Origin of the sequence: Ruegeria sp. YS9, from assembly GCF_024628725.1 — a bacterium.
Classification (GTDB): Bacteria; Pseudomonadota; Alphaproteobacteria; order Rhodobacterales; family Rhodobacteraceae; genus Ruegeria; species Ruegeria atlantica_C.
Map to the genome: position 1 here is coordinate 632,664 of NZ_CP102410.1, position 57,671 is coordinate 690,334.

Annotated in this window: 47 protein-coding genes (2 of these 47 cut by a window edge); 24 read left to right on the forward strand and 23 right to left on the reverse strand. The window is 58.9% G+C overall.

Annotation, left to right across the window (positions count from 1 at the left end):
- The 3 genes from NOR97_RS19215 to NOR97_RS19225 all read right to left on the reverse strand — a co-directional run.
- On the reverse strand, positions 1-129 hold the 5' end (the start) of the coding sequence (locus NOR97_RS19215) for a carbohydrate ABC transporter permease (RefSeq protein WP_171640900.1). It extends 786 nt beyond the left edge of the window; the window shows 129 of its 915 coding nt (coding positions 1-129); the start codon lies at positions 127-129; its stop codon lies off the left edge, out of view.
- A gap of 67 nt (positions 130-196) precedes the next feature.
- Positions 197-1,447: an ABC transporter substrate-binding protein gene (locus NOR97_RS19220; RefSeq protein ID WP_257601085.1), complete on the reverse strand. Its 1,251-nt coding sequence runs from the start codon at positions 1,445-1,447 to the stop codon at positions 197-199.
- Positions 1,444-2,367 (reverse strand): N-acetylmuramic acid 6-phosphate etherase, encoded by a 924-nt coding sequence (locus tag NOR97_RS19225; RefSeq protein WP_257601086.1) that lies wholly within the window; start codon positions 2,365-2,367, stop codon positions 1,444-1,446. Before NOR97_RS19225 ends, NOR97_RS19220 begins: the two co-directional genes overlap by 4 nt.
- A 158-nt stretch (positions 2,368-2,525) precedes the next feature.
- On the opposite strand from NOR97_RS19225, the gene NOR97_RS19230 reads away from it, so the two are divergent.
- The 5 genes from NOR97_RS19230 to NOR97_RS19250 all read left to right on the forward strand — a co-directional run bounded on the left by NOR97_RS19230 (position 2,526) and on the right by NOR97_RS19250 (position 7,380).
- The gene (locus NOR97_RS19230; protein WP_257601087.1) at positions 2,526-3,413 is read left to right on the forward strand and encodes a BadF/BadG/BcrA/BcrD ATPase family protein; all 888 of its coding nucleotides are present in this window, start codon (positions 2,526-2,528) and stop codon (positions 3,411-3,413) included.
- Complete coding sequence (locus NOR97_RS19235) at positions 3,400-4,155, forward strand: GntR family transcriptional regulator (RefSeq protein WP_170345226.1); 756 nt, start codon at positions 3,400-3,402, stop codon at positions 4,153-4,155. The genes NOR97_RS19230 and NOR97_RS19235 overlap by 14 nt, the downstream gene beginning before the upstream one ends.
- Positions 4,156-4,167: 12 nt before the next feature.
- A complete protein-coding gene (locus NOR97_RS19240; RefSeq protein ID WP_257601088.1) occupies positions 4,168-5,196 on the forward strand; it encodes an SIS domain-containing protein in 1,029 nt (342 codons plus the stop codon).
- Positions 5,193-6,326: an N-acetylglucosamine-6-phosphate deacetylase gene (gene nagA, locus NOR97_RS19245; RefSeq protein WP_257601089.1), complete on the forward strand. Its 1,134-nt coding sequence runs from the start codon at positions 5,193-5,195 to the stop codon at positions 6,324-6,326. Before NOR97_RS19240 ends, nagA begins: the two co-directional genes overlap by 4 nt.
- Before the next feature lie 181 nt (positions 6,327-6,507).
- A complete protein-coding gene (locus NOR97_RS19250) occupies positions 6,508-7,380 on the forward strand; it encodes a bifunctional allantoicase/(S)-ureidoglycine aminohydrolase (RefSeq protein ID WP_257601090.1) in 873 nt (290 codons plus the stop codon).
- On the opposite strand, the gene bhcR is transcribed toward NOR97_RS19250, so the two are convergent.
- A complete protein-coding gene (gene bhcR, locus NOR97_RS19255; RefSeq protein ID WP_257601091.1) occupies positions 7,358-8,206 on the reverse strand; it encodes an HTH-type transcriptional regulator BhcR in 849 nt (282 codons plus the stop codon). The genes NOR97_RS19250 and bhcR overlap by 23 nt on opposite strands.
- A gap of 169 nt (positions 8,207-8,375) precedes the next feature.
- Here bhcR and bhcA point away from each other — a divergent pair, with 169 nt between their 5' ends.
- From bhcA to bhcD, 4 genes are all read left to right on the forward strand, one after another.
- Positions 8,376-9,566, forward strand: a complete 1,191-nt coding sequence (gene bhcA, locus NOR97_RS19260) for an L-aspartate--glyoxylate aminotransferase BhcA (RefSeq protein WP_257601092.1) — start codon at positions 8,376-8,378, stop codon at positions 9,564-9,566.
- On the forward strand, positions 9,566-10,534 hold the full coding sequence (bhcB, locus tag NOR97_RS19265) for a beta-hydroxyaspartate dehydratase BhcB (protein ID WP_257601398.1): 969 nt from the start codon (positions 9,566-9,568) through the stop codon (positions 10,532-10,534). Before bhcA ends, bhcB begins: the two co-directional genes overlap by 1 nt.
- Positions 10,535-10,561: 27 nt before the next feature.
- Entirely contained in the window at positions 10,562-11,725 is a 1,164-nt protein-coding gene (gene bhcC, locus NOR97_RS19270) for a 3-hydroxy-D-aspartate aldolase BhcC (protein WP_257601093.1), read from the forward strand.
- Positions 11,726-11,841: 116 nt separating this feature from the next.
- Positions 11,842-12,807, forward strand: a complete 966-nt coding sequence (gene bhcD / locus NOR97_RS19275; RefSeq protein WP_257601094.1) for an iminosuccinate reductase BhcD — start codon at positions 11,842-11,844, stop codon at positions 12,805-12,807.
- Between the two features lie 165 nt (positions 12,808-12,972).
- On the opposite strand, the gene NOR97_RS19280 is transcribed toward bhcD, so the two are convergent.
- From NOR97_RS19280 to puuE, 3 genes are read right to left on the reverse strand one after another with little or no spacing between them, the layout of a single operon-like run.
- Positions 12,973-14,397: a uracil-xanthine permease family protein gene (locus NOR97_RS19280; RefSeq protein ID WP_257601095.1), complete on the reverse strand. Its 1,425-nt coding sequence runs from the start codon at positions 14,395-14,397 to the stop codon at positions 12,973-12,975.
- Positions 14,398-14,450: 53 nt separating this feature from the next.
- Positions 14,451-14,936 (reverse strand): ureidoglycolate lyase, encoded by a 486-nt coding sequence (locus NOR97_RS19285; RefSeq protein WP_257601096.1) that lies wholly within the window; start codon positions 14,934-14,936, stop codon positions 14,451-14,453.
- A complete protein-coding gene (gene puuE / locus NOR97_RS19290; RefSeq protein WP_257601097.1) occupies positions 14,933-16,345 on the reverse strand; it encodes an allantoinase PuuE in 1,413 nt (470 codons plus the stop codon). Before puuE ends, NOR97_RS19285 begins: the two co-directional genes overlap by 4 nt.
- 146 nt (positions 16,346-16,491) lie before the next feature.
- On the opposite strand from puuE, the gene uraH reads away from it, so the two are divergent.
- Entirely contained in the window at positions 16,492-16,845 is a 354-nt protein-coding gene (gene uraH, locus NOR97_RS19295; protein WP_170345216.1) for a hydroxyisourate hydrolase, read from the forward strand.
- A 5-nt stretch (positions 16,846-16,850) separates the two neighbouring features.
- On the opposite strand, the gene NOR97_RS19300 is transcribed toward uraH, so the two are convergent.
- Positions 16,851-17,771, reverse strand: coding sequence for a LysR family transcriptional regulator (locus NOR97_RS19300; protein ID WP_170345215.1), 921 nt, complete (start codon positions 17,769-17,771; stop codon positions 16,851-16,853).
- Positions 17,772-17,872: 101 nt separating this feature from the next.
- Here NOR97_RS19300 and NOR97_RS19305 point away from each other — a divergent pair, with 101 nt between their 5' ends.
- Positions 17,873-19,105: a urate hydroxylase PuuD gene (locus NOR97_RS19305; protein ID WP_257601099.1), complete on the forward strand. Its 1,233-nt coding sequence runs from the start codon at positions 17,873-17,875 to the stop codon at positions 19,103-19,105.
- Positions 19,106-19,159: 54 nt separating this feature from the next.
- Here NOR97_RS19305 and NOR97_RS19310 read toward each other — a convergent pair whose 3' ends face one another.
- A complete protein-coding gene (locus NOR97_RS19310) occupies positions 19,160-20,062 on the reverse strand; it encodes a LysR family transcriptional regulator (RefSeq protein WP_257601100.1) in 903 nt (300 codons plus the stop codon).
- 153 nt (positions 20,063-20,215) lie between these two features.
- Between NOR97_RS19310 and xdhA the strand changes: the two genes are divergently transcribed.
- The 8 genes from xdhA (at position 20,216) to NOR97_RS19350 (ending at position 32,613) form a co-directional block, all read left to right on the forward strand.
- Positions 20,216-21,679: a xanthine dehydrogenase small subunit gene (gene xdhA / locus NOR97_RS19315; RefSeq protein WP_257601102.1), complete on the forward strand. Its 1,464-nt coding sequence runs from the start codon at positions 20,216-20,218 to the stop codon at positions 21,677-21,679.
- A gap of 15 nt (positions 21,680-21,694) precedes the next feature.
- Entirely contained in the window at positions 21,695-24,013 is a 2,319-nt protein-coding gene (xdhB, locus tag NOR97_RS19320; protein WP_257601103.1) for a xanthine dehydrogenase molybdopterin binding subunit, read from the forward strand.
- Between the two features lie 3 nt (positions 24,014-24,016).
- On the forward strand, positions 24,017-24,895 hold the full coding sequence (xdhC, locus tag NOR97_RS19325) for a xanthine dehydrogenase accessory protein XdhC (protein WP_257601104.1): 879 nt from the start codon (positions 24,017-24,019) through the stop codon (positions 24,893-24,895).
- Positions 24,896-24,938: 43 nt separating this feature from the next.
- On the forward strand, positions 24,939-26,540 hold the full coding sequence (locus NOR97_RS19330; RefSeq protein WP_257601105.1) for a xanthine/uracil/vitamin C permease: 1,602 nt from the start codon (positions 24,939-24,941) through the stop codon (positions 26,538-26,540).
- A 526-nt stretch (positions 26,541-27,066) separates the two neighbouring features.
- Positions 27,067-29,163: a hydantoinase/oxoprolinase family protein gene (locus tag NOR97_RS19335; RefSeq protein ID WP_257601106.1), complete on the forward strand. Its 2,097-nt coding sequence runs from the start codon at positions 27,067-27,069 to the stop codon at positions 29,161-29,163.
- Positions 29,163-30,815: a hydantoinase B/oxoprolinase family protein gene (locus NOR97_RS19340; protein WP_257601108.1), complete on the forward strand. Its 1,653-nt coding sequence runs from the start codon at positions 29,163-29,165 to the stop codon at positions 30,813-30,815. The genes NOR97_RS19335 and NOR97_RS19340 overlap by 1 nt, the downstream gene beginning before the upstream one ends.
- The gene (locus NOR97_RS19345; protein ID WP_257601109.1) at positions 30,812-31,879 is read left to right on the forward strand and encodes a histidinol-phosphate transaminase; all 1,068 of its coding nucleotides are present in this window, start codon (positions 30,812-30,814) and stop codon (positions 31,877-31,879) included. Before NOR97_RS19340 ends, NOR97_RS19345 begins: the two co-directional genes overlap by 4 nt.
- Positions 31,876-32,613: an Asp/Glu racemase gene (locus NOR97_RS19350; protein ID WP_257601110.1), complete on the forward strand. Its 738-nt coding sequence runs from the start codon at positions 31,876-31,878 to the stop codon at positions 32,611-32,613. Before NOR97_RS19345 ends, NOR97_RS19350 begins: the two co-directional genes overlap by 4 nt.
- Positions 32,614-32,804: 191 nt before the next feature.
- On the opposite strand, the gene NOR97_RS19355 is transcribed toward NOR97_RS19350, so the two are convergent.
- A complete protein-coding gene (locus NOR97_RS19355) occupies positions 32,805-34,160 on the reverse strand; it encodes an MmgE/PrpD family protein (RefSeq protein ID WP_257601111.1) in 1,356 nt (451 codons plus the stop codon).
- 229 nt (positions 34,161-34,389) lie between these two features.
- On the opposite strand from NOR97_RS19355, the gene NOR97_RS19360 reads away from it, so the two are divergent.
- Positions 34,390-35,277 carry a LysR substrate-binding domain-containing protein gene (locus tag NOR97_RS19360; protein ID WP_171331511.1) on the forward strand — a complete coding sequence of 296 codons (888 nt, stop codon included), beginning with the start codon at positions 34,390-34,392 and terminating at the stop codon, positions 35,275-35,277.
- Between the two features lie 383 nt (positions 35,278-35,660).
- Complete coding sequence (locus NOR97_RS19365) at positions 35,661-36,965, forward strand: UDP-glucose/GDP-mannose dehydrogenase family protein (RefSeq protein ID WP_170345202.1); 1,305 nt, start codon at positions 35,661-35,663, stop codon at positions 36,963-36,965.
- Positions 36,966-37,037: 72 nt separating this feature from the next.
- Here NOR97_RS19365 and NOR97_RS19370 read toward each other — a convergent pair whose 3' ends face one another.
- Positions 37,038-38,039 carry a sterol desaturase family protein gene (locus NOR97_RS19370; protein WP_257601112.1) on the reverse strand — a complete coding sequence of 334 codons (1,002 nt, stop codon included), beginning with the start codon at positions 38,037-38,039 and terminating at the stop codon, positions 37,038-37,040.
- A gap of 107 nt (positions 38,040-38,146) precedes the next feature.
- On the opposite strand from NOR97_RS19370, the gene NOR97_RS19375 reads away from it, so the two are divergent.
- On the forward strand, positions 38,147-39,037 hold the full coding sequence (locus tag NOR97_RS19375; RefSeq protein WP_257601113.1) for a LysR substrate-binding domain-containing protein: 891 nt from the start codon (positions 38,147-38,149) through the stop codon (positions 39,035-39,037).
- Here the strand turns inward: NOR97_RS19375 and NOR97_RS19380 are convergent.
- The 3 genes from NOR97_RS19380 to NOR97_RS19390 are packed head-to-tail and all read right to left on the reverse strand — an operon-like array spanning position 39,010 to position 41,395.
- Positions 39,010-40,098 carry a helix-turn-helix domain-containing protein gene (locus NOR97_RS19380; RefSeq protein ID WP_374041631.1) on the reverse strand — a complete coding sequence of 363 codons (1,089 nt, stop codon included), beginning with the start codon at positions 40,096-40,098 and terminating at the stop codon, positions 39,010-39,012. The genes NOR97_RS19375 and NOR97_RS19380 overlap by 28 nt on opposite strands.
- A 38-nt stretch (positions 40,099-40,136) precedes the next feature.
- Positions 40,137-40,874, reverse strand: a complete 738-nt coding sequence (locus NOR97_RS19385; protein ID WP_257601115.1) for a hypothetical protein — start codon at positions 40,872-40,874, stop codon at positions 40,137-40,139.
- Positions 40,871-41,395, reverse strand: coding sequence for an RNA polymerase sigma factor (locus NOR97_RS19390; RefSeq protein ID WP_254440007.1), 525 nt, complete (start codon positions 41,393-41,395; stop codon positions 40,871-40,873). The genes NOR97_RS19385 and NOR97_RS19390 overlap by 4 nt, the downstream gene beginning before the upstream one ends.
- A gap of 96 nt (positions 41,396-41,491) precedes the next feature.
- Here NOR97_RS19390 and NOR97_RS19395 point away from each other — a divergent pair, with 96 nt between their 5' ends.
- Together NOR97_RS19395 and NOR97_RS19400 are read left to right on the forward strand one after the other, a co-directional pair.
- Positions 41,492-42,430, forward strand: coding sequence for a cytochrome c family protein (locus NOR97_RS19395; protein ID WP_170345197.1), 939 nt, complete (start codon positions 41,492-41,494; stop codon positions 42,428-42,430).
- Between the two features lie 446 nt (positions 42,431-42,876).
- Entirely contained in the window at positions 42,877-44,661 is a 1,785-nt protein-coding gene (locus tag NOR97_RS19400; protein WP_257601117.1) for an ABC transporter ATP-binding protein, read from the forward strand.
- A gap of 308 nt (positions 44,662-44,969) precedes the next feature.
- On the opposite strand, the gene NOR97_RS19405 is transcribed toward NOR97_RS19400, so the two are convergent.
- The 9 genes from NOR97_RS19405 to NOR97_RS19445 all read right to left on the reverse strand — a co-directional run.
- The gene (locus NOR97_RS19405; RefSeq protein ID WP_257601118.1) at positions 44,970-45,923 is read right to left on the reverse strand and encodes an ABC transporter ATP-binding protein; all 954 of its coding nucleotides are present in this window, start codon (positions 45,921-45,923) and stop codon (positions 44,970-44,972) included.
- Positions 45,920-46,897 carry an ABC transporter ATP-binding protein gene (locus tag NOR97_RS19410; protein WP_257601119.1) on the reverse strand — a complete coding sequence of 326 codons (978 nt, stop codon included), beginning with the start codon at positions 46,895-46,897 and terminating at the stop codon, positions 45,920-45,922. The genes NOR97_RS19405 and NOR97_RS19410 overlap by 4 nt, the downstream gene beginning before the upstream one ends.
- A 4-nt stretch (positions 46,898-46,901) precedes the next feature.
- Positions 46,902-47,804, reverse strand: coding sequence for an ABC transporter permease subunit (locus tag NOR97_RS19415; RefSeq protein WP_257601120.1), 903 nt, complete (start codon positions 47,802-47,804; stop codon positions 46,902-46,904).
- On the reverse strand, positions 47,804-48,811 hold the full coding sequence (locus NOR97_RS19420; RefSeq protein ID WP_170345192.1) for an ABC transporter permease subunit: 1,008 nt from the start codon (positions 48,809-48,811) through the stop codon (positions 47,804-47,806). The genes NOR97_RS19415 and NOR97_RS19420 overlap by 1 nt, the downstream gene beginning before the upstream one ends.
- On the reverse strand, positions 48,811-49,905 hold the full coding sequence (locus NOR97_RS19425) for a Xaa-Pro peptidase family protein (protein ID WP_257601121.1): 1,095 nt from the start codon (positions 49,903-49,905) through the stop codon (positions 48,811-48,813). The genes NOR97_RS19420 and NOR97_RS19425 overlap by 1 nt, the downstream gene beginning before the upstream one ends.
- A 68-nt stretch (positions 49,906-49,973) precedes the next feature.
- Entirely contained in the window at positions 49,974-51,557 is a 1,584-nt protein-coding gene (locus tag NOR97_RS19430; RefSeq protein ID WP_306980421.1) for an ABC transporter substrate-binding protein, read from the reverse strand.
- A 298-nt stretch (positions 51,558-51,855) separates the two neighbouring features.
- Positions 51,856-53,913 carry an adenylate/guanylate cyclase domain-containing protein gene (locus NOR97_RS19435; protein ID WP_257601123.1) on the reverse strand — a complete coding sequence of 686 codons (2,058 nt, stop codon included), beginning with the start codon at positions 53,911-53,913 and terminating at the stop codon, positions 51,856-51,858.
- Positions 53,914-54,098: 185 nt separating this feature from the next.
- Positions 54,099-56,075, reverse strand: a complete 1,977-nt coding sequence (locus NOR97_RS19440; protein WP_257601124.1) for a DEAD/DEAH box helicase — start codon at positions 56,073-56,075, stop codon at positions 54,099-54,101.
- A 388-nt stretch (positions 56,076-56,463) separates the two neighbouring features.
- A protein-coding gene (locus tag NOR97_RS19445) for a 1-deoxy-D-xylulose-5-phosphate synthase N-terminal domain-containing protein (RefSeq protein WP_257601126.1) crosses the window boundary here: on the reverse strand, positions 56,464-57,671 show its 3' portion. It continues 1,174 nt past the right edge of the window; 1,208 of the gene's 2,382 nt are visible here — the last part of the coding sequence; the start codon falls outside the window, past its right edge — the gene reads right to left on this strand; it ends in the stop codon at positions 56,464-56,466.

The window sequence follows — 57,671 nt, forward strand, 5'->3', positions numbered from 1 at the left end:
CTGATCGACTTCGGTGAACAGCGCAAGGCGGAGCGTGTTGAACAAGGGCAGGATCATCACCGCCGTGTAGACCAGCACCGCAGGTGCAAGGAAAACAGCGATGTGCCAGCGTATGCGGCGCGTCTGCATGGGATTCTCCGAGGAAAAGTGCCGGGCGCGGCGCGATGGGCCGCACCCGGAGTGAGTGGTTCAGGTGTTACTGATGCGGTGCGTACCAGCTGGCCAAACCATCTTGCAGTTTCTTGCCCAAAGCCTCGGGGCTTTCGGTGCCCTTGATGGCTGCAACGGATGCACCCCAGGTCTCGTTTTCAAGATTGGGTGTGCCGCGTGACAGGATCTGATAGGTCGAACGGATGGTGCTCTCGCACTCATCCCGCCACCCGACGATTTCCTTGGCAAGGGGATCTTCCAATTCAACCGGAGTGTTGGAAAGAGGGAAGAAACCGGGAACCGCATTGCCGAAGATGCTGGCGAATTCCGGGCTTGCAACCCAGGCCAGGAACGTACGGGCAGCCTCCTGGTTTTCGCTGGCAGCGTTCAGGCCGATGCCGATATCGGTATGGTCCGAGATATAGCAGGTGTCACCGGCATTCTGGACCGGCGGCTTGAAGGCACCCATCTCAAAATCAGCCTGCGTGTTGAAACCTGCAATCTCCCAGCTGCCCGCCGGGTAAATTGCAGCGCGGCCCAATGTGAACAGGTTCTGGCTGTCGGGATAGGTCTGCGCCTCGTATCCGTCACCCAGATAATCGGCCCATTTCGCCAAAGTGGCAAAGGGCGCGACCCACTGAGGGTCGGTCAGTTTCTGTTCGCCTTTGATCAGAGCCAGACGGCCTTCTTCACCTTTCCAGTAGTTCGGGCCGATGTTGTTGTAACCCATCGTTGCGGCTTCCCACTGGTCATTGGTGCCCATCGCCATCGGTATATAGGTGCCGTCTTCCTTGATCTTGTCCAACACTTCAAAGAATTCCGCCTCGGTGGTCGGAACCTCCAGACCCAATTCGTTGAACGCATCCTTGTTGTAGATGAAACCGTGGATCACCGATGCCATCGGAACACAAAAGCTGGCCGACCCGTCGTCTGTCTGCCACGCGGATTTGGCAACGTCCGAGAAGTTGTTCATCGCATCCAGATCGGACAGGTCGGTCAGATGGCCCGCTTCGTAAAGCGCCAGAGAAGCATCGAACGGGCGGCAGGTGATCAGATCACCGGCGGATCCGGCTTCCAGCTTCGAGTTCAGAACCGCGTTGTACTCCGCCGGGGCTGAAGGCGAGAAAACAACTTTGATACCTGGATTGGCCGCCTCGAATGCAGGGATGATCTTTTCCTGCCAGAGAGCGAGGTCATCGTTGCGCCAGCTTTCGATTGTCAGCGTAGCATCTTGCGCATAGGCACTTGTGACCAGCGCCGTGCTCAACAGAGCCAGGCTCAGAACTTTGCGTTTCATTTGGTTTCTCCCAGGTTGCTATGTTCGTTTTCTTCATTCAGTCGGTTCATCGCATGACGCAGACGGCCATTCGTTTCAGCCAGTCGCTTTTGTGCATCCTCTGCCGATACGGCACCTGCGGCGACAAGTGCCGCGCATTTCAGGTTCCCATCCGCGGCCCTCAGGGCATCATCGGCACGTTCAGGTGATACGCCGGTTAGCTGGCAAACGATTCCGTTGGCGCGCGCGCGCAATTTGTCATTGTCCGCCCGCAGATTGATCATCATACCGTCCTGAATATGCCCAAGTTCGATGGCCATCAGCGTCGACAACGTATTGAGGGCTATTTTCTGCGCAGTGCCGGCCCCCATCCGGGTTGAGCCCGAGATCAACTCCGGAGGGGTCGCAAGCAGAACGGCATGGTCCGCCAGTTGCAACAATTGCGAGCCCGCGTTGTTTGCAATCCCGATCACGGGCGTCCCCCTGTCGCGCGCCAGTTTTGCGGCGGCGACGGTATATGGCGTGGTGCCGCTGGCCGAGACCGCGATGAGCGTATCGTTGGCAACCATATCCGACACCTCTTGCGCCAGCCCATCAACAGCGTCCTCTACATCCCCCGGCATGTCTGCCGTGGTCGGCATTCCACCTGCCATGTGAATGCGGATCTGCTGCGACGGAATTGAGAACGTTCCGCCAAGCTCCAGCGCGTCCGAGGCCGCCATGAGGCCGGAAGACCCCGCCGCAAGATACCGAAGCGTGCCGCCCGACCGGATCGTTTGGGCCATGGCCGTCGCCCCGCTGCAAATCGGGCCAAGCGCATCAAGCACTGCCGTCGCCGCTGATACCTGCGACCGCGCCAGCAGGCCGGCCACCTCTGCCAGCGGACGGGTATCAAGCCCATGCGCATCCTGATGCAATTGTTCTGTCGCCGGCGTAATCAAGTGATTCTCCCCCAAGAACTCTCGATATCATACCTTTTAAATACCATTAGTCTACCATTTATTTTTTCTCATAATTTTGGCCATTATAGCATAATATTCGCCACTTTGGTCACAATTAGGACTTCAAAACGCATAAAAGGTATTATAAAGGTCTTTATATGGTAAAGTCATCAAAACCCATGTTCCTGGCCGCCGACGGGGGTGGAACGCGCTGCCGCGTCGCCGCTTTTGTTGATGGCGAAACACACCGGGTCGAAGTCGGCGCGGCAAACGTGTCCACGGATTTCGAGGCCGCCTGCATCGAACTGCGGCACGGCCTGGAAGCTCTGGCTGTTCAGACGGGCCGTTCGCCCGAGGAGCTTGCGCAAGCGCCGGCCTATCTGGGCCTGGCCGGGATAACAGGTGATGCGATTGCCCGGAAGCTTGCGGCGGCATTGCCATTTCGGCACGTCCGGATCGAAGATGATCGCGCAGCAGCTTTGCGCGGCGCATTGGGGGGCAATGACGGGTTTGTCGCACATTGCGGCACCGGTTCCTTTGTTGCAATGCAAAGGGGTGGCACGATGAAGTTTGCCGGCGGATGGGGCCCTGTTCTGGGCGATCAGGCTTCCGCGCAATGGGTTGGCAAACGGGCGCTGGCCAAGACGCTGGAACACACGGATGGTATGACCGGCCCTTCAGCATTGGCGCGGGATCTGCTGTCTCGATTCGGCGATGCCGCAGGAATTGTACGGGCCGCCGCTGACATGACGCCATCTGACTTTGGCGCCCTCGCCCCGCTTGTGACCGAGCTTTCCAATCGCGGGGACGACTTGGCCAGATCCATCCTTCGGGACGGTGCGGACTATCTGATCGACGTGATGAAGAAAATGGGCTGGAACGTTGACCTGCCCGTTTGTCTGACCGGGGGCATCGGCCCCCTTTATGCGCCATACCTGCCTGCGGACATGCAATCCGCTCTGGTCCAGCCTGCGGGCGATCCACTGTCCGGCGCACTTGCATTGGCACAGGCCTATCTGGAGGAAATCGAACATGAACATAGCTGATTTCCTGCGGCCCGAAGGATGGTTGGGGCAAAGCTCGGGCCCGCGCTATGTACAGCTCCGTCAGCGCCTCGAACAAGGGATCAAGGACGGTATCCTGCCCCCCAACAGTTCGCTGCCCCCCGAAAGAGAAATCGCCGAGATCACCGACCTGTCGCGTGTGACTGTGCGCAAGGCCATTCATGAATTGGTGCGCAAAGGTGCAATCGAACAACGGCAGGGGTCTGGGTCTTTTGTTCGCGAACCCGTGGCGAAGGTTGAACAGTCGCTGTCCCATCTGACGTCTTTCACCGAAGACATGGAGCGGCGCGGGCTCAAGACGACCTCGACTTGGCTGGAACGTGGGGTGTTCCTGCCATCTCCGGAAGAAATGATGGCATTGGGCTTGTCGGCAAATGAACAGGTCGCACGTATCTACCGCCTGCGAGAGGCAGGAGGACGCCCGATGGCGTTGGAAAAAGCGGCCCTTCCGCTGGATATCCTGCCGAACCCCACCGAAGTGACGGGGTCGCTTTACTCTGTTCTTGAACAATCTGGCCTGCGACCGGTGCGCGCGATCCAGAAAATCTCGGCCATCAACCTAGAACCACCCGAGGCAGAGCTTCTGGATGTTGCGGAAGGTACGGCCGGGCTTCGGATTCAACGCACTTCGTATCTGCAAAGCGGGCGGGTCGCTGAATTGACCCGCTCGATCTACCGCGGTGATGCCTATGACTTCGTGGCTGAGCTGCGCCTGTCAAATTGAAAGCCTGGGAAAATGTCTGACACAACCACTCAAATGCGGCGCGAGATCGACGAGATTCCCGACGCCGTCGACCGCCTTCTGACCGAGGGCGCGGAATTGATCGCGCAAACCGCCACTGAGATCCGGGCCCGTGACCCGCGGTTCCTGATTTCGGTTGCGCGCGGATCCTCGGATCACGCCTGCAGCTTTCTGAAATACGCCTCGGAACTGCTGCTTGGTTTGCCGATGGCTTCGGTCGGACCGTCGGTAAAATCCATCTACGGTGTCGACATGCGCTGCGAGGATGCCATCTGCATCTCTGTCTCACAATCCGGTCAGAGTCCCGATATCGTGCAACTCACGCAGTCGCTCACATCCGGCGGGGCTTACTCGGTTGCGATCACGAACAACCCTGCCTCTGCCCTGGCCGAGGCGGCTGCGGCAACACTGCCCATTCACGCGGGCCCCGAACTGAGCGTGGCGGCGACAAAGACATTCGTGACGTCTCTGGTCGCCGGGTTGTGGCTGATTGCGCAGGTGAAGCGCGATGATCTTTTGTTACGCGCAATCCATGGTCTGCCCGAAAGCTTGTCGACCGCAATCGCCTGCGACTGGAGCGCCGTGGCAGACGCGGTTGATGGTCGCTCTTTGTTTACTTTGGGGCGCGGCCTGTCTTTGGCCATTTCCAACGAAGCCGCGTTGAAATTCAAGGAAACCTGCCAGATCCACGCAGAAAGCTATTCGGCGGCCGAGGTTCTGCACGGCCCGGTTTCCATCGTGGATCAGGGCTTTCCCGTGCTTGCTTTGTCGTCCGGGGATGCAGCAGAGGACAATCTGGCCGAAGTTGCAGACGCACTTGCGTCCAAAGGCGCTGTGGTTTTCGCCACAACCGGCCGCGTGAAACACGCGACAGAACTGCCGCATGTCCGGACGTCTCATTGGATGACGGACCCGATACCGACAATTGCGTCGTTTTATGGAATGGTGGAGAAGGTGGCCACACAACGAGGGATCAACCCGGACACACCACGCCATCTGAAAAAAGTGACGGAAACGGTATGACCAGTTCTACCATCACCTTTGCCGGCGGCCCGATCTTCGATGGCACTGAATTGCGTGACGGATATGCCGCACGGTTCAGAAACGGTGTGCTGGATGCGTTGGTCCCCTTGGATCAGATCGCGCAGGACGACCAGATCGAGGACCTGCATGGCGACATCCTCAGCCCCGGCTATGCTGATTTGCAGGTGAACGGCGGCGGGGGCGTGATGTTCAACGATGATCCATCGGTTCACACGCTGACCCAAATCGCCCGTGCTCATCGCGCGCTGGGTGCCACTCGCATCCTGCCAACCCTGATCACGGACACGGCCGAGAAAACCCGGGCCGCGATTGATGCCGCCATCAAGGCCGTTCAGACGGGTGTTTCCGGTATTGCGGGCCTGCATCTGGAAGGTCCGCACCTGTCTGAGCGGCGCAAGGGCGCACATGATGCCGCCTTCATCCGCCCGATGCAGCAAACCAATCTGGAAATTCTGATCGACGCTGCAAAACACCTGCCTGCTTTGATGGTCACGCTGGCCCCCGAAAGCACAACCCTGCAACAGGTTGAAGCACTGAAGCGCGCGGGGGTGATTGTTTCTCTGGGGCATACGGACGCGCCTTTTGAGACCTGCCTGGCGTTCTCAAAGGCCGGGGCGCAGTGCGCAACGCATTTGTTCAATGCGATGAGCCAGCTTGGCAGCCGTGAACCGGGACTGGTCGGCGCGGCGCTATCCTGCGGATCGCTATCGGCGGGTTTGATCGCGGATGGTATCCACGTTCATCCCGATACGATGCGGATTGCCTGGGCTGCCAAGCGCGGACCAGGGCGGATTTTCCTTGTCAGCGATGCGATGGCGGTCGCCGGCACGTCACTGACGGAATTTCAGTTGGAAGGACGCCGCATCCGGCGGGAAAACGGCAGGCTGACGTTAGAGGATGGCACTCTGGCCGGGGCCGACTTGTGCCTGACAAGCGCGGTGCGGGTTCTGACGGAACAAGCCGGGATCCCCTTTCAGGATGCACTCGCCGCAGCAACAAGCGTTCCGCTCGGGATGATTTCCGGGAAAAGCAAAGGACTGAAACCAGACCTGTCGCAGATGATACGGATTGCCCCGAATCTGTCCCGGGTCAGACCGGTGCGACCCTGACCCAAACCTCGTTGATCCGACTGGCTGCGCAGCGCGTGCGATGACAACGCTGCGTGCGTTTTCTGACGGCCAAATTCTGATTTTTCAAATCTTCGCGAATAGAGCTGTCGCCTTTTTGCGGGTGGTCCGCATCGATCCTTCGGCGCATATTTCAGGCATATGACATTTTTCAGGAGCATGCATGACCGCCAAGTATTATTCGCCACACGGTGGGCATCCTGGTCAGGAGCAATTGCTGACTGACCGCGCCGTTTTTACTGACGCGTATGCAGTGATCCCAAAGGGAACGATGCGGGATATCGTGACCAGTTTTCTGCCGTTTTGGGACGACACCCGCTTATGGGTGATATCACGCCCGCTCAGCGGCTTTGCAGAAACCTTTTCGCAATACATCATGGAAGTTCAGCCCGGCGGTGGCTCTGACCGGCCCGAGACCGATCCCGAAGCCGAAGGCGTTTTGTTCGTGGTCGAAGGTACAGCGACCTTGACGGCCGACGGCACGACCTATCAGCTGACGCCCGGCGGCTATGCCTACCTGCCCGCTGAATGCAACTGGACCTTACGAAACCGAGGCGGTGAGACCCTGCGCTTCCACTGGATTCGAAAGGCTTATGAAGCGGTGGAAGGGCTTGACCGCCCGGACGTTCTGGTTCTCAACGAAAATGAGATCACGCCGACGCCGATGCCCGGAACCGACGGAAAATGGGCCACGACGCGCTTTGTCGATCCAAGTGACTTGCGGCACGATATGCACGTGACCGTGGTGACTTTCGAGCCCGGCGCCGTCATTCCTTTCCTTGAAACACATGTGATGGAACATGGTCTGTATGTTCTTGAGGGAAAGGCCGTCTACAGGCTGAACAATGATTGGGTAGAGGTCGAGGCCGGCGATTACATGTGGTTGCGCGCATTCTGCCCGCAGGCCTGCTATGCAGGCGGGCCGGGTAAGTTCCGTTACCTGCTGTACAAAGACGTGAACCGACATATGGCATTGCGGCCGGGGCCAGCGGCTTATCCGCAGCACCGGCGCCTCAGGACAGCGGCGCAGAAATAGTCCCGCCGATGGCCAGAGTTAACTGATTCGCCGCCTCGATGACGGGGCGGCTTAGGCGCACGATTTCGGCTTCGCTGACGCGGCTTGTCGGTCCGGATACTGAAATCCCGGCAACCGCCTCTCGGTTGGTATCGAAAACCGGCGCAGCGATACAGCGCATTCCCGCATTCTTTTCTTCATTGTCTATCGAGAAGCCCTGTGCCCTGACCTTGGCAAGATCTTCTTTCAGCGCGGTCGGGCTTGTAATCGACCGGTCCGTGAAGGCCCGCAGTTCCGTCTTGGCCAACAGCCGGTCCAGCCGATCTTCATCCATATATGCCAGCAGAGCTTTCCCGATGCCCGATGCGTGCATCGGAGACAGCGTGCCCGGAGGGAAAAACGCCCGGATGCTGGCATGGGTTTCCACCTGGCTCAGGAACAATACCATTCCTTCTTTCTCGACCCCCAGGTTTGCGGTCTCGCCGGTGGCCTCCATCAGCTTTCGCATCACGGGTCGGGCCCGGTCCACAAGGCTGGTGCGACGCAGGAAGCGCGAGCCGATCACGAACGCACGAGGACCGATGTGCCAGACCTGCTCGTCATGATCGAACTCGACAAGGCCCCTGCCCTCTAGTGTAACGAGGATTCGGTAAACTGTGGCGGGCGACTGGCCCATTTCGTCGGACAGCGCGGTCAACGCCTTGCCCTGCGCTTCACTCAGATACTCAAAAACTTCCATCGCACGGTCGAGAGATTTGATCGTGTTTTGCGCTGTCTTGTCGTCCCATCCCCGTGGTCTTCCACGGGCTCTTCTGCGGACTTCGCGAGTATTGTCTTGAGAATCCATAAAAACCCTTTGATCATTCGTGAAAGCCTAATTCATCATATGAAAAATATAAGGCACTGACAATTATAAATTAAATCCAAATCACCGAATTTTGAAAAGCATTTTCAAAAATGTATCGGGCTGAGCGAGGGACGCTTATTGTGTGGTCAACGACGGAAGGAGACCATCCATGAGCTTTCAAAACCCCGTTTTCATCCCGGGCCCGACCAACATCCCGGAAAGCCTGCGCAAGGCTTGCGACATGCCCACCATCGACCATCGCTCGCCGCTGTTCGGGCAAATCCTGCACCCCGCGCGCGCGGGTGTTCAGAAAGTCCTGAAAAGCAACAGCGCAGAAGTCTTCATCTTTCCGTCGACCGGAACAGGAGGCTGGGAGACCGCGCTGACCAACACCCTGTCGGCCGGTGACAAGGTTCTGGCGGCGCGCAACGGCATGTTCAGCCATCGCTGGATCGATATGTGCCAACGTCACGGTCTGAATGTCGAGATCGTCGAAACCCCTTGGGGCGACGGGCTGCCAGCCGATCGTTTCGAAGAGATTCTGACCGCCGACACAAGCCACGAAATCAAGGCTGTTCTTGCCACGCATAACGAGACGGCAACCGGTGTGAAATCGGATATTGCCGCTATACGCAAGGCGCTGAATGCCGCCCGTCACCCTGCCATGCTGTTCGTCGATGGTGTTTCATCGATCGGGTCCATGGATTTCCGTTTTGACGAATGGGGTGTTGATGTGGCCGTCACGGGCTCGCAGAAAGGGTTCATGTTGCCTGCGGGCCTTGCCATCGTCGGGTTCAGCCAGCGGGCAATGGGTGCGACCAGCACAGGCACCCTGCCCCGCACCTTCTTTGACGTGCACGACATGGCGAAGGGTTATGCCAACAACGCCTATCCTTATACCCCTGCTGTTGGCTTGATGAATGGCCTCAACCAGGCCTGCGATATGTTGCTGAGTGAAGGTTTGGAAAACGTCTTTGCCCGGCATCACCGTATTGCCGAAGGAGTACGTGCCGCGGTGGGCGCGTGGGGGCTGGAGCTTTGCGCAGCGAACCCGTCGGTATATTCTGACACCGTCAGCGCGATCCGCACGCCAAACGATTTCAACGCCACCGACATTGTAACACACGCGGCCGAAAAATACGGCGTGGCCTTCGGTGTCGGCCTTGGCGAAGTCGCGGGCAAGGTATTCCGCATCGGACATCTGGGAAGCCTGACGGATGTCATGGCCCTGTCCGGGATTGCCACCGCTGAAATGTGCATGGTCGACCTGGGCCTGAACATCCGTCTGGGCTCGGGCGTGGCGGCTGCGCAGGAATACTATCGCGGTCATTCGGGCGCCGTTCAGAAGGACGCCGCATGATGAAGGACTGCAACATGTACATCCCGACCTACGAGGACATGCTGGCGGCACATGATCGGATCGAGCCCATTATCCGCCGCACACCGGTCCGCACCTCGGACTATCTGAACGAACTGAGCGGTGCACAGCTGTTCTTCAAATGTGAGAACTTTCAGGAACCGGGTGCCTTCAAGGTGCGCGGGGCAGCAAACGCCGTGTTTGGCCTTGATGACGAACAGGCCAGGAAAGGCGTTGCAACCCATTCTTCGGGCAACCACGCCTCGTGCCTGTCCTATGCGGCGATGAAGCGGGGCATACCGTGCAACGTCGTCATGCCGCGCACAGCGCCGCAGGCCAAGAAAGACACGGTGCGTCGCTATGGTGGGAAGATCACGGAATGTGAGCCCTCCACCTCGTCGCGCGAAGCGACCTTTGCCGAGGTTCAGGCCTCCACGGGCGGGGATTTTGTCCACCCCTACAATGATCCGCGCGTGATAGCCGGGCAAGGCACCTGCTCGCGCGAGTTCATCGAGCAGACCGACGGTCTGGACGCGGTGGTCGCCCCCATCGGCGGCGGCGGCATGGTGTCCGGCACCTGTCTGACCCTGTCGACGCTCGCCCCGGAAACCGCGATCATCGCGGCGGAACCGGAACAGGCCGACGATGCCTATCGCAGCTTCAAGGCCGGCCACATCATAGCGGATGACGCACCCAAGACGATTGCCGACGGGCTGCTGGTTCCGCTGAAGGAGCTGACCTGGCATTTCGTGTCGAACCATGTCTCCGCGATCTACACGGCTTCCGAGCAAGAGATCATCGACGCGATGAAACTGACGTGGAAACACCTTCGGATCGTGATGGAACCATCTTCGGCCGTTCCGCTGGCTACGATCCTGAAAAACCCGGTCGCTTTCAAAGGCAAGCGGGTCGGCGTGATCATAACCGGGGGTAATGTCGATCTGGACAGGCTGCCCTGGCTGAACGCGTAACATCAATCCCGACATAGGAATACGGAAATGAAAGATATGACCAATCTCGACAATTTCGAAGTAGGCTTTGACATTCCGGCCAAGCCCGGAATGGATGAAGCAGATATCCAGACCCCCTCTCTTGTGCTCGATCTCGACGCGCTTGAACGCAACATCAAGAAGATGGGCGACTATGCCAAGGCGCACGGCATGCGCCACCGCGTGCATGGAAAAATGCACAAATCTGTAGACGTGGCCAAGTTGCAGGAGAAAATCGGAGGCGCCGTTGGCGTTTGCTGCCAGAAAGTTTCAGAGGCCGAAGTGTTCGTGCGCGGCGGTATCAAGGACGTTCTGGTGTCGAACCAGGTGCGCGACCCTGCCAAGATCGACCGTCTTGCCAGCCTGCCAAAGCTGGGCAGCCGCATCATCGTTTGCGTCGACGATCTGGACAATGTCGCGGATCTTTCCGGCGCGGCGGTGGATCATGGGACACAGCTGGAAGTCTTCATCGAGATCGACTGCGGCGCTGGCCGTTGCGGCGTGACAACGACCCCGGAAGTGATCGAGATTGCCAAAGCGGTCAAAGCGGCTGACAACCTGAAATTCACCGGCATACAGGCCTATCAGGGGGCCATGCAGCACCTCGACAGCTATGAAGCGCGCAAGGAAAAGCTCGATACCGCCATTGCCATGGTAAAAGACGCCGTCGAGGGCCTCAAAGCCGAAGGCATCGAGTGCGAATTGGTCTCGGGCGGTGGCACCGGTTCATACTACTTCGAGTCCAACTCGGGCGTGTACAACGAACTGCAATGCGGGTCCTACGCGTTCATGGATGCCGATTACGGCCGGATCCTGGACAAGGACGGCAACCGGATCGATCAGGGCGAGTGGGAAAACGCCTTCTTCATCCTGACCAGCGTCATGAGCCACGCCAAGGCGGACAAGGCGATTGTCGATGCGGGCCTCAAGGCGCAGTCGGTGGACAGCGGCCTGCCGGTAGTCTTTGGCCGCGACGATGTCGAATACATCAAGTGTTCGGACGAACACGGCGTCGTCATGGATACGAAAGGTGTGCTGAAGGTCAACGACAAGCTCAGGCTGGTTCCGGGACACTGCGACCCAACCGCAAATGTACACGATTGGTATGTCGGTGTTCGCAACGGCAAGGTCGAGACCGTCTGGCCCGTATCCGCCCGCGGACGCGCTTATTGATCTGAACTTGCTCTGTTTGGGAGGGCTGGCTCGGAAGCAGCCAGACAGCCGCCCGCGTGTATGCTCTCCTTCCGGCGGTGGCACGCGGGCGCACGAATTTTTGATTGGAGAATGAAATGCTGATCGTACCCGAGCGTGAGATCGCTGACCTTATGACCCGACAAGCGGCTTTTGACGCGGTCGAACAGGTCTTTGCTGCAATGGCGTCCGGCGACGCCTACAACTTCCCTGTCGTGCGTGAAGCCATCGGGCATGAAGATGCACTTTATGGGTTCAAGGGCGGATTTGACCGCACCGGCCTGACGCTTGGACTGAAGGCGGGCGGCTATTGGCCAAACAATCTGGAAAAACGCGGGCTGATCAACCACCAGTCCACCGTTTTTCTTTTCGACCCCGACACGGGCAGGCCATCTGCGATGGTCGGTGGCAACCTTCTGACGGCCCTTCGAACGGCGGCAGCATCTTCGGTATCGATCAAGCATCTCGCACGTAGCGACGCCAGGGTCATAGGCATGATAGGCGCTGGCCACCAGGCAGCCTTTCAGCTTCGCGCGGCATTGGAGCAACGCGGTTTTGAAAAGGTCATAGGCTGGAACTATCACCCGGAAATGCTGCCGAATATCGAAAAAGTCGCCAATGAAGCCGGCGTTCCGTTCCAGGCGGTCGAGCTTGACGAAATGACTGAGGCGGATGTGATTATTTCGATCACGTCGGCCTTTGCGCCCTCGCTGATGGCGAACCATGTCAGCCCCGGAACTCATATCGCCTGCATGGGCACGGACACAAAAGGTAAACAGGAAGTTGAAGCGTCCCTTCTGGCCAAGGCGAGCGTGTTCACGGACGAAGTCGCGCAATCCGTCAGCATCGGCGAAGCGCAGCACGCGGTGGCCGAAGGCCTGATCCAAGAAGGCGATGTGGCGCAGCTTGGCGCGGTCATCAACGGCACCGATCCGGGTCGGATATCGGACAACCAGATCACGCTGTTCGATGGCACGGGGGTGGGCCTGCAAGATCTTGCGGTCGCCGCGTCCGTGGTTGACCTCGCCGTTCGGAACGGGGTCGCGATCGAGGTCGATTTCTGAAAACAGACGGCAACACCCCTGGGCGTTGTCGTCGGTGGTTCTTTTGGGCGGAGAGCTTTTGACAGCAGATCTCCATTTGAATGGTGACCGAACAATGAAAAGCGGCGCGCCAAGGCACGCCGCTTTCGTTTTTCCCAGGACGATCAGTCTATCTGGTCAAACGCATCAGACGTGGTCGTCTTGCTCGATGGAGCCAAGGCCATGACCGGCCATGCCGCCCGAGACCTCTTCCGTCGCTTCGTCTGAAAGCTCTTCGGGAAGCACCAGATTCAATACGATGGCGATGACGGCGGCAGGCAGGATTCCCGATGTCGCCAGAACCTTCAACGTGCCGGGCAAGTATTGCAACGCGTTGGGTTCCAGCTGCAAACCCAGCCCAAGACTCAGGGCGATTGCAAAAATCACCATGTTGCGCCGGTTCCAGTTCACGTCCGACAGCATCGAGACCCCTGCCGCAACAACCATGCCGAACATCACGATCACGCCGCCGCCAAGAACCTCGATCGGAATGGACGAGATTATCGCCCCGATCTTGGGAATAAGCCCGCAAACGATCAGGAAAACCGCGCCGATGGTCACGACCATGCGGCTCATGACTCCGGTCATAGCAATCAACCCGACATTCTGGCTGAATGACGTGTTCGGCAACGCTCCAAACAGGCCAGAGATCGCAGTACCAAGACCATCGGCAAAGGTCGCGCCCTGTATTTCCCTGTCGGTGGCTTCTCGCCCAGCGCCGCCTTTGGTGATACCGGATACGTCCCCAACGGTTTCAACAGCGGAAACAAAGGACATTGCACAGAAACCGATGATGGCCGCGACCGAGAATTCAAGGCCAAAATGCAGGGGGTTCGGCAGCGCGAAGGAGGCCGCGTTGCCGACATTGCCTAAGTTCACCTGGCCAAGCAGAAAGGCCACGGCGTATCCGACCAGCAGACCGATCAGAACAGCCGACACGGACAGCATGCCCCGTGCAAAAAATTTCAGGCCAAGCGTGACCACGATAACGGTTCCCGCCATGAACCAGTTCAGACCCGAGCCATATTCCTCGGTACCTATGGCGGGCACACCGCCGGCGGCATATTGAATGCCGACTTTTACTAGTGCCAGGCCGATCATGGTTACCACAAGGCCCGTAACCAGCGGCGGAAGAGCAAAGCGAATGCGCCCTATGAACAACCCGAGGAATGCGTGGAACAAGCCACCGACAACAACACCGCCCATCAGGACGGCAATGGCGTCAACGCCCTTTCCAACCACCAGCGGAATCATGATCGGGATGAAGGCAAACGATGTTCCCTGCACGATGGGCAACCGGGCACCAACAGGCCCCACACCAATAGACTGAAACAACGTGGCGACGCCCGCAAAGAACATCGACATCTGGATCATATAGATCATCTGCGGGAAATCGGGGCTGTTCGAGCCAAAGCCGAAACCAGCCGCGCCGCAAACGATAATGGCTGGCGTGACGTTGGACACGAACATCGCCAGCACATGCTGAATTCCCAGCGGCACCGCCTTCAGCAGCGGCGGAGTGTAATTCGGATCGCGGAGTTGCTCCGGCGTTCCGATGGATGCATCTGACATTTTGTTTTTCCTCCCTTGAGGTTCGCAGCCGGCTCCTCTTCCGGCAACGCGCCTCATTCTGTGATTTCAAAAGCCTCCTCGAACCAATGCTCTTCGAGGTTGGGCCCGGCTCCAATTCGGTCGACCACCGCAAAAAGCCCGGGCGCATGAAGCGGGGTCAGAACGCCATGCCAGGTGTTGCGATGGTAATTCACACCCTGTCCGGGCGCTGTTTTGAAGGCGATGGGCTGTCCCGGCGTGCCGTTCTCATCCGGGGCCACAACCACGACAAATGGTTTGTCCGACAAAGGCAAAAAGGCCTGGCTGCCATCAGGATGGCGTTCAACCATTTCCAATTTGATCGGCAGACTGAAGGCTTCGGACTGAAACACGCTGATACCCGCGCGCCCATCGTGGAAATCCAACACGGCCCGGTCGTGATAGCGCGCGCATTTACCCTGATTGATAAGCTTGTCCACCTGGCCCGTCGCCTCGATGACATCGCCGAAAGGTGCAAATGCCTCTGACGTCAAGGGGCGGAGCTTCAAGGCAGCCGTCATTGTGCGAACTTCTCGATCAGGCGCAATTCGGCAATACGCTCAACCTGACGGCAGGCTTCGGCAAACTCGCTGTCGCGGTCATTGTCGATGCGACGGCGAAAGGCTTCCAGAATGCTGGCCTTGGTGTTGTCTTTGACGGCAATGATGAAAGGAAAGCCGAACTTGGTCGTGTAGGCTTCGTTCAACGCCGTGAACGTTGCGCGTTCTTCATCGGTCAGCATGTCCAGACCCGCACCGGCCTGTTCCGCAGTGCTTTCCTTGGTCAGGCGGCCGGCGGCGGCCAGCTTGCCCGCCAGGTCCGGGTGGGCTGTCAGAACGCCGAGGCGCTGCTTGGGCGAGGCGGAACGGAATACACGCGCCAGCGCGTTGTGGACGCCAGCGGCATTGTCATGCGTCGGGCCCAGTTCCAGTTCATACGCACCTTCGGCAATCCACGGGCTGTGCTCGAACACGCCACCGAATTCCGACACAAAGGTTGGTCGATCCATTTCGGACGGGGTCAGACCTTGCACCGGCGGGTGTTCCCTGGCCCAGTGATCGGCAATCTGCTCGCGCGTTGCGAACCAGACACCGTCGTGTTTCCTAAAGTAATCAAGGGCGCGTTTCAGTGCCATCGCACGACCCGGGCGACCGATCAGACGGCAGTGCAGCCCGATCGAGAGCATCTTGGGCGCGCCCGCCTCACCCTCGGCATAGAGCATGTCAAAGCTGTCTTTCAGATAGCTTTCGAATTGTTCCCCATTGGTGAACCCAGCCTGGATTGCAAAGCGCATATCGTTGCAATCAAGTGTATAGGGCATGATCAGCTGATCCTTGCCCCCTGCCTTGGTCCAGTATGGCAGATCGTCGGCATAACTGTCGGCGATATAGGCAAAGTCGCCTTCCTTGGCGGCCAGTTCGACCGTATTCATCGAACAGCGGCCCGTATACCAACCCCGTGGCGGCTGACCCGTAACCTCTGTGTGCAGGCGGATTGCTTCGCGGATCTGGGCGCGCTCTACTTCTGCGCCCATGTCCTTGTGTTCAATCCACTTCAAACCGTGGCTGGCGATCTCCCATCCGGCATGCTTCATCGCCGCAACCTGTGCAGGTGCACGGGCCAAGGCGGTTGCAACGCCATAGACTGTAACAGGCAGATCCTGCAAAAGATGATGCACGCGCCAGAACCCCGCGCGGCTGCCGTATTCATAGATCGATTCCATGTTCCAGTGCCGTTGCCCCGGCCAAGGGGCGGCTCCGGTGATCTCGGACAGAAACGCTTCGGATGCGGCATCGCCGTGCAGAACATTGTTTTCACCGCCCTCTTCGTAATTCAGCACGATCTGAATTGCGATTTTGGCGTCGTTCGGCCAGTTTGCTTTGGGAACTTGCCCACCGTAACCGGTCATGTCTCGTGGATAAGGCTTCACATCGGTTTCCTTCTTCTTGAATTGATCAATACCCCAGATAATCAAAGATGTTTTTCAAAAAATACTGAAAGCAGCTTCCCACAGACTGCCTTTGCCCCTGGATGCGAAAACAGACTAGTAACTGTATAACTTGAGGAGTAGCGCAAATGACCGGTTACCTTACAACACATGTTCTGGATACGGCGCGGGGGTGTCCCGCCGAAGGATTGAAGATCGAACTGTTCCGCATTGAAGGTGCAAACCGCCAGTTGCTGAAAACTCTGGTCACCAATGACGACGGCCGGACCAACGAACAAATTCTGCCCGAAGCAGAGTTTTCAACAGGGGACTACGAACTGATCTTCCACGCCGGAGATTACCTTGATGCCTCCGGCACACCACCTGAAAACCCACGCTTTCTGAACGTCATCCCGATCCGCTTTGGAATGTCCGAGCATTCGCATTACCACGTGCCTCTGCTGCTTTCGCCCTTCGGGTACTCGACCTATCGCGGCAGCTGAGCGACCTACCGGGCCGTATTCGCCGCCGCAATCGACGACCCGATGCGTTCGATTATGAATTCCATGAAAAGCCGCGTTTTGGGGTCCTGCATGCGGCGGTGCGTAAACAGACATGCCATCTGAATCGGTTCTGGCGGCGTCTTTTCTGCCACCGGAACCAGAGTTCCGGCCTTGAGATGCTGAGCGATCTCAAAAATAGGTTTCAACGCGATGCCATGTCCGCCAAGGGCCCAGTCTGTCAGCACGTCGCCATCGTCTGACTCGTAGCGCCCGGAAACCCGGAACCGTTTGGGCCCCGTATCGGTCCTCAAAAGCCATTGAAACTCGGTCGCGCCCGGGAACCGCAAATTGAGACACTCGTGCTCATCAGCGATCAACGCGTCGCCGCTTTCGGGCATCCCACGTTTTTTGATGTATGTCGGAGACGCACAAAGCACTCTTTCGACATCGGCGATCTTGCGAATACGCAAGTTGCTGTCCTCTGGCTGACCAAGAAAAAAGGCCAGGTCCAGACCTTCGGTTGTCAGATCAACCTTTCGGTCCGTCAGCCTCAGCCTGACGTTCACCTCGGGGTACTCGGCAAGAAACTTCGGGACCTGCGGCGCTATCAACCGACGCCCAACCCCCAAGGGTGCAGCGACATAGAGTGACCCTTTCAGGTTCTCGGTAAGATTGACGATCTGAGCTTCGGCACTTTCGACTGCTTCAAGGATCTCTGCCGCACCACGATAGAAAGACTTTCCCTGCTCGGTGGGCGTCAGGCTGCGTGTCGTGCGTTGGAACAAGCGCACGCCAAGATGCTCTTCCAATTGCGATATGCGCGCCGACGTAACAGCTGGCGAAACCCTCAGATCACGGCCCGCAGCAGACATGCTGCCCAGTTCGTAGACCCGGACAAAGGTTCTGATGTTATCAAGGTAGGACATTTTTTTGCATTTTTTGATACTGCTTGGTCTTTACCAGCAATACCAGAACAAAACACACTCGCATAGAGTAACCGGAAGCAAAGAATCTTAGGAGCAAAGCCATGTACGACTTGGCCGTAATGTGGGAGTGGATCGCCTTTTCCGTCCGCTGGCTGCATGTGATCACCGCGATGGCGTGGATTGGGGCGTCATTCTACTTTATCGCGCTGGATCTCATGTTAAAGCCAAACCCTGCCTTGCCGGACGGGGCCTACGGCGAAGAATGGGAAGTACACGGAGGCGGTTTCTACCACACCGTCAAGTATCTGGTTGCACCCTCGCGCATGCCCGAGCACCTGACCTGGCACAAATGGCAAAGTTATACGACCTGGCTGTCGGGCGCGGCGTTGCTCATGATCATATACTGGGTCGGGGGCGAATTGTTCCTGCTTGATCCGACCAAAGTGGACCTGGCGCTGTGGCAGGGGATTCTGATTTCCGGCGGATCGCTGACCATTGGTTGGTTGCTCTACGACCAGATGTGCAAATCGAAGCTGAGCGATCACCCGACCGTTCTGATGCTGCTGTTGTTCGTGATCCTCGTGATCATGTCCTGGGGTTACAACCAGATCTTCACCGGTCGTGCCGCGCTTTTGCATCTTGGCGCCTTCACTGCGACGATCATGACGGCCAACGTGTTCTTTCAGATCATGCCGAACCAACGGATCGTGGTCGAAGACCTCAAGGCCGGTCGGACGCCCGATGCCAAATACGGCAAGATCGCCAAGGTACGATCCACGCATAACAACTATCTGACTTTGCCGGTCGTGTTCCTGATGTTGTCGAACCATTATCCGCTTGCTTTCGGCACCCAGTATTCCTGGATCATCGCCAGCCTGATCTTTCTGACCGGTGTCTCCATCCGCCACTACTTCAACACGATGCATGCAACTGGGAAAGGCCCGCACTGGACATGGGGCGTGACGGTTCTGCTAATGGTCGTGATCGCCTGGTTGTCTTCGGTGAGAAACACCGAGACATGGGAGGACGCCGAAGCGCGCGACCTGACGCCATACGAGCAGAAATATGCCTCAGCCGCGGGCTTCGAAGACGCCTATGACACGGTCCTGGGCAATTGCTCGATGTGCCACGCCCGCGAGCCGGTGTACGGCACCATGAAATGGGCCCCGAAAAAGGTTTATCTTGAGACACCCGGCGATGTCGCCCGCAACGCCGACCAGATCTATCTGCAAGCCGGCATCAGCCACGCTATGCCACCACCATCAGCAGTGCAAATGGATGAAGAGGCACGCCAAATCATCATCGCATGGGTGCGTGAAGTCAGAGACCAATAGACGCCTGCGCGCAAAACGAAGATAGTTAACCGGGTCGTGATGCCCGGTTTTTCTTTATGCGAAAAAGCGTTTGCTGTGCTGCGCGACGTGTTCGACAAACAGGCGCACCTTGGGGTCTTGCAGCTTTTTGTGCGGATAAAGACACCCGAAAATCGTTGGCAACGGAGGCGTCTCGGGTAGGACCTCGACCAGTCGTCCATCCTCGAGAAACTCCCGCACGTCAAAGCGCGGCTTGTTGACGATCCCACGACCGGCCAAGGCCCAGTCCGTCAGCACATCACCATCATCCGCGTCGTATTTGCCGCCAACTTCAAGCTTTCGCGGCCCCATGTCAGTGCGGAGCGTCCAGTAGTATTCCGGAGACCTTGGATAGCGCAGCAACAGGCAGTTATGGGGCATGTGCAACAAATCATCCGGTGTTTTGGGCGTCCCAAACCGCGACAGGTAATCAGGTGAGGCGCACAGAACACGATCACAATCCGCGAACTTCCGCAGTTTCATTGTTGAATCGCCGGGTTCACCAATGAAAAAGGCGATATCCAGACCGTCGGCCAGAATGTCCACCTTGCGATCGGACAGACGCATGCGAATCTCTGTTTCCGGGTAGCGATCAGAAAACTCCGGCACCAGCGGCGCAACGATTCTGCGCCCGACACCCAAAGGCGCGGTGATGCGGATCGCCCCCCGAGGCGCGTCGGAAAAGCTGGCGACACGCGCTTCGGCGTGATCAAGCGCCAGCAGGACCGCCTTGGCTTCATCATAGAAGACCGTCCCCACTTCGGTTGGCGTCATCGAACGGGTCGTCCTGTTGAACAGCCGTACACCCAGATGGTTTTCAAGCTCTTTCAACCGTTTGCTGGCCACCGCCGGGGTCAGCCGAAGATCACGCCCGCCAGAGGTGATGCTGCCCAGCTCCATCACTCGGACAAAAACACGCAGACTTTCGATGTAAGACATGGATCCTCCCGGTAGCGAAAGAATGCGGTATGGTCTCAACTTTTTCAACGATCTGTTGAAAGTATTTGCCGTTTGCGGCGATTTTCCGACTCAATCTTTATACCTATGGTTCCACTGACCACCCTCCGGAAGGCAGGGCAGAGGGAGAATTCCATGACGCATCGCACCCACATCCAATTTGTCCTCAATGGCAAGGATGTCTCCGTCCCAGACGTGTCGGCAAGCCAGACACTTCTTGATTTCCTGCGCCTGGAACGTCGACTGACAGGAACGAAGGAAGGCTGCGCCGAAGGCGACTGCGGCGCGTGCACCGTGCTTGTCGGACGGCTTGGGCGCACGGGCCTGCGCTATGCTCCGGTCAATGCCTGCATCCGGTTTCTTGCCTCTGTCGACGGCTGTCATGTCGTGACGGTTGAACATTTGTCCGGACCTCAAGGCCGGCTGCACCCGGTGCAACAAGCCATGGTCGATCACCATGGCAGCCAGTGCGGGTTCTGCACACCGGGCTTCGTCATGGCCCTCTATGCGCTTTGGATGCAAACTCCGGAACCGACCGAGGTTCAGGTTGAAACCGCATTGCAGGGGAATCTGTGCCGCTGCACAGGGTATGAGCCAATCATCCGAGCGGCCATTGCCGTCAGCCGCTACGGCACCCCGGCATCTGATCATCTGAACAACGAACGCGAAACCATGACCGCGCGCCTGGCGGCCCTGAAGGACGGGCGGCGCGTGGTGTCCGGACCCGACAACAACCTGAGCATTCTCCCGTCCAGCGTCGATGATCTTGCCGAATGCCTGCAAGCTTATCCAAACGCAACGATCGTGGCGGGGGCCACCGATGTTGGCCTTTGGGTCACCAAGTTCCTGCGCGACATTGGCCCCGCCATCTTCACCGGTCATCTCGAAGACCTGAAAACAGTCGAAAGACAGGGGTCTCTCCTCCTGATCGGTGCCGGCGCCAGCTACACCGATTGCCAGGACCTTCTGTCTGAACACCTGCCACACCTGTCCTCCTACTGGGATCGCATCGCAGGGTGGCAGGTGCGGAATATGGGAACCGTCGGCGGTAATATCGCCAATGGCTCTCCCATCGGGGACACGCCACCGGTTCTTATTGCGCTCGGCGCGGAAATCACTCTGCGGCGCGGTTCCGAAAGCCGAACGCTGCCTCTGGCTGACTTCTTCATCGATTATGGCAAGCAGGACCGCCGGCCAGACGAATTCGTCGAAAGCATCCGCGTGCCCCTGCCCGGACCCAATGATCTGGACGCGGCCTACAAGATTTCCAAGCGCCGTGACGAGGATATCTCCTCCGTGGCCGCCGGGCTGCACATGAGCGTCACAGACGGGATCATCAGCAATGTGCGCATCGCGTTCGGCGGCATGGCCGCCACGCCAAAGCGCGCATCGACGGCCGAGGCGGCGCTGAACGGTCAGCCATGGGCACGCGAAAGTTTCGAAGCCGCTGCTGAAGCGCTGGCCGAAGACTTCTCGCCTCTCACAGATTGGCGCGCATCGTCGGACTATCGGATGCTGACCGCCCAAAACCTGCTGCGCCGGTTCTTCCTTGAAAACGACCGCGAAACCGACACCCCCGTTCAACTGGCTTGTGCCTGATCAGGAGACGACAACATGAAAGACAACGTTTCCATCATTGGATCGGCCCATACCAACGTAAACCACGACAGCGCGGTCAAGCACGTCACCGGGCAGGCCGACTACACCGACGACATTGCGTTACCGGAAGGCGCGCTGCACGCGTATCTCGGCGTGTCAGACGTCGCACACGCCAAGCTTCTGGGTATCGATTTCAGCGAAGTTCTGGCAATGCCCGGGGTGGTCGGCGTGCTGACCGCTGATGACGTGCCTGGCGCCAATGATATCAGCCCGACCCACCTGAACGATGAACCTGTTTTCCCGACCGACGCCATTCAATTCCACGGCCAGCCGTTGTTTGGCGTGATCGCCGAGACCCGCGACATCGCGCGCCGCGCTGCGGAACGGGCAAAGATCGACTACGAAACCCTGCCCCATGCGCTGGATCCGATTGCCGCGCAGAAAGCAGGATACCCGCATGTCACAGCGCCCCTCAAGCTGGAGCGCGGAGATGTCGCCCCAGCGCAGGCGGCCGCGCCCAACCGGATCAAAGGCCGCATGAGCGTTGGCGGTCAGGATCACATGTACCTTGAAGGTCACATCGCCTTTGCGATTCCGGGCGAAGACGACGATGTGGTGGTGCATTGCTCGACCCAGCACCCGTCCGAGGCGCAGCACATGGTGGCGCATGTCCTTGGGGTGCCGTCCAATGCCGTCGTGGTCAACGTCCGTCGCATGGGTGGGGGGTTTGGCGGCAAGGAAAGCCAGATGAACCTGTTCTGCGCAGTCGCGGCCATGGCTGCCAAAAAGTGGAACCGCGCCGTCAAAATCCGCCCCGACCGGGATCAGGACATGACGGCAACCGGCAAACGCCATGACTTCGTGATCGACTATGATGTCGCATTTGACGACGAGGGCCGCATTCAGGCGGTGGAAGGCAGCTTTGCCGCGCGCTGTGGCTTTTCGGCAGACCTGTCGGGCCCTGTCACCGACCGGGCGCTATTTCACGCCGACAACGCCTATTTCTATCCGAATGTGCGCCTGAACAGCCACCCGATGAAAACCAACACCGTGTCGAATACCGCGTTTCGCGGGTTCGGCGGCCCGCAGGGCGTGATCGCGGCAGAGCGGATGATCGAAGAGATCGCCTATGCCACGGGGCAGGACCCGTTGGATGTGCGCAAGGCGAATTTCTACGGCACCACGGACCGCAACGTGACCCCGTACCACCAGGAAGTCGAAGACAGCATTCTCGACCGGCTGGTCGGAGAGCTGGAAGAGACCTCGGAATACCGCCAGCGCCGACAGGACATCATCGCGTTCAACAAGACATCACCGATCCTGAAAAAAGGCATTGCGCTGACGCCGGTCAAGTTCGGCATTTCCTTCACCGCGACCTGGTACAATCAGGCCGGCGCGCTGGTGCATGTCTACAATGACGGGTCGATCCACCTGAACCACGGTGGCACTGAAATGGGCCAGGGCCTGAATACCAAGGTTGCTCAGGTCGTGGCCGAGGCCTTCCAGGTCGATTTCAACCGGATCAAGATTACCAAGACGACGACTGAAAAGGTTCCCAACACCTCGGCCACTGCGGCGTCCAGCGGGACCGACCTGAATGGCATGGCGGCGTTGAACGCGGTCGAACAGATCAAGGAACGTCTGGTGAAGTTCGCATCCGAGACCTGGAACGTCTCGCCAGAGGAAGTGTCCTTCCACGCCAATCAGGTGCATATCGGCCAAGACGTTCTGGCCTTCGATGCATTCATCAAACAGGCCTATCTGGCGCGCGTTCAACTGTCGGCGGCCGGGTTCTACAAGACGCCAAAAATCCACTGGGACCGGGCCAAGGGGCAAGGCCGCCCGTTCTATTACTTCGCCTATGGCGCGTCCTGTTCAGAAGTCACGATTGACACACTGACCGGTGAATACCGCGTGGATCGCACGGATGTTCTGCATGACGTCGGGCGTTCGTTGAACCCAATGTTGGACAAAGGTCAGGTCGAAGGCGCCTTTATTCAGGGCATGGGATGGCTGACCACTGAAGAGCTTTGGTGGGACGATACCGGCCGCCTGCGTACCCATGCCCCATCAACATACAAAATCCCACTCGCGTCAGACCGCCCGCGCATCTTCAATGTGAACCTAGCCGATTGGTCGGAAAACCGGGAACTGACCATCAAACGCTCCAAGGCTGTTGGCGAGCCGCCGTTCATGCTGGGAATTTCGGTGTTCGAGGCCCTGTCAATGGCCGTGGCCTCGGTCGCGGATTACCGGGAATGCCCGCGCCTCGACGCACCGGCCACGCCCGAACGTGTCCTGATGGCGGTCGCGCGGCTGCAAGCGGGGCCCTGAGCCATGGTTGCCCCGGGTTCCCTTAACGAATTTCTGTCCGCGCAGCATTGCGTTATCCGCGTTGCGTTGACGCGTGTCCGCGGGTCTTCGCCGCGCAATGAGGGAACAGAGATGTTCGTGGCACCCGGATCGTTGTGGGGAACCATTGGCGGTGGACAGTTGGAATTCCTCGCCATCAACGCCGCGCGGGACATGCTGCGTGATGGAGCGTTGCATCAGGACATGGATGTGCCTCTGGGCCCGGAAATCGGGCAATGCTGCGGCGGCAGGGTCGAACTGAACCTGACCCGCATGCGTGCGTCAGACAAATGGGCAGCAAAAGAGCGCGCCGCCCAGCGCGAAGACGTTTTGCCCCATGTCTATGTCATGGGCGCGGGCCACGTAGGGCGTGCCTTGGCCAATCTGTTTCAGCATCTGCCGGTGCGCTGCATCCTCGTCGACACCCGGCCGGAAGAGATCGCGCTTTGCGCCGCAAATGTCGAAACAAGGGTCAGCGCGATTCCCGAAGCCGAAATCTGGAGCGCACCCAAAGGCAGCGCCTTTATCGTTCTGACCCATGATCACGGGTTGGATTTCCTGCTGACATCCGCAGCGCTGGAACGTCAGGACGCGGCTTACGTAGGGATGATCGGATCCGCTACCAAGCGGGTTAAACTCAGAAACTGGGCGCACAAATACTGTGACGGACAGTCTATCGAACACTTGAAATGCCCCATTGGGGCCAGCGGTAGCCGCGACAAGCGGCCCAGCGTCATCGCCGCCTTCGTGGCGGCCGAAGTGATGGCTGAATTGACCTCTGAAACTGCCGCGACCGCCCTGACTGGGGCAAACCAGGCGCCCCTGCGGGCCCACCATCACGACCGGAAAGGGAGATCGGCCTGACACCCGTCGGGCCAGCCCGGTCACATCAGAGGAGGAGACCGTCATGGACGGGAGGACCTATGAATACAAGCTGTTTACCCGCAGCGATTTCAGCGCTTTCTGGGCGCTGTTCACGGACAACCTTGTAAACTTGCTGATCCTGTCCGGGGTTTGCCAGTTCGTGTTCCAAATGCCAGCGGAAATCGTCTTTGGCCGCATCGTACCCGGTGCCGCCATTGCGATTTTGGCCGGTGTCGCTGTCTACACATATCTCGCCAAATGGGCGGCGAACGCTCAGGGCAAAGACGTTACAGCGTTGCCCTACGGCATCTCGACCCCGGTTATGTTCGTCTACCTGTTCGGTGTGATCGGTCCCATCTATTGGGCGACCAACGACCCGATGCTGGCTTGGCAAGTCGGAATCGGAGCCGGATTCATGGGCGGCATTGTTGCGGCGTTGGGCGCAATCGTAGGGCCACACCTCAAGAAGATCACGCCCCGCGCAGGAATGCTGGGCACGCTTTGCGGGATAGCTCTGGTTTTCATCGGCTCCGTCCCTCTGGCCGAAGTGTTCGAGAACCCCGTCATCGGCTTTACGTCGCTGCTGTTTATCCTTTGGGGCCTGATCGGGCGCTTCCGTCTTCCCGGCAACGTTCCGGCCGGTCTGGTTGCAATTGCCGCTGGTACGGTGATTGCCATCATCCTTGGTGAGTCAAGGATTGATGTCAGCGGCATCGGGTTCTATCCGCCAATCCCTTACATCGGGGACCTTATTGCCGGCGTGCAGTACCTTTTTGCCAACCCTGAGCTGTTCCTGGTGCTGATCCCCGTGCAGATCTACAACTTCATCGAAACCATGAACAACGTGGAATCGGCCGAGGCCGCGGGGGATCACTACCCGGTTGGGCTGTGCCAGGTCACGGACGGCGCGGGCACGATGCTGGGCGCACTTTTTGGTTCGCCATTCCCGACAACCGTGTACATCGGCCATCCGGCCTATAAACGGCTTGATGCGCATGCGGGGTATATTGTCGGTGTGGCCGTTGTAATTGCTGCCGCCGCCTTCCTTGGGTTCCTGTCATTCCTTGCTGGCCTGATCCCGATCGCCGCAGCCGCACCGGTACTGGTCTTTGTCTCGGTCAGCCTGATCACCAACACGGCATGGGCTGTGAAGCCGATGCACATGGCTGCGGTATCCTTCGCGATCCTGCCCCATATCTCGGCCTTCCTGATGGTCAAATGGGGATCGTTGATGAACGCGCTGCGCAGCAGCGGTGTCGAAGGGCTGCCATCCTTGGGAGATCCCAATCTGACCTCGGCCCTTCTCATGGAAGGGGCCCATTACGAGGGGCACCTTGCCCTGAGCCAGGGGGCGATCATCACCGGACTGGTCTGGGGCGCCATCGTGGCCGATGTGATTGACGGACGCTTCCGGATGGCCGGCGCGTTTGCCGTCGCAGGTGGGCTGATGTCTTCGATCGGCATCATCCATTCCTACACGCTACAGATGCCTCAGTTCGACGGGATAACCATCGGCTATCTGATCATCGGCGCGTTCCTCTATGTCTACCCGATGTTCGCCCCGAAAGAGGATCTCGAACATCGTATCATCGTACCGGACGAACCCGATCTCATCGATGACGATTCACCCGCCCAACAGGCCTGATCGACAGCGGGGCAGTCGCATGGCTGCCCCTAAAACCTTCCCTTCCCGTTCAGTCGTGGTCGTTCATGAGGCTGAGATTGCTCTGCGACCGCTTGCTGATCTTTCTCTCGCCTATCTCCCGGTGACGGCATTTGGTTCGCAAGGGTCTTGCAGCGGATCACCCTTGCGAACCACAGGGCTGCGCCGCCTGGGCATCCTCCATCACGAATACGGTCGCAGCATCGGCTGGGGTTACACAAACAGATGACCGCAAGTGAATTGCGCGGGGTCAAGACCCTCACCCGCAAGCCCCGCAATCGGCCGTCAACCGATCAGGCGTGACGTATTTTGTCGTTTGCAGGCATTTTTGTCGCTTTCCGGCTTGTTGCGGCATGCTGGTATGAACAAGAATACCTGCTTATGAAGAGTTGTTTTCCAAATCCTATGGACCGCCGTGCCACCGGCTGTGACCTTGTGATCCCAGCCTGATCTCAGGGCCCCTGGCCCATGTGCTTTACGCTGTGACTACGGATATTCGGACAACCTCATGACAACTCAAGCGCTGCGCCTGGCCATCGATATTGGCGGCACGTTCACGGATACGGTTCTTGTCTCTGGGGAAGAGACGATTCTTGCCTCGACCAAAACCCTGACCACGCATCACAACCCCGCCGACGGCGCCATGCAAGGCGCAGCGCGCGTAATGCAGCAGACAGGTCACCATCTGAGCGAAGTCACCGGTTTCATTCACGGCACCACGCTGGCCACCAACGCGCTGATCGAAAAACGCGGTGCGGTCGTGGCAACCGTGACCACCGAAGGGTTCAGGGACATTCTGGAAATCGCCTACGAGCGGCGCTACTCGCAATACGACATCAATCTGGAAAAACCTGATCTGCTGGTGCCGCGTGAGCGCGCGCTGACGGTCCGTGAACGCGTTTCGGTTGATGGCAAGGTATTGATTCCGCTGGAAGACGCAGCCGTCGACGCGCTGCTGAAGGACATCGACGCCAGCGGAGCGGAAGCCGTCGCCATCTGCCTGATGCACGCATATGCAAACCCCAAGCACGAGCGCAGGCTGCGCGATACGCTGGCGGACAGGCGCCCCGATCTGACCGTCTCGATTTCGTCGGACGTCAGCCCCGAAGCGCGCGAATTCGACCGGCTGTGCACGACAGTCGCCAACGCCTATATCCAGCCTCTGATGGCAACGTATCTGGCCCGGTTTGTCGAACAATTCGAGGCCCGGGGCGTCACCTGTCCGATCCTGATGATGACCGCGGGTGGTGGAATGTGCACCATGCGAACCGCCGCGCGGTTTCCGATCCGGCTGGTGGAATCCGGCCCTGCCGGCGGTGCCATTCTGGCCGCCCGCGTCGCCGCCCGCGCCGGTCTGGACCAGGTACTGTCCTTTGACGTCGGCGGCACCACCGCCAAACTGTGCCTGATCGACAACGCCCGTCCGCAGACCTCACGCCAGTTCGAGATTGACCGCGCCGCCCGGTTTATCAAAGGATCCGGCATGCCGGTGCGTATACCGGTCATCGAAATGATCGAGATCGGCGCCGGAGGCGGTTCGATTGCCGGGGTTGACCGGTTGGGACGGCTGACCGTGGGGCCAAAATCAGCGGGATCCGAGCCCGGCCCCGTCGCCTTCATGCGCGGCGGAACCCGGCCTACGGTGACCGACAGTGATATCACGCTGGGCTATATCGTACCGGACACGTTTGCCGAGGGGCATATTCAGCTTGATCCCGAAGGCTCGAAACAGGCGCTGAGCCGGTTGATCGGGTCGAAGCTGGATCTGGATGCCGTAGGCGCCGCCGATGGCGTCAGCCGCATCGTCGACGAAAGCATGGCCAGCGCGGGTCGGATGCATGCGGTGGAATCCGGCAAGGACTTGGGCCCACGAACAATGATTGCGTTTGGGGGCAACGGGCCATTGCACGCCAGCCGGGTGGCGCGGTCCGCCGGGGTCAGCCGCATCGTGATCCCGCCCGATCCCGGTGTCGGATCGGCTGTCGGTTTCCTGTTCGCTCCGGTGTCTTTCGAGATCGTCCGCTCGCGCTATTCGTTGCTGGGCAGCATGGAGCTGAACGGGATCAACACGCTGTTCGAAGCCATGATTTCCGAGGCAAGAGAGGTCGTCTTGCAAGGGGCCGGCGATGTCCCGACCCAGACGCTGCGCACTGCCTTCATGCGCTACCACGGACAGGGACACGAGATCGAGATCTCCCTTCCTGACCGCCCCCTGACCGCCGAAGATATCGTGCCGCTGACCGCTGCATTCGAACAGGAATACCGCAAGCAATTCTCGCGCCCGGTGCCGGGAATGCAGATCGAGATTCTCAACTGGGCGGTGCGTGTCGCGACCTGTGACAGCGTCGTGCCGGCGGTTCTTGAAACGCCCCGGTTGAAGACAATCTCGGTGTCGGAAACCCGTCCGATCACCTGTGACGTGGACGGAGTATCGAAGCCAGCGACCTTCGTTGCCCGAGCGGATCTGAAGCCCGGCGACCACCTTCACGGCCCCGCATTGATCACCGAGCCGCAGACAACCACACTCGTGTCCGCCGACTTCTCGGCACATGTGGATGCCCTTGGAAACCTCGTCCTCGTTCAGGACCAGAAAGGAGGCGCATGATGTCGTCCGATCTTTCGCCCGCCCGAATGCAGGTAATGTGGAATCGTCTGCTGGCCGTGGTCGAAGAACAGGGCCAAACCCTGATCCGCGCCGCCTTCAGCCCGATTGTCCGCGAATGTGGTGACATCTCTGCCGGGATTTTTGATGCCGATGGCCGGATGCTGGCGCAGGCCGTGACCGGCACGCCGGGGCACATCAACACCATGGCCGAGGCGGTGCAGCACCTGCGCCGGGCTTTCCCGGTTCAGACCATGAAGCCGGGCGACATCTACATGACGAATGACCCATGGCTGGCCTCGGGGCACCTGAACGATTTTCTGCTGATGATGCCCGCATTCAAGGATGGCAAGGTGGTGGGCTTCACCTCCTGCACCTCGCATCTCGTTGATCTGGGTGGGTTGGGCATGGGTCCCGAAGGATCCGACATTTATGACGAGGGCCTGCTGATCCCGCCCTGCAAGCTGGTTGAAGAGGGCACTCCCAACGCTTTGCTGCTGGACATCATCCGCGCCAACAGCCGTGAACCCATCGCCAATGATGGCGACATCTATGCGCTGATCGCCTGCTGCGAAGCCGGGGTTGCAAGACTGCTGTCGATGATGGAGGAATTTGGCCTCGACGATCTGGACACGCTCGGCGCCTACATCATCGACACGTCGCGCCGCGGTACACTGGAGGCCATCGCCGACGTGCCCGAAGGTGTCTACAAGAATGTTCTGAAGATGGACGGCTATGAGAATGAGCTGGAATTGCACGCCACCCTGACCGTCAGGAAGGATGGCATGCATGTGGATTTCTCGGGCACCTCGGGCTGTTCACGCAAGGGCATCAACGTGCCGCTGAACTATGCCACCGCCTACACGGTGTTTGCTTTGCGCTGCATTGTCGGCGCGGACATTCCCAACAATGCCGGATCACTGGAGCCATTTACCGTTGACGGGCCCAAAGGCTGCATCCTGAATGCGCAGCGCCCGGTGCCAGTTGCGATGCGGCACACGCTGGGTCAGGTCACGCCCGATCTGGTTCTGGGCTGCCTGCATCAGGCCCTGCCGGATGCGGTCCCGGCCGAAGGCGCAAGCTGCATGTTCGACCTGCCCATGCGCCATGCCCCCGAAGTGGCTCGTGATGGCGGTCGCGAATTCGCTGTGGAACCCGTGCACAATGGCGGAACCGGTGCGCGGCCTCATGCCGACGGCCTGTCGGCCACGGCCTACCCGTCCGGCGTGTTCGGCAGTCAGGTCGAAATCACCGAAAGCGTCGCACCAGTGACGATCTGGCGCCGCGAACTGCGCCCCGATTCCGGCGGCGCGGGCAAGTATCGCGGCGGTCTGGGGCAAAGGATCGAGATGACCTCGTCCAACGGTGCACCCTTTATCGTCTTCCTGTCGGTCGAACGGCTGAAATACCCTGCGCTTGGCCGTATGGGCGGCAAACCCGGCGCGCCCGGTCGCATCCGGTTCAGGGACGGTGCAAGCGATATTCCGGGCAAGGGCGAATTGCGGGTTGAACCAGGTGATTACCTGATCTTCGATACGCCGGGTGGTGGCGGCTTTGGCGACCCCACCGAACGCGACCCGGATGCGCTGGCGCTGGACATCAAACGCGGGTTGGTAAGTGCGCAAGGCGCCAGGATTTACAGAGGTGACGCATGATCCGACCGGTTCCTTACGTTCACGCCATGGGCGCTTATGCGCTGGCTGATCCGAGCGGCGCAGGCACGATTTCACTGGCGCAGAACGAAAGCGCCTTTCCCGCAAGCCCCGCCGCCGTTGCGGTTGGGCAGGCGGCACTGGCGGATCTGGCCCTTTATCCCGATCCGGAATGGTCCGAAATGCGCTCGGCCATTGCCGAGGTGCACAAGCTTGACCCGGCGCGCATATTATGTGGCGCAGGCTCTATGGAACTGATTGGCTGTTTGATCCGCGCCTTTGCCGGGCCGGGCGATCAGGTGCTGGGCACACAATATGGCTATGCCTTTGTTGCCTCGGCTACAGCACAGGCGCAGGCCGAATATGTGATGGCGCCCGAGGTCGATTTGACCGTATCGGTCGACGCGCTTCTGGCCGCTGTCACACCTGCCACCCGCATCGTGTTCGTCTGCAATCCAGGCAACCCCACCGGCACGCTGATCCCGAACGACGAAATTGTCCGCCTCCGATCAGATCTGCCCAGCCATACTCTGCTGGTGGTGGACCAAGCCTATGCGGAATTTGCCGATGCCACGAACGATCCCGCGCAGATCTTTGCGCTGGTGGATCGGGGCGACACGGTGATCACGCGTACATTTTCTAAAGCCTACGGGCTGGCTGGGGCGCGGGCCGGCTGGGGCTGTTTCCCAAGCGAAATCTCGGGCGAGGTCCGCAAGCTTTTGAATCCCAACAATATCTCGATTGCCTCGCAGGCAGCGGCGGCGGCGGCGATGCGCGATCAGGCCCATATGCGCAACGTGGTCGCACGGACAGCCGAAATTCGGGACCGGTTTGCGCAGGAATGCCGCGAACTGGGCCTGAGGGTGCCGGAAAGCCACACCAATTTCGTGCTGATCCGCTTTGCCTCGACCGCGCAGGCACAACGCGCCGATACGGCCCTTCGGGCGGAAGGCCTGCTGATGCGCGGCATGAACGGCTATGGTTTGTCGGACTGTTTGCGCGCCACGATCTGTGCGCCCGAGGTGATGGACAAGGCCCGCGACGTCTTGAAAGGAACACTGAAATGACCGAGACCCGCACAGCCGCAAAGATCGGTGTTCTGGTGCCCTTCACCAACACCAATCTGGAACCGGATATGGAGATGCTGCGACCGCCAAACACCACCATCCATTTCCAGCGCATCGGCGGCTATGACGTGGATGAAATTCCCGGCTCGGATCAAATGGCAGGTTTGGGCGCTTCGGATATCTCCCACGATCTGCGGATGATCTCGGGGGTGCGGCCCGATGTGGTGCTGTACGGCTGCACCTCGGCCACCCTGACCCATGGGCCGTCTTTCGACGCTGAGCTGGCGCAACAGATCAAATCGGAATCCGGTGCGCTGTCGCTGACCGCGGCCGGATCATTGATCGCCGCAATCAAAACGCTGGAGGCCACAAAGGTCGGCTTTTCCTCGCCCTATCTGGGCGAAATAAACGTACAGGCGATGGATTTCATGGCCCAGAACGGAATCGAGACCGTTCGATACGCCGATGTGGGCCGCAAGCTGGGCAATTACGGTCAGGGCGAGCTGACACCGGATGAAGTCTGTGATCTGGCCGGTCAGGCTGATCACCCGCAGGCGCAGGCCATAGTTCTCAGCTGTACCGACATGCGCGCGGTCGAGGCGATCGACCGGATAGAAGCAACGTTGGGCAAGCCGGTGGTCACCTCGAATCAGGCGATGATGTTCTGCCTTATGCGGGCGCTGAACCTGCCGCGTCACGACGCGCTGCCGGGGCGATTGTTCGACCTGCTCTGACCGGATCAGGGCGCAAGGCGACAGTGTAAGGGAGCAAACTCACCTCGAACGGATCTTGGATCACCCAGACTTGTTCGCAGCTCCAATTCAACCTGTGCAGCGGGCAGCAAGACCGGCGTCATCGCCGCCAACAGGATCAAGGGTGTCGACGCGCTGGTCGGAATGCGTTTCAACGGCATCTTCAGCAGGTTTTACGGCTGGTCGGCGGGGGCGTAGATCAACGCGCCAAGGTCTGAGAATTTCGAGCCTGGCGCGCCCAGCCCCAGAACCGCATCACGAATGGCGCCAGCACGGGATGCACCCAGTGATGGCGTCGCAAATTCCATGAATTTGTCGATCACTTCTGACTCATCCATTGGTGCCTCGGGTCCGCCGCGTGCGTGTACGTCGCCCGACTCAAGTATCCGCCCATCGGTCAGGGTGATGCTGACATCGGCAAACCGGCTTTTGGGGAACCGGTCGGAATGGCGTGCGGCCTCTGCAACCGAGATACGCTCGACGATCGAGGCGACCAGCGGGTCGGCCAGGCCCGCTCCGGTGATGTTCTCGACCCCGATCCGGCCATGCGCAACCATTGTTGCGACGGCAAATGGCAGCGAATACTGCGCCTTGGACGTATCATCCGGCATGCCCTGGAAAAGGCAGGCGCTTTCCCGAAACGTGTTTACCTGGATCGCCGCAATTTCCTGGTGCGTCAGGTCGTTTTCACGCATCAGCGCCCGGGTGGCATCAATTGCCGCATGAGCCCAGCGGCAAATCGGATAGGGTTTCACATATTGATGTTCCATCTGCCAGAAATGGCCCAGATCTTGCCAATGCGGAGCCACGTCTGCCGCTTCGATGGTGATGGCCGGCGCCCCGGTAAAGCCTTTCTCGGCCAAAACCGCTGAAGAAATGCCAACCAACGCGCCCCAGCCCGAACCATCATGCAGCATGGTGGGATTGGCGATCTCGCGCATCATCTGGCTGCGTGGACCGTGATATTCGGCGATCCCCATGGCCTGCCGCATCTGTTCGGCCGTCAAACCGCGCAAGCGCGCCGCCACGGCCACCACGCCAAGCGCGTTCCAAGCTCCGGATGTGTGATAATCGCTGACAGTGTCATGCAAAGAAATTCCCGCGCATCCCGCGACCTCGTATCCGATGATCACCGCCGCCAGCGCTTCGGGGCCTGAAAAATCTTGAACGGTTTCAGCCAGTGCCGCCAGTGCAGGAACAACGACAACCCCGATGTGGCCTTTGGTCGGATTGTATCCATCATGGCCGTCCAGATTGTCGGTCTGCGTGGCTGCTGCATAGGCCGCGCCCGCGACGCTGACGCGACGGCCGTCGAAAAGCATGCGCGCGCTCAGCCCCGGGTCACCCGTGCCAAACAGCGCTACCGCACTCTCGCGCGCAATCCGCCCGGCTTGCATCGGCCCCGATCCTATGGTGATCCCCAGCGTATCCAGCAGCATCAACGCCGCTGCCTTGCGCGCGGTGTCGGGAAAATCCTGCGCGGCACGCTTCAACGCAAAATCTGCAACGGTCTGAAAGGTATCTGTCACGGTGTCCAGTCGAGGTTTATCTTTCGGGTTCCGGTTACAGGAAAAAGCCTATGTGAGTTTGCGCAAAGCGGCACGAAAACAATCATGGGGCAATGGCCCCGGATTATTTGTGACTATGACCAGATCACATTTCGAGTCAGAACCATTCTTGTGAGTCGCTCATGGGCAAGACAGCAAGCCCTGGGCTTTTTAGTTCTTTGCGATGTGCCCTGCCTGAGAAACGTCCGTCATGATGAATCTTCCACACCTGACCTTTCTGCGTTCGTTTGAAGCGGCGGCTCGGCACCTGAGCTTCACCGCTGCGGCCGAAGAGTTGAACTGCACCCAATCTGCCGTCAGCAATCATGTCCGCTCGTTGGAAGAGTTTTTGCAGCGCCCCCTGTTCGTGCGCCATCCCCGGTCCCTGTCGCTGACAGATGTAGGAGAGGCCTATCTGCCGTCAGTGCGCCATGCCCTACAGGAAATCAACGCCGCCACCCAATCGGTCATCGTGCGGTCGCATACCCGCAAGGTGGTGGTATCCTGCCCGGTCAGTCTGGCCGAGAATTGGTTGCCGGATGTGATCCGTGGTTTCAACGCGGTGCATCCCGACATAGATCTGACGGTTCATGGCACTGTCTGGGCTGATGTCGAACCAAATGTTTCGGATATCTCGCTGACGATCAACCATGTCGACGATGTGTCGCCAGACGCCCAACGTTTGTGGGTCGAAAAGCTGGCCTTGGTCTGTGCGCCCGGTTTTCTGGTCGAAGGCGCGCCGCTGACCGACCCCAAGCAATTGCAGAATGCACCGCTGATCCATATCCTGGGCCGCCCCTCCTATTGGGAGCACGCGGCGCGGCATTTCGGGTTGTCCGACCTGAGCCAGAAGGGCGGGTTGCGGACGAATGTCTCGAATCTGGCAATGGAAATGGCAGCCAAGTCACTGGGATGCGTCGCCCTGCCCCGGTCGCTGGCCCGGTCCTATGTCGAGCGGGGGCTGCTGATCGAGCCGTTCCGTTTTGATCTGAACTGCCCCTGGACCTATTTCATGCGTCTCAAGGAAAAACCCGTTTCGCCACCGGTCCGGCTGTTTCAGAACTGGCTGTTGCAAGCCGCCGCTGAAATGGACGGCTGATCGACCGGTGATTTGCCGGGCCATGTCACGCGGCCCCTTTTTTCCCTTACGCCAGCATGTCGGTGGCGAGAACACGCGATCATCCCGCGCCTCCTCAGTACTAAAAAACGAAAGCGGCGGCAGGGGCTGTTCCAGCCATCAACGGCACACTCTGTTCAATCGAATTTCGACACCAACCGGTTCTTCGTGGTCCTCGGCTCCACTGAACAAAGCGGACATGATCGCGATTTCGAAGGGCTTAACACCGTCTGCGTTCTTATTGCCTCAAAATCCGCAAGAATCTATGGGATGCATCACGCAAATGCTGGCAGCCATTGAAACCGGCGTCAGTTTCTTTGATTGTGCCCACGCCGTCCGTGGTAATTGGTAAGAAGGATTTTTGGATGCGTATTGCAATGATCGGTACCGGTTATGTCGGCTTGGTGTCCGGTGTGTGCTTTTCGGACTTCGGTCATGACGTGATTTGCGTCGACAAGGCTGAGCAAAAGATCGACATGCTCAAGGCCGGAGACGTGCCGATCTATGAGCCGGGCCTGGATGTGCTGATGGCAAAAAACGTTGCTGCCGGTCGCCTGAGTTTTTCAACCGATCTGAAGACGGCAGTTGATGGTGCCGATGCGGTTTTCATCGCGGTCGGAACCCCGACCCGGCGAGGGGACGGCCACGCGGATTTGACCTATGTGATGGCGGCGGCAGAGGAAATCGCCCAGGCCATAACCGGATACACGGTCATCGTCACCAAATCGACCGTGCCGGTGGGAACAAACAGAAAAGTTCAGGAGGTCGTTGCCGCTGCCAACCCCACAGCCGAATTCGACGTCGCCTCGAACCCTGAATTTCTGCGCGAAGGCGCTGCGATCGATGACTTCATGCGCCCCGATCGCGTCGTGGTGGGTGTGGAAAACGATCGCGCCGCCGAAGTGATGGCCGAGATTTACCGACCGCTTTATCTGCGTGACTTCCCGATCCTGACCACCGATCTGGAAAGCGCCGAGATGATCAAATACGCCGCCAACGCGTTTCTGGCGACCAAGATCACCTTCATCAATGAAATCGCAGGCCTGTGTGAAAAGGTCGGCGCGGATGTCAAAGAAGTTTCACGCGGCATCGGTCTGGACGGGCGAATTGGCAACAAATTCCTGCACGCGGGGCCGGGCTACGGTGGCTCTTGTTTTCCCAAGGATACCGCCGCGCTGGCGCGGATCGGGCAGGATCATGCCTATCCGATGCAGATCACGGAAACCGTCATTCGGGTGAATGACGAGGTCAAGAAGCGGATGATCGAGAAAATCCGCGACGCCTGCGACGACCGCCTCAATGGCAAGACGGTGGCGGTTCTCGGTGTCACCTTCAAACCCAACACGGACGACATGCGCGACGCGCCATCACTGTCCATCATTCCCGCCTTGATCGGCGGAGGAGCCAAAGTGCGCGTCGTCGATCCGCAGGGCAAAGCGGAAGGCGATGCACTGTTGCCGGGAGTCGAATGGTGCGACGACCCCTATGCAGCGGTTCAAGGGGCTGACGTTGTGGTGTTGCTGACAGAGTGGAACGAGTTCCGCGCGTTGAACCTGACCGAGCTGGCCGGTTCCATGAACTCTGCCCGAATGGTAGATCTGCGCAATATCTATTCAAAGTCACAGGCGCTGAAATCCGGCTTTGAAACCTATGTCGGTGTTGGACGCTGAACGCACACCACCTGTTGGATCAAACGCACCCACCGGACCCGCTTGGGTCCGGCAGGGATCTGCCTTCCCGGGCTATTCGGTGGCCCAGATCTTGCGGCGGCGTTCCTTGACCATGTCATTGCCTTCATCGGTGCCGTCGTGGAATGTGTTGAACCATTCATCCCAAGGGGTTTCCCAAGTGCCGTAGTTGCAGTCGAAAAACCGATGGTGCAGCTGATGAAAGAAATCCCCGACCTGAAACTTGGCCTTGTTGCCGAACTTCACATGCTCGAACCCGGCATGAGAGGTCGGAGCGCCGATGCCGTGATGGAACAGCAGGAAAACGGCGTGGATCGGATGCGACGGCAGCAGAAAAAAGATCATCGTATCGAACATCAGGAAAAAGCTCTCGACCGGATGCATCGCAAGCCCCGACCAAGGGCCGGTGTTGATGTTGCGGTGATGCCAAGCGTGGACTTTTGTATAAAGCACACCCACGTGCAGCAGCCTGTGCAACCAGTAGAAATGGAACCCGGCCCAGATCGGCACAAGGACGGTCATGGCGATGAACCAGATCGGGTTGCCGTCTAACGTGATCATCGTGATCCAGCCATTGGCATAGGAATACAGGATCAGACATTCCCAGAACGTCCAGAAGGTCAATGCCGGGCCCAAGGTCCAGAACATGTTGTCCCAGACCTGATTTTTGAATGTGAACACCTTGGCGCCCTTCATCATCGGGCGCATGTCATAGCGGTATTCGTCCTGCTGCGTGCGGAACCTCCAAAGGGCCAGGTGCAAACCGCCTGCGACCACCATCAGGATACAGAAATTGCGGAACCAGATTTCCGCAACCCAATCCCAGCCGAAGGTCTCGATCCTGCTCAAAGAAGGCGTCAGATAGGTCCAGGTGATGACCGCAAAGACCAGCAGCAGCGCCCGCAATGCAAGCGGATTCCAGCTTTGCAGCAGGTATTTCAACGCGGCCAGAGGTTTCATCGGCCAATCCCAATAGGGCGCGGTCTGAATCGGCAGCTGAGGCGTGTAATTCCAGATCTTGCGCTTGGCTCGTGGCGGCAGGGCGGGGTCTGACATAGAAGGCTCATTTCATCTGTTCACTGATCACAAGCCTAAGGCCGGGGATCAAAAGCTCAGACCTAATTGTCTTGCCGGTGAGGCTAAGTTCTGCTTAGCCTGTCGGAATGAACACCCGCGTCCCTTCCCTCAACTGGCTGCGCGTATTCGAGGCTGCGGCCCGCACCGAAAGTTTTGCCCGCGCCGCGACCCAGTTGAACATGACGCCGGCCGCCGTCAGCCAGCAGGTCAAGGCGCTGGAGACAAGACTGGGCACACCCTTGTTTCACCGTCACGCGCATGCGGTCACTTTGACCGAGACCGGGCGCGCCTATCTGCCGTCGGTGCAGCAATCCTTGCTCATGCTGGAAACGGCAACCGCCGGACTGTTCGGTGAAACCCGCGAGCAAAGGCTTTACGTGCAGTCGGTGCTGCTGTTTGCGCATGGCATTCTGGCCGGGGGTGTTCCCGGTTTTCAGGCGGCGCATCCTCAGATCAACCTTTCGCTTTCGACCGGCAATGTCATGTCGGATTTTGCCAATCGGTTCACTGACCTTCAGATCGTGTTCGGAAACCCCGCGCTGTTCGGCTCGGAAAGTGACGAGTTGATGCGCGAACATCTCTATCCCATTGCCCCACCCGAGATTGCTGCCCGGATCGAGACGGCAAAGGACTTGTTCGACTTCACCTTGATCGAAGTTTCGACCCATCGGGCAAGCTGGCCGCATTGGTTCGAACACCAGCGGCTGCCAGCAGGCCAGGCACGGTATTTTTTTGCCGACAATTCGGTGATGGCGGCCGAGCTCTGCGCCAGCGGATGCGGCATTGCCTTGGCGCGCGCGCCCGCGTCAGATCGCATTATGAAACTGTCGGGTTTGGTCGCCTGCCTGCCGGACTTCTCCTGCCCGGGGCAGGAAGCCTATCATCTGGTCTATCCCTCCCGCACGGCGCTGCGCCCGGCCGCGCGTACGTTTCGCGATTGGCTGATCGATTACAGCGCCGCCGTCCAGACGCGGTAACGCCCCTGCCCGGTGACCTCGCGAACCAGACCCCGCTGCGCGAACAGGTCGAAATTGCGCTGTACCGCCGCGCGGGAAGCCTTGGTCAGGTCTTCTGCCAAGGGGGCGGATACCATGGGCCAGGCCGTCAATGCACTGATCAGGCGCGGTGGGGTGCGGCCGCTCAGATCCTGCGTGACGTCTTTGGCTTTCGCCTCCCACGCGCTGATCCGGTCCAGGTGCAACAACGCCGCAAGGGCAGCCTGTCCTGCGCCGCCGATCCATGCGCTCAGTTTTTCCGCCGGATCCCCCGAGCCGCGCAGCGCACGCGGCCCGGACAAGGCCAAGGGCATGAACTGCGCACCGCCACGCCCCATGGAGGCCGCATGCCGCGCGGCTATGACGGCTGCTTCCGTGTCCTGCCCGATGCCTTGTGACACCGCCCGCCACGCGTGAAACGCAATTGCCGACTGCGTCACGGGATGCAACCCTTCGGCGTTTTGCATGACCTCGGCCAGATCAATGATGGATTCCGGGGTCGCGTCGGCCCCCTGAGCCAGTCGGTCGAGAAACGCGGTCAGCCCCCGTTCCCAACCGCCGGCAGCAGGCGGCGCGCCCGAACTCAGGCGTCGCACGGCCCATCCGGCCCGGAACAGGGCCTGCACGTCATCATGAGTCGCGCCGATCCGCAAACCGGTCCACAAAGCCAATCGATCCACGCTGATCCGGTCTCCGGTCCACCACCCCAGATCGGACGTCTCCATCAATGCCAAGCGATGCGTCCAGCCTTCGGGGCCCGCTCGCAACCGTTCATCCAGCGCGCCAAAAGTCAGGGCCAGATCCGCAAGTTCCGCAGAAAGGTCGGACTGCGCGGCCCGCCAATCGCGCGGGTCGAACAGCAGGCGCTGTTCGCGTCGCGGCCCGGGCAGGAAGAAACCCTCGTCTTCCTCGACTTCATCCGGCGGCAAGAACCACAGGTCATCCTCTTCGGACGGATCGCCGTCATAGATGCTGGCGGGGCCAAGATCTTCGGCCTCGTCTTCAGGAAGGGGCAAGGGTTTCTTCGACGTCATACCCCGCATTCTTCGGGCATTCCCGTTGGTTCACAAGGGGTATTCCGTCAGCCCGCAAAGGTTCGGGTCAGAACATCCAGTTCGCTACTCAAATCGGTCTGCGGAGAGCTGCCCAACAGCATGTAACCATAGCCATCCTGCGCCCAGGTCGCTGTTGCCAAACCGCTCAGAACGGCCTGTTTGACCTCTGCCTTCGGGGCGTTCGGCCCCTGACGGATAACACAGAAGGCAAAGGGTTGACCCTGCTCATCGGCGAAAACGACCTGAACCAAGGGCTTTCCCTTGAACGAAAGAACCTGTGCTCGCTTCAGCTCCAGCCCAGGCAGGGACTCCAGCGCTTCACGGTTCAAAGACCTGCCAAGTGCTGCCTCGGCCATCGCGAATTGTTTGTCCAGCGATGCCTCGGAACTGTCCAGCGAGACTATCGTCTCGGGCACATAAAGCGACTGATAGATCGCTGCCTGCTGCGCCCAGCCCAGTTCTGCCGGGCGCGTTGCCCAGAACGTCAGCGCGACGGCTGCGACCCCGACGCCCGCGGCCACGGCCAGAAGGCGCAGAAATCCGCCATTGGCGTGATGCGCCACGGGTTCCGGCAAATCGACCTTCGGCGCCTCGGTGGGCAGTTTCTCAAAAACGTCCTGAACGACAGGCGCGAACGGATCCAGCGCCATCAGGCGGCTTTCAAGCTCGGCATCATCCTCAACCGCGGCCTCGATGGCGCGGCTCTGAACCTCATCCAGCGTGCCTTCCAGATACGCCAACAGCGTCTCGTCGGAAAACGTCATTTGCCACTCCGTCGCGCGGCGTCCGCCGCATCAAACTGCATCACGGTTTTCAGTTTCTGCCGGGCATTCGATAGCCGGCTCATGATTGTGCCGATGGGAACGTCCAGCAATGCAGCGGCTTCGCGGTAGCTGTACCCTTCGACGAATACAAGCATGACCGTTTCCCGCTGCGCTTCTGGCAGCTGCATCACTTGAGTAAACACTTCAGCCGCAAAAATATTCGTTTCTGAATCCGGCCCGATTGCGACCAGTTCCGCTTCCGGGGTCACCGACAGCGCCTGTGCCCGCCGGACGGATCGAGACCGCACCTCGTTCAACCAGATTGACCGGCAGATCGTCATCAGCCAACTGTCCAGACGATCATGCGACGTCACTTGATGATGCCGCTCGAGCGCACGCAGGCATGTGGCCTGCACCAGATCGTCCGCCACATCCGATGCCCCCGACAATGCCAGAGCAAACCGCCAGACGCGTCTTGAGTGCATCTGTACGGCGTCACGAACGGCCTGTTCGGAAGTCATCTCGGCACTCATCGAATAAAACGCGACCTGTGTGTGTTTGTCAGTAACGGACCCGGCCCGCAGGGCCAAAACTGACATACACCGCGGAGGAAAGAAATGAAACTTCTGTTGAAGGCAGTCACGTTTGCGTCGGCAATTGTTGCAACACCCATTTGGGCCGCAGGGTGGACACTGGAGCCCGATCGCTCGCATCTGGCCTATGGAACGATCAAGAAAAACGCGGTGGGCGAGGTCAACAGTTTCACCAATCTGAGCGGGCACGTGACCCAGGAGGGCGTGGCCGAAATCGAAATCGATCTGTCCTCGGTCGAGACCAACATAGATATTCGCAACGAAAGGATGATCGAATTTGTTTTCCGCCAAGCACCCACTGCGCGCCTGACGGCCAAATTCGACATGGCAAAGGTTTCAGGGCTGGCCGTGGGTGAAACCACCACTGTGGACGCAGCATCCGTGCTTTCGCTGGCCGGCGCGGACGTTGAGTTTGACGCGGAAATGTTCGTTGCGCGCTTGTCCGAGACGTCAGTGCTTGTTTCAACAAACGACATGGTTTTTCTCAGCACGGAAGACGCCGGTGTCGACGCCGGCGTGGACAAGCTTATGGAATTGGCAAGCCTGCCCGGCATCACCCGAACGGTACCGATTACGGCCCGGCTGATCTTTCACACGGATGAAGAGCAGGCATCGGCGGCATCGGAAGCCACAGAGGTTGTTGCTGCCGCAGCTGTTCAGGGTGACGCTACGGCCGGTAAAAAGGTGTTTCGCAAATGCAGCGCCTGCCACAAATTGAAAGAAGGCAGCCATGGTGTTGGCCCGTCCCTGCACGGTATTCTCGGCACAAGGGCCGGTCAGGCAGAGGGATTCAAGTATTCGACGGCGCTGGAAGGTTCCGGCATCGTCTGGACGCATGAGACCTTGAACGCGTTCCTGTCGGATCCCAAAGGGTATCTTCAGGGCAATCGAATGCAGTTTCGCGGCCTGAAAAAGAACGAGGATATTGTTAACCTTCTCACGTATTTGCAGGAAGAGGGGTGACGGCACCACCCACGAGACTTGGCCGCTGCGCTGAATTTCGATTTCACGCAAACGGGCCGCCGGACAGGATCGGATACGACGCTTGTGCCCGTCCCCTGTCTGGTTTCGGATCAACACCTGTTCACAGTCAGGAAATACTGCCCTCTGTCGGCGGGTTCATGCCGGACACACGACTCGTCTGTGGCCAGGCAGCCCGAATTTTGCGGTTTTTTTTTTATTGATCCTGCTACGCCACCAACCCTGCCTGCACCTGTACAAAGGGGCAGATCGCGGTTGTCCGTGCGCTTTCCAACTCTTGTCCGATCGTAAACGAGCCATTATTTAGCGGGCGTACAGCTCAGACGGTCGGGATGGGCCGCTCTGCCGCAGCTTGGCATCTGTCCTTTAGGCCCGACAAAATATAGGTTAACTGAGCGTGCGCACAGTTTCACGATTTGGAGAACGCAATGATAAAGCGCGCCTGGAACAAGTGGCGATCAGGCTATATGGGCCGCCTTGTAGGTGAAAGCTTTTACGCGCAAGGCAAGCTGTATGGTATTGCGGTTCTGGCAATGATTGCCGTGGCGGTCACTACGGCCGGCTCCGCATATATGATGGAATACATCGTCGATGCCATGACCAGCCCCGAGTTGCAGGGTTGGGCACATGTCATTGCGCTGGGGGTTGTCCTCCTGTTTCTGGTCAAGGCGGTCGCATCCTATATTCAGGCAATCTACCTTGCCCGCGCAGGCAATCGGATCGTGGCGGAACAGCAGGATAAGGTTTACCGAAAACTGCTCAGACATGGGGTCGCGTTCTTTTCGAACAATGAATCATCGGACCTTCTGATGCGCACCACCCATGGCGCGCAGGCGGCCAGAACCCTGATCGATGTGCTGGTCACCGGGTTTGTGCGCGACTCCCTGACTCTGGTCGGGCTGGTTGCGGTCATGGTGTATCAACAACCCGTTTTGTCCGTCTTGTTCTTTGTCGTAGGTCCGATTGCCCTGTTGGGTGTTCGCTATCTATTGAAGAGCGTGCGCACGATCATGCAGGCCGAGTTCAAGTCGCTGGCGGAAATCATTCGGGTGCTGCAAGAGACCTCGGCAGGGATCAAGGTCATTAAGGTGTTCTCGCTCGAAGACCGGATGATCAACCGTATGGACACGGCCATCCGAAAAGTTGAACAGCGGTCGAATGACATCGCCAAGTTGCAGTCCATTGCCAGCCCTCTCATGGAGTTTCTGGCCGGGCTCGCCGTGGCTGGTGTGCTTGTGGTCAGCACGATGGGCATCGCAGGCACCGAACAACCCAGCGCAGGCCAGTTGATGTCCTTTATCACGGCGTTGCTGATGGCCTATGAACCGGCCAAGCGGCTGTCGAAAATGCGTGTTCAGATCGAAACCTGCATGGTTGGTGTCGGCATGTTGTTTGGCCTGCTGGATCAGGACGACACGATGGTGGAAAGCCCCGAAGCCCATGACCTGATCGAAGGCCCCGGCCAGATCACGCTGCGCGATTTGACTTTCGGCTATCAGGGTGCCGTACCTGTGATCGAAAACATGAATGTCACGTTCGAGGCCGGCAAGACCACGGCGCTCGTCGGTCAGTCCGGCGGTGGCAAGTCTACGTTGTTCGGGCTGATCATGCGGTTCTACGATCCAGATGGGGGCAGCGTCGAGATCGATGGCCAGGATCTGCGCGAGGTCAGCTTTGCGTCCCTGCGAAAAAAAATCTCTTATGTCGGTCAGGATACGTTCCTGTTTTCGACGTCGATCATGGACAACCTGCGCTGCTCGGCCCCTGACGCAACCGAGGAAGAGGTCATTGCTGCCGCCAAAGCCGCACATGCGCACGAGTTCATCATGGAACTGCCGGAAGGGTACGAAACGCAAGTCGGTGAAAACGGAACCTTCCTGTCAGGTGGTCAGAAACAGCGAATTGCGATTGCGCGCGCTATTCTGAGAAAGTCCGAGATCCTGCTTTTGGATGAGGCCACAAGCGCGCTGGACGCTGAATCGGAATCGCTGGTCAAAAAGGCGCTGGACACCCTGACGAAGGATGTGACCGTCGTTGTCATTGCGCACCGGCTGTCAACTGTTCTGGAAGCGGACAAGATTATCGTGGTTCAGGATGGCTCGATCGTGGAACAGGGAAATCTGGACGAGCTGATGAAAAAGAACGGAAGCTTCCGCAACCTGTTCGATCAGCAATTCAAAAAACACGAACCCTCGGCGGAAGTGGCCGAGTAACCCCTGCATTCGGTCTGGCAAGCACCTCCTTTCCATGGGGGGAAACCTGATCGAAAGAGGGGTGGTTTGTCTTGGTTTCGCGCGCCCGCGCAACGAAACCGTCAGGCCCAAGCCGCCCAAGGGATACGGGCCGCTTGGGCCGCATATGGGAAAATGAACGGTCCTGTCTTGCGCGCGGATTCGCAGATGGCGATCTTGGTCGGTCGCCACACAAACATCTGGCTTGGTCGCCCACAAGAAGTTACCGTCGCTTTTGTCGAGGCCGCCCGGCTTGCCACCGCCTCATACCAACACGGAATCCCCCTGCTTTACAAAGGGTACAGACACGCGACCTGATGCGTTTCTCCGGCCAGTTCAGGCATTGTTGCCCTGCACTGATCGGTTGCCAGCCAGCATCGTTGCGCAAAGGCGCAACCTTTAGGAATATTCATTGGCGACGGCAGTTCGCCCTCAAGCTTGATCCGTTCTTTTCGGGCCGTGGGGTCGGCCCGGGGCGTCGTGGACAGCAACGCCTTGGAATAGGGGTGACGCGGCGCGGCGAACAGCTGTTCTTTGGGCGCCTTTTCAACAGCGCGCCCCAGATACATGACGATCACGTCGTCGGCAAAATGCCGAACCACCGAAAGATCGTGCGAAATGAACAGATAGGCGAGGTCAAGCCGTTCCTGCAAATCCACAAGCAGGTTCAGGATCTGCGACTGGATCGAGACGTCCAGTGCCGAAACCGGCTCATCCAGGACCAGGACCCTGGGATTCAACATAAGCGCGCGTGCAATGGCGATCCGCTGACGCTGCCCGCCAGAGAACATATGTGGATAGCGGTCATAATGCTCGGGGCGCAAGCCGACCATCTCGATCATTTCGCGCGCTAGTGTTTCGCGGTCTGCGGCGGACATGTCCGGACGATTGATGATCAGCGGCTCCTGCAAGATCTGGCCGATGCGCTGACGTGGATTCAGCGATCCATACGGATCCTGGAACACGATTTGCACCGTTTCCCGCATCTTGCTCCATTGCGACGGGGTAATGTCGACACCGTCAATCGTCAGCCTTCCCGACGTCGGTTCTTCAATCATCGTGACCAATCGCGCCAGTGTTGACTTGCCACAGCCGGACTCTCCGACGATGGCCAGAGTCTTTCCCGGTTTCAGTTCGAAATCCACCCCCGAAAGGGCTTTCACCGTCGCTGACTTGGACAGCAACCCGCCCTTCACCGTGTAAAACCTGGTCAGATCTTTCGCCTGAACGATGGGGTCGGTCATGCCAATTCTCCGGCCGCGATTTTTTCTACGTGGTGGCAACGTGCCTTGCCGAAGGCTTCGGCATGGGGGGTCGGTGGTATTTCAGCGCAAGTTGCATCAGCAAACCGGCATCGCGGGCTGAACAGGCACCCTGCGGGGCGATCGAATTGGCCCGGCACAACGCCGGGAATCGTCGGGAGGATCTTGGAGGTCGCGCGCTCGGGCAAGGCGCTCAGCAGGGCCGATGTATAGGGATGACGCGGCGTGCGGAACAAATCACGCACGGGCTGCTCTTCGACTTTTTGTCCGGCATATTGCACCTGAACCCGTTCGGCGGTTTCGGCCACCACCCCCATGTCATGGGTGATCAGCACAAGGCCCATATCGTGTTCGTCCCGCAATCGAACCAGCAGGTCGAGTATCTGCGCCTGAATGGTGACGTCCAGCGCAGTGGTGGGTTCGTCTGCAATCAGCAGCTTGGGCTTGCAGGCGATGGCCATCGCGATCATGACGCGCTGGTTCATGCCCCCTGACATCTGGTGTGGAAAGGTGCTCAGGCGGCTTTCCGGGGCCGGGATGCCAACCTGGTCGAACAGCTCAATCGCGCGCTGGTGGCGGTCCTTGCGGTTCAATCCCAGATGGATGCGCAGGGCCTCTTTGATCTGGAATCCCACCGTGAAACAGGGGTTCAGCGACGACATCGGCTCCTGAAAGATCATCGCCATGTCCTTGCCGATGATCCTGCGGCGTTCACGGGCCGAAAGGCCGGCAAGATCGAGCCCCTCAAATCGCATCTCGTCAGCGGTGATCGTCGCGGTCCAGGGCAACAACCCCATCAGCGCCAACATCGACACCGATTTACCCGAGCCGCTTTCACCCACGATGGCCAGCAACTCCCCCTTGTCCACCGACAGATCTACGCCATCCACGGCGCGGAACCTGCCCGAGGCTGTGGCGAATTCAACAGTCAGGTTGCGGATCTGCAAAAGGCTCATGCGATCAGCTCCGTTTCAGTTTCGGGTCCAGCGCATCGCGCAGGCCGTCGCCCATCAGGTTGATGGCAAGTACGGTGACAAGGATTGCCAGACCAGGGAAGGTAACCACCCACCAGGCGCGCAGTATGAATTCGCGCGCTTCGGCCAGCATGGTGCCCCATTCCGGCGTGGGCGGCTGTGCACCCATGCCCAGAAAGCCCAAGGCGGCTGCGTCCAGAATCGCTGTCGAGAAGGACAGTGCCGCTTGTACGATGATGGGTGCCAGGCAATTGGGCAGCACGGTGATGAACATCAGTCGTGACCGGCCAGCACCGGCCACGCGCGCCGAAGTGACATAGTCTTTCTGGCGTTCCGCCAGAACCGATGCGCGGGTCAGGCGCACGTAGTGGGGCTGGAAAACGATGGCGATGGCAATCATCGCGTTGGTCAGCGACGGGCCAAGGATGGCCACCAGCACCAGTGCCAACAGCAGCGACGGAAAGGCCAGAACGATATCCATCACCCGCATGATCAGCGTATCGACCCATTTGGGGGCAAAGCCCGACAGCAGGCCAATCATCACGCCGCCCGACACGGCCACACAGACGACGACGATTCCGACAAAAAAGGAATAGCGCGAGCCCATGATCAGGCGCGACAGCATGTCCCGACCCAGCGGATCGGTACCCAACGGGAAAGCCCAGCTTCCGCCCTCCTGCCATGCAGGCGGTTGCAGGATATGGTCGCGGAACTGTTCCGTCGGGTCGTAAGGGGCCAGAAGGGGCGCAAAAGTGGCGCAGAATACAAAGGCGGCAAAAACCCACAGCCCGATGACAGCACCGCGGTTTTCGCTGAAGTAGTACCAGAACTCGCGCAGGGCGCTGGGGCGGTCTTCCGTTTTGGGCGGGGTTGCGGATAGTTCGGCCATTACCGCCTCCGAATTTTGGGGTTGATGATGCCGTAAAGGACATCGACCAGCAGGTTCACCAGCATCACGATCACCGCGATCATCAGCAATCCGCCCTGAACAACCGGGTAATCTCGGCGGAAAATGCTGTCGACCATCCACTTGCCTATGCCCGGCCAGCTGAAGATGGTTTCGGTCAAGATGGCTCCTGCCAGCAACGTGCCCACCGACAGGCCGATCACCGTGACAACCGGAATCAGCGCGTTACGCAGCGCGTGCACCCCGTTGATCCGCGTTGGCGACAAACCCTTGGCACGCGCGGTGCGGATGTAGTCTTCGCCCAGAACTTCCAGCATCGCCGACCGGGTCTGGCGTGCGATGACCGCCAGCGGAATCGTTCCCAGCACAATCGTCGGCAGGATCAGATGGCGCACGGCTGATCCGAATGCTCCTTCCTGACCCGACAACAGGCTGTCGATCAGCATGAAGCCGGTGACGCTGGGAAAGTAATACAACAGGTCGATCCGTCCCGAGACCGGCGTCCAGCCCAGATTGCCCGAGAATATGATGATCAACAGCAGCGCCCACCAGAAGATGGGCATCGAGTACCCGACCAGCGCCGAGGACATCAGCGCCCGGTCAAAGAACTTCCCTCGGTTCACCGCCGCGATCACACCTGCGGGCAGACCCAGCGCAATGGCAAAGATCATGGCGCACAGGGACAACTCCAGCGTTGCGGGAAACAGCGAAAAGAACTCGTCCCACACAGGTTTCCTGGTGACAAAGCTTTCGCCCAGATCACCTTGAAGCACTCCGGTGAGGTAATCCCAATACTGCTGCAACACCGGTTTGTCGAAACCCAGCTTTTCGACCATTTCCTGATAACGTTCTTCCGTCATGCCGCGTTCACCGGCCATCACGATGATCGGATCGCCGGGCAGCACCCGGATGAACATGAACGAAATCAGCGTCACGCCCAAGAATGTCGGAACAAACAGGCCAAGACGGGTGAGGAAATAGCCAAGCATCAGCGACCTATGATCGTAAGTTCTTTGGGAAAGCGGGTCAGCGACCGACAGCCATCCCCGGTGACAAGAACGTCATCTTCGATGCGAACGCCGAACTTGTCCGATTCATACAGACCGGGTTCGTTGGTCCAGACCATGCCCGGCAGGATTATCTGACTGTTACCACGCATGATATACGGCGCCTCATGCACATCCCGGCCCAGACCGTGACCTGTCTTGGTCCGGATACGATCAACAAAAGGCGAGGCCTCAAGCACGCTTGTCACCGCGTCGTCGATGTCATGTGCCGTCACGCCGGGGCGGCAGGCTTCAAACCCGGCTTTGTTGGCGCGCAAAACCGTGTCGTAGACATCCCTGCCTTCGTCCGGGACGTCCTGAACGAAAAAAGTTCGCGTGATGTCGGCCGCAAAGCCATGTTTTCGAGCGCCAAAGTCGAACAACAGCGCGTCGCCTGCTCTGATCCGGTAGTCGGCGCGCGCCTTTCCGTGCGGTCGCGCTGAATTGTCCCCCGCAGCCACGATGGGGGAAAAGGCCAGCGACTCCGCTCCTTCTGCGAAGAGGGCCTGTATCAGCGCCTGCTCGACCTGTTTTTCGGTCTGACCTGCACGTACGTCAGCAATCACACGCTCCAACGCGCGTTCCGAGATATCGATGGCCGCTTGCAACGCGGCGATATCGTCGTCAGTTTTGATGGCACGAAGGCCCGAGATTTCGCGTTCACCGTCCACAATCCGCAGATCCGGAATTGCGCGGGTAAACGCCGCAGACACGAAAACCCGCATCACCTGACCTTCGACAGCCAGCGATTTGATCGGAATATGTTCTGCCAGCGCGGAAAAGGCGCCGTCATAGCCGGTCTGATCGCGCCAGTCGAACACGGCACCTTCAAATCCGACCAGATCCCATGAAGCGAGCTCCAGGTTGGGCACGATCGCCGCCGGGTCCCCTTGGGCCGGAATCACCACGACAAAAGGGCGTTCGTGGCTCATGAAGGTTTTGCCCAATGCGCGGGTGAAATTCGGACCGGGCACCAGGGCCACTGCGTCCACTGACATATCCATTGCCAATTTGCGGTATTCGGACAAATCCGGCATTCAGCCCGACCTCCTCAATAAGAAAGCCGGAGCCACCAATCTGGCGGCTCCGGTTTGTGAGTGGTGGTTTATTCGACGCTCACACCATAGAAGATGTGACCGCCCAGCGGGTGCACTTTGTAGCCTTGCACCTTGTTGCTCATCGGCATGTAAACGACCGAATGCGCGATGGTCGCCCACGGAGCCTGCTCTTTGAACACGACCTGCGCTTCTTCATACAGTTTGGTTCGCTCGGCCTGATCCGTGCTTTGCTTGGCTTTCAGGATCAGGTCTTCGAAGGGCTGATGACACCATTGTGCGCGGTTCGATGCTTCGACCCCGTCACAGCCCAGCAAAACCGCCAGGAAGTTGTCCGGGTCACCGTTATCCCCGGTCCAGCCCAGCAGAACGGCACCGTCCCGGTTCAACTCTTTCGAGCGAGACAGGTATTCACCCCATTCGTACGAGACGATTTCGACGCCCACACCGATCTTGGCGAAATCCGCCTGGATCAACTCGGCCATACGACGGGCATTGGGGTTGTAGGGGCGCTGGACGGGCATGGCCCAGATTTTCATCGACAGGTCCGAAACACCTTCGGCCTCGAGCATCGCCTTGGCCGCTTCGGGATCATAGGGATCGTCCACGATGGCGTCATTGTAACCCCACATGGTAGGCGGGATCGGGTTCTTGGCCACCTGACCCGAGCCCTGGAAGACCACGTCGATGATCGCCTGCTTGTCGATCGCCATGTTCAGCGCTTTGCGCACCTTCGGATTGTCGAATGGCGCCATGGTGGTGTTGTAGGCCAGATAACCAACGTTCAGGCCCTCTTGTTCCAGCATGTTGATGTCCGGATCATCCTTCATGGCCTGAATGTCGGCAGGGTTCGGATAGGGCATCACGTGACATTCGCCGGCTTTCAGCTTTTGGTAGCGCACAGACGCATCCGGTGTGATGGCAAAGATCAGGTTTTCGACCTGCGCCGGGTCTTTCCAATACGCATCATTGGCCGCGTAACGGATCACCGCGTCTTTTTGATAAGCCACGAACGAGAAGGGCCCGGTGCCGATGGGGGCCGTATTCAGTTTTTCCGGCGTTCCGGCCTCCATCATTGCCTCGGCATATTCCGCCGATACGATCGAGGCAAAGTCCATCGCCATATTGGCGACAAACGGCGCTTCGGGCTTGGACAGGGTAAATTTCACCGTGTAGTCGTCGATTTTTTCGATGGACTCGACCAGATCAGGCATCCCCATACCCTGGAAATATTCCCAGGTTCCGCCTGACACTTGATGATAAGGGTGGTTTTCGTCTTTCTGACGCATGAACGAAAAAATCACGTCATCCACGTTGAAGTCGCGGGTCGGCGTGAACGCGTCGTTCGAGTGGAACTTGACACCCTGGCGCAACTTGAAAGTGTATTCCAGACCATCATCGCTGGCCTCGACACTTTCGGCCAGGCCGGGGACCACATTGGTCGTGCCCGTTTCAAATTCAAGCAACCGATTGTAGATCGGATGTGAAGAGGCATCAAAAGTCGTCCCTGCAGTGTACAGCGCAGGATCGAAGCCTTCAGGCGACCCTTCGGAACAATATACAAGTGTATTTGCCTGCGCCACGGCACCCGTCAGGGCGATCGCAGTGGTTGCGGCCAGAAGTTTGAGTTTCATGATTTTCTCCCAGAAAAGGACTTTAAAAGACAATCGCATGGCTCTTTGTCGTCAGAGCATTCAGTGACAGCACAGGTCGTCGCGATCCCTCTGCCCAATGTATCCAAAATACAAAATCTAAAGTCAACAGTGTCTTTCTGCGGATGTCTCTTACAACCGTTTCTGCCTTTGCACCCTGATTTCAGGGTCTCATTCTCATCTTCGCCGCGAAAACGATACGACGCCCCGAAACGCTCTGCCGCGCACTCAGACCTTTCTGTTCATGGGTGCGGATTGCATGCTCTCATGGCCTGTACCCTCACGTCTTGTCCGTATGCGTGACCGCACGCCAATCCCGTGAGGGAGGGTTGGTCAAAAGTTTCGTTGCGCGCAACTTCATGACCACGGACACAGGATCCCCGCCCCGCATTTTGTCCGCGGCTTCAAACGCAGCTATCGCCTGCTCGAACCGGCCGGAACGATAATGCGCAAGACCTTGTTCGTATGTCTCGATCCAATCAAATGATCCCTCAAAACTGTCGACCATCGCAATCAGCTCATAGACCACCAGTTCCTCGGTCCGGCCAAAGACCGCAAGCGTGTCCAGCTCTCGCACGACAATTGCGTCGGCGGCTTCGCGCCGGGTCTCGGGGCCGATCAGAATGCGCGTGCCATACTCCTTGTTGGCCCCCTCCAATCGGCTGGCCACATTCACGACGTCGCCGATTGCCGTATAGTTCAACCGCTGCTCTGACCCAATGTTGCCAACCAGAGCTTCCCCACTGTTCAACCCGATCCTGACACGCAGGGAATTTCCGGCCTCGTCCTCGATGCCCGCATCTTCCACGGTCGCGACAAGATCCAGTGCCGCGCGGCAGGCATTCTCGGCATGGAGCGCATCCTTGCGCGGTGCCCCCCAGATCGCCATGACCGCGTCACCCATGAATTTGTCGATCGTCCCGTCATGGCGCGCGACGGCTGCTGCGGCCGCAGAGAAAAAAGGCTCCATCAACTGGATGATCTTGGGGCCCAGTTTTTCCGACAACCCGGTGAATCCGGTCACATCGCAAAACAACACGGAGACGTGTTTTATGTCACCGCCCGGCTGTGTCTTGATACCCTCGGCGACCAGCATCTTCACAAGATCGGTCGGCACGTATTTTCGGAACGCGGACAACCCTGCGGCCATGCTGGCAGTGGCTGCTGACAGATTGGCCAGCTCGGACAGGTTGGAAGGCCTGCGTGAAATGTGTTCGACATCAAAGCGTTCGATTTTGCTCAGGTCTTCTGCGATGCGCGCCAATGGGTTGGCCACAATTCTACGGATCAACCAGATCGCCAGAGCGGTCGAGACGATCACGACCCCAATCAGGATATAGATCAGGTCTATCAAGGTTGCATTGATACCCGACAAGAAGGCCGATTCCGGAATGACCGTAGCGACGCGCCACCCGTAAAAACCCAAAGGCGTCAGGGCCACCGCATAAGGAACGCCATCGATCACCACGCGTTTCGTCGAGTTGCCAGAAGTTTTGCCATCCGGGTCGCCCAACAGTTTTTCCCCCGAGATCTTGGCAACCTCGTACAGCTCACCTTCGCCCATGCGCGCCGGTGTAACTTCATCCGCTTTTGCGTCGGGAACAGCAATTACTTTGCCATCGGCATCCAGAATGAAGGCGGCTCCGAATTCACCGGGCTCGAGCGTCGCCAGAAAGCGTGACAAACGGTCGGTTTCGATTGCGACCGCAAGAACACCCTGCCGTGCCCGGTTGACATCGATCGGCCCCGCAAATGCGTATACGGTCTTGTCACTGCCCGGAAGATCGCGTGCTTCGATCCATCCCATCGAGTTCAGAGACATAAAATTGTTGAACCAGGCATGATCGCGAGGATCATAGGAGGTCGGAACAAAGTTCCTTTCTTCGAACTGAATATCCCCGGGTATGAAAATGTATCGATCGGTCCGCAGGTTCCGGTCGCGGATGTTCTTGTCGATCTCCATCATCTCAAGCCCGCTGTCGCCCAAACGGTGCGACGCGAAAAAATTGCCGTCCGGCCAACCGAAGAAAATCCAGGAAATATTCGGCTGCGCCTGCAACTGGGACAGAAAAACGAACTCTCGCTTATCGGCCTGCCGTGTTGCGATGACATTCTGTACAAAGATCGTGCGCACCGCCGACCATGCGGCTTCGGCGGATCTGAGAGTTGCCCCGACTTCGATGCGGACCGCGTTTGCAATCTGGCTGTTGATCTCAGCGGCAAGCATGCGGCTGTTGTCACGCGCGGTCGTCCACCACAGCGAATGAACAACAAAGGTCGACACGCCGATGGATACGGCGACCAGCATGGATACAGCAATGCCGACACTGAACCGCATGAAAACCCCGAAAAGAATGTCCTGTACCACAGTATTCGGTTGAGATCGCAAGAAGAGCAAAGCTTAGTTTGCTTCAACCCCGAAAAATCACGCAACTGTTAAGCACATGTGTATGCCGCGACAGAAATCCCCAGCACCTGGTCACTTGCCAATGCCCAGCGGACAGACCTTGCCCGTGGCGGAAATCAACTGACCTTGGGTCCGGGTTTGCGACGTTTGGGGACTGCGTTGCCACCTTTGGCGGACTTTGTGGCCGCAGCGCGTGCACGGTTTTTCTTGCTGCTAGGCTTGCCCTTCGGCGGCGGTGGGCCTTTCGGCGCATCACCGTCTGGCTTGGAGCGACCACTCTTTTGCTCTACGCTCCCGGCCTTGCGCTTTTTCGGTTTTGCGCCCGAAGCCTTGAACTTGCTTTTTGTCTCGTCGTCCGACGTTCCGAGGGATTCTGTTGTGCGCACGGTCTTTGCCGACTGGGCCTCGGGCTTGGGCTGGCGGCGAGGGGCTTTCCGCTCAGCCGGAGCGGCATCCCTTTTCTGGCCCGAAGGCCTGCCTTTGAACTTGCGATCAAGACCGGGCCGACCGGTTGACGACAGGTCTGGTGTCTTGTCCAACCTCACAAGGTCCTTGGTTTCTTCTATTTTCATCTCTGGGCCAATGGAGGTCAGAAAGCGGTCGACACTGGCTTTACTGATTTCGAAATAAGTTACGTCCTCTGCAATCCGGATGGCACCGATGTCGTCTTTCGTGAGATTGCCCGCCTTGCAGATCATCGGCAGCATATGACGTGGGGATACATTCTGATTGCGCCCTTCGGACACAGAAAACCAGACGCTGGGCCCAAAAGATGCGCGGGGTTTTGGGGCAGTCTGATCGACCGCCGACAGCTCTTCCGGGGCGGAATGGCGCAGTTTGTATTGCCTGAGATAAGCGGCTGCGATTTGTTCGGGCGTAAAACTCTCTATCAGTTTCTCAACCGACGGGCGTTCGCTTTCCGTGATCTCGACCTGCCAGTCTTCTGACGCCAGCATCCGCGCCTGATCACGCTCGTTCACCTCGTCGGCGGACGGGGCCGATCCCCAATCCGCTGTCAGCTTGGCAAATTTCAGAATGCGCTCTGCCTTTTTTCGCGATGATGGCGCGACGATCAGGGCACTGACGCCCTTGCGCCCGGCGCGACCTGTGCGGCCAGACCGGTGCAGCAGCGTTTCATGGCTGTTGGGCAGCTCGGCATGGACAACCAGATCAAGGTTGGGCAGATCGATTCCGCGGGCCGCAACATCGGTTGCCACGCAGACGCGGGCCCGTCCATCGCGCATGGCCTGCAACGCGTTGGATCGTTCGCTCTGGGTCAGCTCACCGGACAGGGCCACGACTGAAAAGCCCCGGTTTGACAGGCGCGCGGTCAGGCGTGAAACCATCGCGCGGGTGTTGCAGAAAACGATGGCATTGGGGGCCTCGTAATATCGCAGCACATTGATAATAGCGTTTTCACCATCGCGCGGGGCCACCGTCATGGCGCGATACTCGATATCCGCGTGCTGTGTCTGTTCGCCGACCGTGCTCACACGCACCGCGTCGCGCTGATACCGCTTGGCCAGATTGGCAATTGCGCGTGGCACGGTGGCGGAAAACAACAAGGTCTGACGATCTGCGGGAGTTTCATCAAGAATGAACTCAAGATCCTCTCGGAACCCCAGATCCAGCATTTCATCCGCTTCGTCCAGGACAACCGCGCGGATAGCTGTCAGATCGATTGAACCCCGATTGATATGGTCGCGAAGCCGCCCAGGAGTGGCCACAACGATATGGGCGCCTCTGGCCAGCGCGCGACGTTCATCCCGAATGTCCATACCCCCGACGCACGAGGCCAGAAACGCACCTGCCCCGGAATACAACCAGCCAAGTTCCCGCTTCACCTGAAGTGCCAGTTCCCGAGTCGGCGCGACAACCAGCGCCAACGGCGCTTCGGGCTTGCCAAGCGTTTCTTCGTCGCCCAGCACCCTGTGCGCAATCGCAAGACCAAACCCAATGGTCTTCCCTGACCCGGTCTGGGCCGATACCAGCATGTCGCGCCCTTCCAGCTCGGGTTGGGTGACGGCTCGCTGAACCTGGGTCAAAGTATCATAGCCCTTGCGCGCTAGAGCATCTGCAATGGTTTGTTTCACGGTGGTGGTTCTTTGTATCGGCCAGGTGATAGGCGCTGTGCGGAATTGCGATCAGCGGATCATCCAAGGGTAAAGACAGCCCCATACCGGTTGCCATACCCGTTGTATAGACGGGAAAACGGGCATTTTCGCCGAAAAGCTTCCCGCAACGGAACACCCTGACAGGTCAGACCCTGACGGCAACCTCCAGGGCCGGGCCGCATCAAACCTGGGTCGGCGCGGGAACAAAATTCACCATTTTGCCGGCAGATACCTGCCTTTGAACGTCGGAGACCCGCCCCGGACACGCACAATCGCGCCGATCATTTCGATGACGTGGCCGTCGTTGATGCGACATGGGTCAAACCAGAGCCCGAGCGGGTTCGTTCCTGATCTTGTTGACCCAATCTCAAGCCCCTGTCGCCCGAAGAAGTACTCTGCCACGGGTCAAACCATTCACTTTTTCGATGATGGCATCGGCATCAATGCAGTGGTGGCGATAGAGATCACCGATCGTTCCTGTCTGGCCAAAATGTTCGACCCCCATCGGAATGGTCTGATGTCCACGTACAGCGCCCAGCCACGACAATGTTGCAGGATGCCCATCAATCACGGTGACCAGATTGCAATGCCGCGGCAGGCCAGACATCAGGGTTTCGATGTGGGAAAGTGCGGCCGGGTTGCCGCGCGACCGCGCGCGTTGTGCAGCCGTCCAACCGGCATTCAGCCGATCCGCAGACGTCACGGCCAATACGCCGACATCGCGACGGCCTTCACCAATCATGCCAGTGGCCTTGATTGCCTCGGGCGCGACGGCGCCCTGATAGGCGATTACAACTTCGCAATTCGGCCCAGGTTTCCGCAACCAATAGGCGCCGTCTATGGCACCTTGGCGAAACTCGTCATCCACGCGTTTGCCCGGCTGTTCAATCGGGTTGGTCGTCAGACGCAGATAGACGGAACCGCCGGTTTCATCGCGCAGCCATGTGCGCTCGTCCGGTTGTCCTTCACCGTCGCGTTGCAGATAGTCGAAGGCCCATTCCATGATTACCGCCAGTTCATCAGCAAAGGCGGGCTCAAAGGCGGCCAGCCCGTCCTGGCTCATCCCGATCAGGGGGGTACCAACGGATTGATGCGCGCCGCCTTCAGGCGCCAGCGTGACGCCCGACGGCGTACCAACGAGAATGAAGCGTGCATCCTGATAGCAGGCATAGTTCAGCGCATCGAGGCCGCGACTGACAAAGGGATCATATACGGTGCCGATCGGGATCAATCGCTTGCCGAACAGGGAATGCGACAGACCCGCCGCACCCAGAAGCAGCATCAGGTTCATTTCGGCGATCCCAAGCTCGATATGCTGCCCTTCCGGCGTGAATTCCCATTTCGCCGTCGAAGGGATACGGTGTTCGATGAAGGCGTCGGCTTGCGTGGATCGGGCAAACAGCTTGCGCCTGTTCACCCAAGGCCCCAGGTTCGTCGTGCCGGTGACATCCGGAGAGGTTGTCACGATGCGTTCGGCTAACGGGCCATCACCTTTTGACAAATCGTCAAGGATCTTGCCAAACGCCATCTGGGTCGAGATTTCGCGGCTGGTGTCGACCTCGATCCGTGGCACAT

Coding starts and splice junctions, on each gene's coding strand:
- NOR97_RS19220 (WP_257601085.1), bottom strand. CDS start 1,447: ATGAAACGCAAAGTTCTGAGCCTGGCTCTGTTGAGCACGGCGCTGGTC.
- NOR97_RS19230 (WP_257601087.1), top strand. CDS start 2,526: ATGGTAAAGTCATCAAAACCCATGTTCCTGGCCGCCGACGGGGGTGGA.
- NOR97_RS19235 (WP_170345226.1), top strand. CDS start 3,400: ATGAACATAGCTGATTTCCTGCGGCCCGAAGGATGGTTGGGGCAAAGC.
- NOR97_RS19240 (WP_257601088.1), top strand. CDS start 4,168: ATGTCTGACACAACCACTCAAATGCGGCGCGAGATCGACGAGATTCCC.
- nagA (WP_257601089.1), top strand. CDS start 5,193: ATGACCAGTTCTACCATCACCTTTGCCGGCGGCCCGATCTTCGATGGC.
- NOR97_RS19250 (WP_257601090.1), top strand. CDS start 6,508: ATGACCGCCAAGTATTATTCGCCACACGGTGGGCATCCTGGTCAGGAG.
- bhcR (WP_257601091.1), bottom strand. CDS start 8,206: ATGGATTCTCAAGACAATACTCGCGAAGTCCGCAGAAGAGCCCGTGGA.
- bhcA (WP_257601092.1), top strand. CDS start 8,376: ATGAGCTTTCAAAACCCCGTTTTCATCCCGGGCCCGACCAACATCCCG.
- bhcB (WP_257601398.1), top strand. CDS start 9,566: ATGAAGGACTGCAACATGTACATCCCGACCTACGAGGACATGCTGGCG.
- bhcC (WP_257601093.1), top strand. CDS start 10,562: ATGAAAGATATGACCAATCTCGACAATTTCGAAGTAGGCTTTGACATT.
- bhcD (WP_257601094.1), top strand. CDS start 11,842: ATGCTGATCGTACCCGAGCGTGAGATCGCTGACCTTATGACCCGACAA.
- NOR97_RS19280 (WP_257601095.1), bottom strand. CDS start 14,397: ATGTCAGATGCATCCATCGGAACGCCGGAGCAACTCCGCGATCCGAAT.
- NOR97_RS19285 (WP_257601096.1), bottom strand. CDS start 14,936: ATGACGGCTGCCTTGAAGCTCCGCCCCTTGACGTCAGAGGCATTTGCA.
- uraH (WP_170345216.1), top strand. CDS start 16,492: ATGACCGGTTACCTTACAACACATGTTCTGGATACGGCGCGGGGGTGT.
- NOR97_RS19300 (WP_170345215.1), bottom strand. CDS start 17,771: ATGTCCTACCTTGATAACATCAGAACCTTTGTCCGGGTCTACGAACTG.
- NOR97_RS19305 (WP_257601099.1), top strand. CDS start 17,873: ATGTACGACTTGGCCGTAATGTGGGAGTGGATCGCCTTTTCCGTCCGC.
- NOR97_RS19310 (WP_257601100.1), bottom strand. CDS start 20,062: ATGTCTTACATCGAAAGTCTGCGTGTTTTTGTCCGAGTGATGGAGCTG.
- xdhA (WP_257601102.1), top strand. CDS start 20,216: ATGACGCATCGCACCCACATCCAATTTGTCCTCAATGGCAAGGATGTC.
- xdhB (WP_257601103.1), top strand. CDS start 21,695: ATGAAAGACAACGTTTCCATCATTGGATCGGCCCATACCAACGTAAAC.
- xdhC (WP_257601104.1), top strand. CDS start 24,017: ATGGTTGCCCCGGGTTCCCTTAACGAATTTCTGTCCGCGCAGCATTGC.
- NOR97_RS19330 (WP_257601105.1), top strand. CDS start 24,939: ATGGACGGGAGGACCTATGAATACAAGCTGTTTACCCGCAGCGATTTC.
- NOR97_RS19335 (WP_257601106.1), top strand. CDS start 27,067: ATGACAACTCAAGCGCTGCGCCTGGCCATCGATATTGGCGGCACGTTC.
- NOR97_RS19340 (WP_257601108.1), top strand. CDS start 29,163: ATGTCGTCCGATCTTTCGCCCGCCCGAATGCAGGTAATGTGGAATCGT.
- NOR97_RS19345 (WP_257601109.1), top strand. CDS start 30,812: ATGATCCGACCGGTTCCTTACGTTCACGCCATGGGCGCTTATGCGCTG.
- NOR97_RS19350 (WP_257601110.1), top strand. CDS start 31,876: ATGACCGAGACCCGCACAGCCGCAAAGATCGGTGTTCTGGTGCCCTTC.
- NOR97_RS19360 (WP_171331511.1), top strand. CDS start 34,390: ATGATGAATCTTCCACACCTGACCTTTCTGCGTTCGTTTGAAGCGGCG.
- NOR97_RS19365 (WP_170345202.1), top strand. CDS start 35,661: ATGCGTATTGCAATGATCGGTACCGGTTATGTCGGCTTGGTGTCCGGT.
- NOR97_RS19370 (WP_257601112.1), bottom strand. CDS start 38,039: ATGTCAGACCCCGCCCTGCCGCCACGAGCCAAGCGCAAGATCTGGAAT.
- NOR97_RS19375 (WP_257601113.1), top strand. CDS start 38,147: ATGAACACCCGCGTCCCTTCCCTCAACTGGCTGCGCGTATTCGAGGCT.
- NOR97_RS19380 (WP_374041631.1), bottom strand. CDS start 40,098: ATGCGGGGTATGACGTCGAAGAAACCCTTGCCCCTTCCTGAAGACGAG.
- NOR97_RS19385 (WP_257601115.1), bottom strand. CDS start 40,874: ATGACGTTTTCCGACGAGACGCTGTTGGCGTATCTGGAAGGCACGCTG.
- NOR97_RS19390 (WP_254440007.1), bottom strand. CDS start 41,395: ATGACTTCCGAACAGGCCGTTCGTGACGCCGTACAGATGCACTCAAGA.
- NOR97_RS19395 (WP_170345197.1), top strand. CDS start 41,492: ATGAAACTTCTGTTGAAGGCAGTCACGTTTGCGTCGGCAATTGTTGCA.
- NOR97_RS19400 (WP_257601117.1), top strand. CDS start 42,877: ATGATAAAGCGCGCCTGGAACAAGTGGCGATCAGGCTATATGGGCCGC.
- NOR97_RS19405 (WP_257601118.1), bottom strand. CDS start 45,923: ATGACCGACCCCATCGTTCAGGCGAAAGATCTGACCAGGTTTTACACG.
- NOR97_RS19410 (WP_257601119.1), bottom strand. CDS start 46,897: ATGAGCCTTTTGCAGATCCGCAACCTGACTGTTGAATTCGCCACAGCC.
- NOR97_RS19415 (WP_257601120.1), bottom strand. CDS start 47,804: ATGGCCGAACTATCCGCAACCCCGCCCAAAACGGAAGACCGCCCCAGC.
- NOR97_RS19420 (WP_170345192.1), bottom strand. CDS start 48,811: ATGCTTGGCTATTTCCTCACCCGTCTTGGCCTGTTTGTTCCGACATTC.
- NOR97_RS19425 (WP_257601121.1), bottom strand. CDS start 49,905: ATGCCGGATTTGTCCGAATACCGCAAATTGGCAATGGATATGTCAGTG.
- NOR97_RS19430 (WP_306980421.1), bottom strand. CDS start 51,557: ATGAAACTCAAACTTCTGGCCGCAACCACTGCGATCGCCCTGACGGGT.
- NOR97_RS19435 (WP_257601123.1), bottom strand. CDS start 53,913: ATGCGGTTCAGTGTCGGCATTGCTGTATCCATGCTGGTCGCCGTATCC.